This is a genomic window from Neoaquamicrobium microcysteis (genome assembly GCF_008180155.1).
In the GTDB taxonomy this organism is placed as follows: Bacteria; Pseudomonadota; Alphaproteobacteria; order Rhizobiales; family Rhizobiaceae; genus Aerobium; species Aerobium microcysteis.
In genome coordinates, this window is sequence record NZ_VSZS01000060.1 from 170,605 (window position 1) to 226,821 (window position 56,217).

Consider the following 56,217-nt stretch of genomic DNA (forward strand, 5'->3'; position numbering starts at 1 on the left):
ACAGCGCGTTCAACTACTACGAACACATGCTGCAGAAGTTCTCGATGGTCTATCGGCCGCACGATGTGTATGTGAACGAGCTGTTCGGCTCCATCGCGCAACTCGATGCCGGCGTCACGACGGTGATGGACGTGTCGCAGATCCACCATTCGCCGGAGCATTCCGACGCGGTGGTGCAGGCGCTCAAGGATGCCGGCCGCCGCGCGGTGTTCGGCTATTTCGAGGGCTGGGGTGACCGGGCCAAGTATCCCGAGGATGCCAGGCGTCTGCGCGCCGAGCACTTCTCTTCCGATGACGGCCTTATAACCATGGTCATGGGCGGGGAGATCTATATCCCCGGCTACGAGAATGCATGGAAGATCGGGCGCGAGCTGGGTCTGCCCATCGCTCTGCACGTGGTCGGCACCTTCGGGATGCAGCCGGTGTTCGATGAGTTAGCCCGCAGCGGCCAATTCGGCTCCGACAACATCTTCATCCACATGACCGGCATGTCCGACATGGCGTGGCAGGCGGCCGCCGACGCTGGAGCGCACGTTTCGCTCTCCGTTCCCATCGAGATGACGATGCGCCACGGCATGCCCCCCATCCAGAAGGCGCTGGACCTCGGCATGCAGCCGTCGCTGTCGTCCGACGTCGAATGCACCATGACGGCCGACCCGTTCACGCAGATGCGTTCGGCAATGACCCTGCAGCGCGCCTTCATCAACGAAGAGGCGTTGGGCGGCCGGACCGATTGTGCGGCGATGGTGACCTCGCGCGACGTGATCCGCTTCGCGACGCTCGAAGGCGCCAAGGGCCTCAAGCTCGATCATCGGACGGGCAGCCTGACGCCGGGCAAGGAAGCCGACATCGTCATGCTTGATGCCACCGCCATCAACGTTGCGCCGCTCAACCACGTCACCGGCGCGGTGGTAACGCTGATGGAGCGCTCCAACGTCGATACGGTGATCGTCGCCGGCAGCATCCGCAAATGGAAGGGCGAACTGGTAGGCTTCGACGTGGCGAAGCTGCGCGGCGAGCTGGAGGCAAGCCGCGACCATCTGTTCGAGGCGTCCGGCATCGACCGCGACATCTTCCGCGCCTGAGGAGAACGACATGAACAAGAAACTGCCGCTGCTGCCCACGTCGCTGGTCGGTTCCTACGCCCAGCCCGAGTGGCTCATCGACCGCAAGAAGCTGGCTGGGCGGTTCCCGCCGCGCGTGCGTGCGCTGGAGCTTTGGCGCGTTGCGCCGGAATGGCTCGATCAGGCGCAGGATGACGCTACGCTGCTGGCGATCCGCGATCAGGAGCGCGCGGGGCTAGACATCATCACCGATGGAGAGATGCGCCGCGAGAGCTATTCCAACCGCTTTGCCACCGCACTTGAGGGTGTCGATCTCGACAATCCGGGCTCGGCGCTCGACCGCTCGGGCCATCCCAACCCGGTTCCGCGCGTCGTAGGCAAAATCCGCCGAAAGCACGCGGTCGAGGTGCGCGACGTGGAGTTTCTGCGCGCCAACACAGACCGCGTCATCAAGATCACCGTGCCCGGCGCATTCACCATGGCACAGCAGGCGCAGAACGATTTCTACGAGAGCGAGGAGGAATTGGCGCTCGACTACGCGGCCGCAGTCAACGAGGAAATCAAGGATTTGTTTGCCGCCGGTGCCGACATCGTGCAGGTGGACGAGCCCTATATGCAGGCTAGGCCGGAAAAGGCGCGCCAGTACGGCCTGAAGGCGTTGAACCGTGCGCTCGAGGGTGTGGAAGGCGAAACGGCCGTGCATATCTGCTTTGGCTATGCCGCGATCATCCACGAACGGCCGGAGGGCTACTCCTTCCTGCCAGAACTTGCCGGGTCGGCGGCAAAGGCCGTTTCGATCGAAACCGCGCAATCCGGTCTCGACTGCTCGGTGCTTGCCAAGCTGCCCGACAAGAAGATCATCCTCGGCGTGCTCGACCTTTCCGATCCCGAGGTGGAGAGCGCGGAAACTGTTGCCGCCCGGATTCGCCGTGCGCTGCCTTATGTCTCGGCCGACCGCATCGTGATAGCGCCCGATTGCGGGTTGAAATACCTGCCGCGTGAAACCGCCTTCGGCAAGATGAAGGCGATGGCTGACGGTGCAGCTCTGGTGCGGGCCGAACTGTCCTAACGCAGACCGGCGGCGATCGCCGCTTCCATATCGTCGGCGATCAGCAGGTCGAGAAAGGCTTCGACCTGCGAGCGCCAGATGGCGTTGTCGCTGAGGCTGGGCGGAAAAAGCCCCGGCATCGCGAAAAGCACTGCAGCCACGGCCTGTCCGGTTTGCTGCACACCTTGCAGGTTCGCGACGATCTCCGCCCCGCGCGGGTCACGCAGATCGTAGCTCCGTCCCGTGCCAACCCTGCCAAGCGCGTAGCGCATCCATGCGGCGACCGCGAGCGCAAAGGTTTGCGCGCCGTCGCCCCGCGCAAGCAGTTCGCTCGCGGGTTCGAGGAGGCGTTGCGGGAGCTTCTGTGTGCCATCCATTGCGATCTGGTATGTGCGATGTGCCATGGCGCGGTTTGTGAAGCGGGCGACGAGCTGGTCCGCATAGCCGTCAAGGTCGATGCCGGGCACGGGATCGAGAGTCGCCGCGGCCGCCTGCATATGCAGCCGCACCAACTGGGCAAAGCGCGCGTCCGCCATCGCGTCACGGACGAACTCGTGGCCGGCGGGGAATCCCAGATAGGCGATCAGCGAGTGCGAGCCGTTTAGCATGCGCAGCTTCATCTTCTCGTACGGCGTCACGTCTTCGACGAACAGCGCCCCCGCCCGCTCCCAGTCCGGTCGTCCGGCGGCGAAACTGTCCTCGATGATCCATTGCGAAAACGGCTCCGTCTCGACCGCCGCAAGGTCACGCCGGCCCGTCAGGCGCTCGGCGTCGGCCAGCGTGGCGTCCGTGCTTGCGGGCGTGATGCGATCGACCATGGTGGATGGGAAGGAGGCCGTGTCGTCGATCCATCGCGCGAGCTCCGGATCGCGTCGTTCCGCAAACTCCAGGACCAGCCTCTTCAGCAGCGCTCCATTGTTCGGCAGGTTGTCGCAGCATAGGGACGTGAAAGGTACTCTCTTCGCCGCGCGCCGCCGAGCCAGCCCCTCCACCAGGTAGCCAACTAAGCCTCGTGGCGCGCGGGGGCTGGCGAGATCGGCCGCGATGTCGGGGTGGCCGGTGTCGAGGCCTCCACTTGCGGGGTCGATGCCGTAAGCCTTCTCGGTAACCGTCAGGCTGACAATGGCGGTATGGGGATCGGCGAGCAGTTCAAGCAGCCGGTGGGGCTCACGTGCGGCTGCGATGGTCGAAATCACGCAGCCGATGATGCGCGCGTCGGTCTGTGCCGTGCCGCGTACAAACAGTGTATAAAGCCCGTCCTGCACGGCTAGCGCGTCGACCGTTTCCGTGCTGCGGAGGCTGGTGGCAACGATGCCCCAGTCGCCGCCGCCCGCCAATGCCGCGTCGTTATAAGCGGCCGTATGCGCACGGAAGAATGCGCCGGACCCGATATGCAGGATGCGCGGGCGCAGCTGTCGCCGGTCGTAGTGGGGCTGCTCGACTGCAGGGTCGATGTCAAACAGGTCGGTCAGCGGGGCACTCACAGCCTGTATGCCCTCTTCGCCAGCCCGTAGCAGAGCTCGGTGGCAATTTTCTCCGCCTCCGCCCCATCCATGCGGTGCTCGGCGGTCATGCGCGCGAGAAAACCGCAAACCTCCCGCCGCCACACGTCATGGCGCGCCGGAATGGAAAGCAGGGCGCGGGTGTCGTCGTTGAAGCCTGCGAGGTTTGCAAATCCGGCCGTCTCCACAACCTGATCGAGATAGCGGCGGATGCCGTTCGGGCTGTCGTGGAACCACCAGGGTGGGCCGATAAGAAGGCAGGGCCAATGCCCCGCCATCGGTGCAAGCTCGCGGGCGTAGGTGCTTTCGTCGAGCGTGAACAGGATGATCCGCAAGCCGGATGCGTGGCCGTGGCGATTGAGCAGCGCGTCCAGCCCGCCGACCCAGTCCGCGCGCGCCGGTATGTCAGCACCCATGTTGGGACCATACGTGGAAAGTAGGGCACGGTCTGTGCTGCGGCGCGAGCCGGCATGGATTTGCATCGTCATGCCGTCCTCGGCCGAAAGCCCGGCCATCTCGGTCAGCATCTGTCCACGAAAGAGTTCCGCTTCGGTAGGGGTAAGCGCGCCCTTCAGCGCCATGTCCAGCAGCCGCTGTTTCTCCGGCAGCGGCAGATCGGCGGTCTGGGCGCTCGGCGCGCCGTGGTCCGTGGCGGTCGCGCCGTGCTCGCGGAAGAAGGCGCGGCGGCGGCGATGGGCCTCGATCATGCCGTCCCAACTCGCAGTGTCGGTGTCGGTGATCTCTCCCAGGCACTGGAGATTTTCGGCAAAGCCCGGCGCTTCCGGGTCAGTGACCGCATCGGGCCGGTAGGTTGTGCGCACGCGACCGATCCAGCCATCGGCGAGCAGCTTGCGATGATGATCCAGCGGGTCGAGCGCGCCTTCCGTCGTTGCGATGGTTTCCATGCCGAACCGTGAAAACAGTGCCCGCGGCCGAAATTCAGGACGCCCGAGCTGTTCGCCTATGTGGTCATAAAGACCGTCAGCGTTCGCCGGCGTCAGCGGTTCCGGGCAGCCGAGGACGGCTGACATGGCGTGATCAACCCAGAGCCGCGACGGCGTGCCGGCAAAGATGTGGTAGTGCTCCGCAAAGACCCGCCAGATGGCGCGGCCGTCCACCTGCGGCGCGGTCCCGTCCAGCCGTGGCAGGCCAAGCGCGGCGTGCGGTACGCCAGCGCTGTGCAGCATGCGGAAAAGATAGTGGTCCGGGGTCACCAGCAGCGAGGCGGCGTCCTCGAAGGGCTCGTCGTCGGCAAACCATGCCGGGTCGGTGTGGCCGTGCGGGCTGACGATGGGCAGGTCGCGCACCGTCGCATAGAGATCGCGCGCGATGTTGCGCAACGCCGGTTCAGGCGGAAAGAGACGGTCGGGGTGCAGAAAGCCGTCGCTTATGCTCACCGGAAGGCTCCGGTTGCGGTCAGTGCGCGTTCGACGCCCCGCAGTTCCGCCAGCCCCTTGAGGCGGCCGATTGCCGGGTAACCGGGCTGGGCGCCACGCTTCATGTCGTCCAGAATGTCCTGTCCGTGGTCGGGTCGCATAGGGATGATGGCGTCAGCACGTCCTTCGGCCCGCCGCCGCGCTTCCTCGCGCAAGAGCGCCGCCACGACCGCCACCATGTCGGTGTCACCGCCAAGATGTTCGTCCTCGTGGAAGGAGCAGGGAATGCTGTCGCCTTCCTTGCGCACGTTGCGCAGGTGGACGAAATGGATGCGCGGCGCGAGCCGCTCGGCCATGGCGGGCAGGTCGTTGTCGTGGCGTGCACCCAGGGAGCCGGTGCACAGCGTCACCCCGTTGGCAGGGCTGTCGACCGCATCGAGCGCGGCGCGATAATCGGCTTCGGTGGACATGATGCGCGGCAGGCCCATGATAGGAAATGGCGGATCGTCGGGATGGCAGCATAGCCGCAGCTCAAGGCGCTCCGCCAGCGGCGTCACCTCAGAGAGGAAATCGATCAGGTTCGCGCGAAGCCGATCGGGGCCTATTTCCGCATAGTTGGCCAACTGCCTGCGCAGACCCTCGAGCGAGTGGTCCTCCTTGGAACCAGGCAGGCCGGCATTGACGGTGCGGGCCAGAAGCCTGGCGGCATCGTCGTCCATGCCGGCGAAGCGGCGCGCGGCGTCCTCGACCACCTCCGGCGCATAATCCTGCGCGGCATCGCGCCTTTCCAGAATGTGGATGTCGAAAGCCGCGAAGTCATGGAGATCGAAGCGCATCGTGGTGCCGCCATGCGCAACGCGCCATGCCAGCGCTGTGCGTGTCCAGTCCAGCACGGGCATGAAATTGTAGCAGATGACGGCGATGCCTGCCGAAGCCAGGTTCTCCATCGAAATCTTGTAGTTGTCGATATGCGTGCGCCAGTCGCCCGTCTGCGTCTTGATGGCTTCCGAAACGGGCAGGCTTTCGACGACCTCCCATTCTAGCCCGGTCGCGGCACCGTCCGGCAGGCGTCGCACCTCATCCTGGCGCTTCGTGATTTCGTGCGGGCTCCACACGACGCCATAGGGCACATGGTGGAGCGCCGACACAATGCCCTGCGCGCCCGCCTGTTTCGCATCAAGAAGCGTTACCTTGTCGACGGGGCCGAACCAGCGCCACGTATGTCTCATTGGCTGGTCTCCCTAGAAGACGAGATTGGGAAGGAAAAGAACGACGCCGGGCATGAACAGCAGCGCGAGCACCAGCAGCAGAACGGCGCCAATGAGCGGCAGCGACTCTCGGGTGTAGCTCTCTATGCGGCAGTTCAGCAGACTGCAGACGGTGAACATGGCGACGCCCACCGGCGGCGTCATTCCGCCCAGGGTGACGACGATCATCATCAATATGCCGAAATGCACCGGGTCGAACCCGACCGACGTGATGATAGGAACGACGATGGGCGTCAGAAGAAGCATCATCACCGTGCCTTCAAGGAACAGGCCGATGACGAACAGGAATGCCAGCACCGCGATCACGACCAGATGCGGCTCACTGATTGTCCCCAGCAGCAATCCGGAGAGCTGCTGTGGCACCTGCAGGAAGGTGATCGCAAAACCGACGATGCCCGACATCAGAATGATGAGCATTATCATGCCGATATCGGAAATCGCTTCGCGAAACGCGTTCAGCGTCCTGTCGGGGGTCAATTCGCGGTGAGCCAGCGTGCCGATGACGACTGCGTAGATGACTGCGCCCGCGCCGACTTCCGAAGGTGTCAGCACGCCGCCGCGTATGGCGAATACCAACAGGACCGGAAACAGCAGCGCCCATTTGGCTCCCCACATCGCCCGGCCCAACTCGCCTGCCGTGGGCTTGCGTGCATCGGCAGCGACATAGTCGCGCTTACGGGCGATGATGTAGATCGTTACCATCATCACTATCATCATCAGGATGCCCGGAATGATGCCGGCCATGAACAGGCGACCGATGGAGACGTTGCCGACATAGCCGTAGAGGATGAGGCCGATGGAAGGCGGCAGCACCGCCGTAATCAAAGCGGTAACGGCGATGACGGCTGCCGAAAACCCCTTCGAATAACCCTGCGCGAGCATCGACGGTCCGAGGATGCGGGCCTCCATGGCAGCTTCGGCCACGGCGGAGCCGGAAACGCCGCCCATCAACGTGGACAGGATTACCGACACCTGCGCAAGCCCACCTGCCATCCACGATACCGCGACGTTAGCGAAGTGAAACAGCCGCTCGGTGATGCCGCTGGCGTTCATCAGGTGCCCGGTGAGCACGAAGAAGGGTACGGCCAGCAGAGGAAAGCTCTGGCTCATGGTCGCGATGCGCTGCACGCCGATGGAAAGCGGCATGATGTCGGACTGAAGGAAGAAGACGAAGCCGGATATTCCGATGACGAACGCTATCGGCGCGCCGATGAAGAGCAGGACGAGAAAGACTATGCCGATGGCGATCATGGCTGGCGCCCCGCCGACACGGTGATCTCATCGTCAGGTTTGGTGTAGATCAGCGTCTCGCCATCGCGCCGCGTCCATGCCTGCACAAGATTATGGAATAGCGCGCCGCACAGCATCACGCAGCCGACCGGCACCGCGACGGTGACGAAAGCGTAGGAAAGCCCGCTATCGCCGAAGACGCGCTGACGGTTGAGCCAGGTCAGCTTGGTCCCTTCCACGGCCAGCACGGCGAGAAAGGCGACAATCAGCAGCGTAACGGCCGTCTCGACAGCCAGCCGATGCTGGTAGGGCGCCCGGCGCACGAGGAGATCCACCCCGAGATGGCCCTTCTCGCGCATCGCGCGGGCGGCTCCGATGAAGCAGAGCCATATGAACAGCAGCTGCGCCATGTCCACCGACCATATCAACGGCTGGCCGAAGAAGCGCATAACGGCGGCCATGAACACCAGCAGCGTTGTGCCGGCGAGAAGCACGACCGCGACCGCGAACTCGATCTGACCAAGTCGCCTGAGCATGGGAAACTCCGAAAAGAAGGAGCGGCGGGCGGGCCCGCGCGCCCCTATGGAGGAGAGCTGGACGATTACTGGGCGGCTATGCTCTGCACAGTTTCGCGCAGGTCGCCGTAGCCCAGAACGTCATAGACGCCGGCGGTCGCATCACGGAAAGGCGTGACGTCGATTTCGGTTATGGTTGCGCCGGCGGCTTCGAGGTCCGCCTCGATCTGCGCGAGTGCCGCTTCGGTGCCGCGTGATGCTTCGTCGCCCGCCGCAAGCGCTTCCTCTCGCAGCATGGTCTGCACGTCCGCAGGCAGGCTGTCGAACCAGGCCGCGCTGGTCACCATCCCGGTGATGAGACTGATGTGACCGGTCTTGGTTACATGGGGTGCCACCTCATGCAGCTTGGAACCCCACAGAGCTGGCAATTGCACCTCAACCGAGTCGATCACGTTCTGCTGCAAGGCCGAATACACCTCTGCATAGGGCATCGGCGTTGGCGTCGCACCCATCGCCTTCACCGTCTCGGTCCACACCGGCGCACCCGGTGTACGCATGCGCGAGCCGGAAAGATCGGCCGGCGTTGCGACCGGCTTGTCGGTGACCACATGGCGCTCGCCCTGCCACCAGTTGAACGAGAGGATCTGATGGCCCGAAGCTTCGCGCAGCTTGCCCACCCACTCCTCGAACAGGTCGGAGGTCACGACGTTGCGGATGCCGTCATAGCCGGAAGCCAGATAGGGCGCGCCAAGAATACCGAGTTCGTTCTGGAAGACGGCGAGGCGTCCGCCATCGACGATCACCGCCACCGGGGCACCTGCACGGGCCTGTTCGAGCACATCCTCGTCGGGACCAAGTTGCGAATTGGGGAACAGCTTGATCTCAACGGCGCCGCCCGAACGCTCCGCTACCGCGTCGCGGAAACTCTCAAGCCCCTTGTAGAGCGGGTCGGTCGTGGTAAGGGCCGTATTGATGCTGAGCGTATGGTCTGCGGCGAGCGCCGGCCCTGCGACGGCAACGAAGCCGGCGGCGAGAATTGACGTGAACGAAACGAACCTCATGATTTCCTCCCTGAGCGAACGATAGGCCCTCCAAAGCCTCTTCCGGAGACTAGAATGGTAGTATATTGTTGTCAACATGAGTCTTGATTTCGAACTTGCGCCGCTGGCCGACGACAGCCAGCGCGCCCGCCAGGCGACCATTGGATCGCGTGTCTACGACACGGTGCGAGCCGCCATCGTTCAGCTGCGCTTCCGGCCGGGAAACCCGCTTTCGGAAGCGGAGATCGCGCGCCAGCTTGGCGTGTCGCGCCAGCCGGTGCGCGAAGCCTTCATCAAGCTGGCTGAGTCGGGGCTGGTCGAGATCAGGCCGCAGCGCGGTACCTTCGTGCGCCTGATCTCACGGCGCGAGGTCGCCAATGCGCGCTTCATACGAGAGGCCATCGAGGTCGCGATCGTGAAAAAGGCGGCGACGGACGCGGCAGCGAGCGACGTTACCACGCTGGAAAGCCTTATTCGCGAGCAGCGCGCCGTCGCGGTGAGCGGGGACAACGTCGCCTTTCTGCGGCTGGACGAGAAGTTCCATCAGGCGGTGGCTTGCAGCGCCGACTGCGAGGACGCATGGCGGGTGCTGGAGGGGCTCAAGGCGCAGATGGATCGCGTGCGCTATCTATCGCTGCCGGAAGCGACGCCGCTCGAGACGATCATCGAGCAGCACGAGCGCATCGTGCGTGCCATCGCCGCCGGCAAACCTGACGAGGCGGAGCTTGCCATGCGTCAGCACCTTTCGGAAATCCTGCTATCCCTGCCCAAGCTCGCCGCGGGGCACCCGGCCTATTTCGTGGATTGACCGGCATTCCGTGCGGCGAGGTTGCCGCATAGGTGCAAATGGAGCATGGGACCCGCGCGTTAAGTGCCGATGAACACAAGCTGCCGCCAAAAAAATCAAGGACGGGTGTCGGGAAGCGCGCCGACAGTTCGTCCTTAGAGCGCTCGGTGGCCATCGAGCGGTCTTTGTCGGCAGTCACCAAGCGGCGGTGGGCTAAGGTTGCTCCCACCGATGTTGTCGTCCACAAGGGGAAGGAGAACCAATATGCCCAGCATCGTAACCTTGCACCGCGTTATTGCAGCCAAGCCCGAGAAGGTCTTCAGGGCCTTCGTTGAGGCGGACGCGATTGCAAGCTGGCTTCCACCTTACGGCTTTCTCTGCACTGTGCACGAGCTGGACGCCAAGGTAGGAGGCAGGCACCGGATGTCCTTCCGAAACTTCACGACTGGCCGCAGCCATTCCTTCGGCGGGACCTATAAGGAGCTCGCTCCGGGCGAGCGGCTGGTCTACACCGACAGCTTCGACGATCCGAACCTCCCAGGCGAGATGGTCGTCACGGTGACCCTCAAGGCCGTGTCCATTGGAACGGAGGTAAATATCGAGCAGAAGGGGATACCGGACATAATTCCGCGCGAGGCTTGCTACCTCGGCTGGCAGGAATCGCTGCGCAAGCTTGCGAAGCTCGTCGAGCCCGAGATCAACCAGTAGGCAATCCTCTCCCTCCATCGCGTCCGCTGTTCGTGCCGGCGGCGATGCCCGTGGCGACTACGCCTCGATTTGCGCTTCCAGATGCTTCAGCGTGAGGTTGTATTGGTCGAACAGGCGCTGTTTGGCGAGTTCGGCGTCACCGTCCAGTGCAGCCTCCATTATGAGCCGGTGCTCTTCCACGGAGTCGCGACGGGGATAACCGCTCATCGAAATGTAGCGGTAGCGCTCCGCCTGATCCATCATCTCGTTGCAAAACTTTATCAGCCAGAACGAGCCGCACGCGCCGATCAGCGCATTGTGGAAGGCCCGGTGCTTGATCTCCCACTCTGTGTTGTCGCCGCCTTCCTCCGGGGTCTGAATGCGGGTCCGCGACAGCCGATGGAAGGAGAGGACAATGTTGTCCTCCCAGATTTGCGTTCGGTTGGCGATCGACTCTTCAAGTGCCTTTCCTTCCAGCCAGCAGCGCGTCCTGACGAGTTCGCGCAGCTTTTCCAGAGACAGTTCGGGGACGAAGAAGCCCCGCTGGTCGTGGCGATCGACGAGATGCTCCGACGACAGCCGGTTGAGCGCCTCGCGAACCGGATTTGCGCCGACGCCGTAACGCGTCGCTACCTGCTCGATCTGGAGCTTCTGGCCGGGCTTGAGCTCGCCCTTCAGAATATCCTGACGGAGCCTGCGATAGACGAGCGTCGCCGCCGTCGCCTTCTCGCCACGCCCCCCGGTACTCCCGACCTCCGGCACGTTCAGCGCCATGTTCGCCCCTCTTCCCCGTTGTCAGCTATCCTCGTCACTGTGCCATGCCTCCGCCGGCCGAAGATTTCTGCCAGAACACAAGGCGCCGCTCCACCCATACGACGGTCCAGAAAAGGGCGAGACCCAGCAGGCTGAGATAGATGATGAGCGAGAAGACGCGCGGCGTGTTGAGCTGCGATGCGGCGACCCGGATCAACTCGCCGAAACCCTTGCCGCCGCCCAAAAACTCGCCGGTGATCGCGCCGGCCATAACACCGACCGCCGCGATCTTGAGGCCCGTAAACATCTGCGGCAACGCCAGCGGCAGCTTCATCTTGATGAGCGTCTGGAGACGCGTTGCGCCCATCGTCTTGAACAGGGCGCGGGCGTGTTCGTCGGAGGCGTGCAGGCCGGCTGCGGTGCCGACGACGATCGGAAAGGTGGCGATAAATGCGGCAAGCGCCACCTTGGACGATATGCCGAATCCGAGCCACGCGAGGAAGATCGGGGCAAAGGCCACCTTGGGCATGGTGTCGATGGCAACCAGATAGGGCAGGACGGCGCGCTCGCCGAAAGCGAACTCACCCACGATGATGCCGAGGCTGAAGCCGATAGTCAGGGCTATCGCGTAGCCGAAGATCACTTCCTTGAAGGTTATCCAGAACGCGGTCAGCATGTAGCCGCCGGTAAGGAGGTTCTGGCCGACGAAGGCGATGTCCTGCGCCGTTTCCCACGGACCCGGCAGAATGATCGGCGACACGAGGCCAGACAGGTGAATGACCTGCCACGTAAGCAGGAACGCGACCATGAGGCCGGTCATGCCGATCCATCGCGGCAGGCGGTCCATGAAGGTGACAGGTTCGGACCATACCGTGTCCGGCCGAGCGCCTTGAGAGTTGTCGACGGCGGTCACAGGAATGCTCCCTTGTCGAGGTGCGTGCGAATGTGACGGACATATTCGCCGAACTTGCGGTCTGTCATCATATCGAGGGTGCGCGGCCGCGGCAGGTCGATCTCGACGGTCTCGACGAAGGTCCCGGGTCGCGGTGACATGACGTAGACCACGTCCGAAAGGATGACCGCCTCCGGGATCGAGTGCGTGATCAAAAACGCAGTCGCTTGGCGTTCCATGCAGATACGCTGCAATTCCATGTTCATGAAGTCGCGAGAAAGTTCGTCGAGTGCGCTAAACGGTTCGTCAAGCAGCAGCACTGCCGGCTCGGTGATGAGCATGCGGCAGATTGCTGCCCTCTGCGCCATGCCGCCGGACAGATCGCCCGGTCGGCGGTGCTCGAAACCCTTCAATCCGACAAGGTCCAGAAGGGCCAAGGCGTCGGCGTGCTTTGCCTTGGCAGCGGCGCGCCCGTCACGGATTTCGATCGGCAGCACGATATTCTCGATCGTCGTCCGCCACGGAAACAGCGTGGCATGCTGGAACATCATGCCGATGTCCCGCCGCGTGCCGGTTACCGGCGTCCCCTGCAGATAGACGCTGCCTCCCGTAGGTGGGACGAGGCCAGCCATGATCTTGAGCAGCGTGGTCTTGCCGCAGCCTGACGGGCCGATGACAGAGGCGAAGCCGCCTTCGTTTAAGGTAAGATCGACCCGGTCGAGCGCCTTGAGATTACCGCGGGCGTAACTTTTGGTCACGCCACGCAGTTCGTAGACCGGCCGGCCATGATGGCCGGCCGTCGCTTCGGTGATCCGGTGGACCGCAGTCATTCCGCGTTCCAGGCTTCGACGAAGTCGTTCGTATAGGCGGCCTCGAGATCGTCCAGCGGTGCGGAGAGCGCCCCGGTTTCCACCGAACTGTCGTGCCACATCTGCCAGTGCTCGGGCGGCTGGTAGCCGTAGCCCTTCGACATGTCGAGCGGCGTGATGCGATCCTGTATCGCCGTTAGCAGCGCCGCGGCGAACTCCTTGTCCTCGCCCTCCTGCGGATTGCCGGCGGCGGCATGCTCGAGCACCTTTTCGCGGTTGGCGGGATCCATGCCGAACTTAGTTCCCTTTACGAGCGCCTTGCCGAAGGCTTCGACGACATCCGGGTTCTCTTGGAGATAGGAGCGGGTAACGGCCCAGCCATTGCCGAAAAAGGAGAGATACTCGTCCGGCGTTATTTCACGAAGCGGGATGCCGCGCGACTGGATGATCGCCGCGTCGCTTACCGCCGCTGCGTATGACTGTATCTCGTCGTTGAGGAACGCAGCCGCAGCGGTGCCGCCGTCGCCGACCGCGAGAAATTCGTAGTCGGTGCCTTCCGCCAGGTTTTCACCGGCCAGAATGGCACGACTGAACCCGACCTCGGCACCGTCGGCAGTGCCGACGCCAACCGTCGTGCCTTTCAGGTCCGCCGGGCCCTGGACGGCGGATTCATCCTTCACGACGAGGCCGAAGATCGACTTGGGAAACTGATTGTAGATGAAGACGACGTCTTCGCCGCGCGCACGCGCGCCGAGCAGCGGTCCAGGCCCCGGATTGCCGATCTGCGCCTGGCCTGCGGCCATCGATTGCAGCACCGACGCCGACCCGTTGACGGCCTCGACTGTGACATTGAGACCCAACTCCTCGAAATAACCCTCGCCGATGGCGACATGCATCGGGAAGTTGTTGATGGCCGAAGGGTTCGGCACCACCACCGTGATGTTCTTCTCCTGTGCAGACGCTGTATGTGCGACGCCCAGCGAGCATGTGACCGCCAGCGCGAACGTCGCCATGGCGATGCGGCCAAACCGCATTTCTCGTTCCATTGTGTCTTCCTCCCTTTTTGCCAGATCCTCCGATACCGGCAGGCAGCATTATCTACATTTTTGCGTTGAGCTGTCAAAAACAGATGTTCAATAGTTTGGTGCTGGAAGTCCGTTATCAGAGTGGATGATAGCGAAAGCCCTTACATAAGCAGCGGTTAGTCGCGCCTCGTCGCTGGATCTCATGCCGGAGAAAGCAGCATAGAAGCATTGCATATGTAGATTCCGCATAGATCGTAGATTTTTTGATGCGTTCGAGGGTTTTATGTGCTTTATGCCTCCCCGTAGTCGCGCAGTCAGGGAGGAAAATATGAGCGCTGGGTATGTGATTGAAGCTCCGAAGCAGGCGAGCATCGCGGTGACGGGGAGTGACCAGCGCTTTCCGGTGCGCCGCATCTATTGCGTCGGCCGCAACTATGTGGCGCATGTGCGCGAGATGGGTGGCGACGAGCAGCGCGATCCGCCGATTTTCTTCCAGAAGCCGTCGGATGCCGTGATCGATAGCGGCAGCACTATTCCCTACGCGACGATCACCGAAAACTTTCACCACGAGATGGAGATGGTGATCGGGCTCAAATCGGGCGGCTACAACATCTCCGAGGAGGATGCGCTTCGCCATATCTGGGGTTATGGCTGCGCCCTCGACATGACCCGTCGCGACATCCAGGGTAATGGCAAGCCTTGGGAGATCGGAAAATCTTTCGATCAGGCCTGTCCGTGCGGGCCCCTGTCGCCGGTTGCGAGCGTGGGCCACATCGACAAAGGGGCGATAAAGCTGACGGTGAACGGGGAGACGAGACAGGAATCCGATCTCTCTCTGCTGATCTGGCGCGTGCCGGAGATCATCGCGAACCTGTCGACCTATTTCGAGCTGATGCCGGGCGACATCATCCTGACGGGCACGCCGCACGGCGTGGGCCCGGTGCAGGTTGGAGACGAACTGGTCGGCACCATCGCCGGGCTGGAGCCCCTCAAGATCAAGATCGGCCCACGCCCATCCTGAGTGTCGGGCTATAATCTGCGACCACGGACAAGCGGCAGGTGGCAAAGCGAGGGCTGGGGCGAATTTGTCGGTATCGGCAGATCCACTGCGGCTCTCTACTTATCGAAGGTTAATCCCGGCTCTATGTCTCATCCGCATCACCGGCGAGTGGCCTGATCATAACCACCGCATTTATCGTCTTCGACATCGTCTCGAGCGACCCTTGAAGCCGAAGGCCCCGCCCAGCGGCGCAAGCATGTCGGCGGCGTGCGGATCGACTACGTCCTGCCCGTTGGGGTCGGACGCGGTCCCTTGGGGCAGCGGCAGGCCGAGGCTCTTGTAGAGCTGGATTCGGTTGTAGGGGATGGCGCTGGTAGCCATGTCCAGCAGCCACGGACGCTCGCCCGCGACGGGAACCGCGAACGCTATGGGGTTTGTGCCGTGAAAGCGCTGTGCGCCTTCGTGCAGCCGCACGAAGCTGTCCGAGTTGCAAACACACAAGCCGGCGTAACCGGCTTTCACTGCTTCCATCGCGAAGGCACCCGCCGGGCCGAAATGCGACGAGTTGCGGATCGCCACTGCACCGATGCCGAAACGGGCGGCGAGCGAGACGGCATGGCGCATCGCCTCATATGCAGCGTAGGCGCCGTGAGCGGCATCCGCATCGAGCGTCGCGATGGCACCGAACTCGGTGACGAAGCGCATCTGCGGTTCGCGCTTGATACGCCCGCCCTCCAAGGCGGTTACGTAGTGATCGAGCAGGCGAACGCCGTGGCTGTCCACCCCAAGCCGCGACCCATGCATCATTGCATCCGTCGCTGCGCGCGCGGTCTTCTCGCCGGCCCCAGCGGCAAGGAGCGTGGTGAGACAGAAAGCGTCCAGCGCCTCAACCGCAATCTTCTGGGCAGGCACTGTCTGCTTCGTGGCATTCGCGGTCGTCACAGCGTCTGGCCTCCGTCGCAAACGATCACCGTGCCGGTCGTAAACGCGGCTTCGTCGCCGGCGAGCCAGACGGCGGCTGCAGCCATCTCATCCACGCTGCCAAGCCTCCCGATCGGCTGTCTCTCTGTAAATTGCCTGCGAGTAGCCTCCGGATCGTCGGTCGCCTGCATGCGCGCTTCGAGCGAGGGCGAGAGCGTCGTGCCCGGCGCCAGCACATTGCAGCGCACGCCCGCACGGATCGTGTCGCGCGCAACGGCCTTGGAGAGGCCGATAACGGCGGCCTTGCTGCTTCCATACGCTGCCCGACCGGCCACGCCGGTGATGGACGATGCGACTGACGCGACGTTGATGATCGAACCCGAACGGCGTTCGATCATGCCGGGTAGGGCAGCGCGGATCGTATGGAACATCGACGTGACGTTCTGCTCGAAGCTTCTCAGCCAGTCTTCTTCCGATGCCTCAAGAATGCTGCCGGAATGCACCCAGCCGGCGCAGTTGAACAGGATATCGATGGTGCCAGCATCGGCGACCGCGGACCGCACGTCATGCCCATCTGTAACGTCCAGTTCAACGATCTCGATGCGTTCCGATATCCGTGGGAGGTCGGCCATCTTGGACAAGGTGCGGCTTGAGGCAACGACGCTTGCTCCCTCGCGCGCAAATGCCAGGGCGACGGCGCGACCTATGCCTTGCCCCGCTCCAGTCACGAAGGCGCGCTTGCCGACGAGGCGACCCGTCATGAATTCCTTCCTCCCGGATGCCACTGCCGATATCGTCTTGTGTCTACACTAGACGGTATCGTGTGTACACTAGACATTAGCGCGATGGCTTGGCAAGCTGAATCTCGCGGTGGCATTGCCTTTGGCGAAAACCTATTCTGGTCATGCCGCACGAGGCCGCGAGGAGAGATATTGCAAGACAGGATGCAGAACCGAACCGATGCCGAGGAGGTCCCGATCGCCGCGGGCTCTTCACCTCGCCTGTATGAGCGCGTCTTCGACATCCTGTCCGAGCAGATCGCGCAAGGGCGTTTCGGCACCGAAGCGGCCCTGACCGAAACCGCAATAGCGTCCCGCTTTGGCGTTAGCCGCGCCCCGGCAAGGCGTGCGCTTGCCGAATTGGAACAGGCGGGACTGATCCGGCGAGCGAAGCAGCGGGGTTTCGTGGTTGCCGACGAACATGTCAATGCGGCAGCCAGGCCTGGCAAGGCATCGGAGGGCGACGAAAAGCTTGTATCCTTGCCCAGTTGGGAGCGCATCTATCGCGATGTGGAAAGCGAAATCATAGCGCGCATTTCGTTTGCCACGTGGCGGTTGAACGAGGCGGAACTCGCGCGCCAATATGGGGTCAGCCGCACGGTGGCGCGTGACGTCATCGGCCGGCTGCAGCAAAGTGGTCTGGTACAGAAGGACGACAGGTCGCGCTGGTTTGCCCCGGCGCTTACCACGCAGCATGTCAGCGAACTTTACGAGCTACGCTGGCTGCTGGAGCCCGTGGCGCTGACGAAGGCGGCGTCAAACCTGCCAGACGGCCTCCTCGCCGGTATGCGATCCGATCTCGAGGCGGCCCTGGCCGTAGGGAGCGACATCGAAGGCGAGCGGCTGGACGATTTCGAGCGGGACCTTCACATCACCCTGTTGGGGTATTGCGGCAATCGGGCGCTCACGCAGGCGATCACCTATCCGCAATCGCTATTGATCGCACACCGCTTCCTTTATCGCTGGACATCGGTCCTGTTTACGCAGGAGCCCTTCCTGCCCGAGCATCTCGACGTGGTGGAGAAGCTGCAAGCCGGCCAAGTGGAGGCGGCAGCCAGGTCTCTCGAGCAGCACCTGAAGATTTCACGGGACCGCGCCATCTCCCGTATCGGCGTGATCGCCGCAGGCAGCCAGCCGGATACGGTCAGCTATCTTGAGCGAATGACGCCTGCGAAGAAATAGTGGCGCCTGATGCGGCTCGCCAGAACCGCGGCGCCTGATCTTTCGCTTTTACGCGTTCACGTCGATCACCACGCGCCCGCGCACGTTGCCGGCGATTATGTCGTCGGCCAGCGCCTTAATGTTCGACATCGGCTCGACGCGCGTGATGGCTTCCAGCTTGGTGCGGTCGAGGTCGCGGGCAAGCCGTGCCCATGCGCGCTCGCGCTGTTCCTGCGGCGCCATGACGGAATCGACGCCGATGAGCGTCACGCTGCGCAGGATGTGCGGCAGAACGGTCGCCGGCAAATCCGCGCCGCCCGCAAGGCCGCAGGCTGCAATCGCGCCGCCGCGCACGGTCTGCGCCAGCGCGTTGGCGAGCGTGGTCGAGCCTACGGCATCGACGCCACCCGTCCAGCGTTCCTTCTGGAGCGGCCCGCCCTTGGCGGCGAGTTCTTCGCGGCTGATGAAGCCGCTCGCCCCCAGCCCCGCCAGATAGTCGTGCGTTTCGGGGCGGCCGGTGGCGGCGGTGACGACATAGCCCTTTGCTGCCAGCAGGCTGATCGCGACAGATCCGACTCCGCCCGCCGCGCCCGTCACCAGCACTTCGCCCTCGCCCGGTGCGATGCGGCCCCAGTCTTCCAGCGCATCGACGCACAGCGCGGCAGTGTAGCCGGCGGTGCCGATTGCCATCGCCTGCAATGGAGTGAACGCCGCTGGCAGGCGGGTCAACCATTCGGGCTTCAGGCGCTGGAAGCGGCTGTAGCCGCCCCATTCGGTTTCGGATAGGCCCCAGCCGTTGACGATGATCTTGTCGCCGGGATTCCAGGCTTCCGAACGGCTTTCAACGACGGTACCGGCAAGATCGATGCCGCCCACCATTGGCAGGCGGCGGGCAATGCGCCCCTTACCGCTGACTGCCAGGCCGTCCTTGTAGTTGAGCGTTGAATATTCGATTTCCACCAGCACGTCGTGGTCGGGCAGGTCGCTCGTTTGCAGTTCGCGAAAAGAGACGTTCTGGCTGTCGCCGTCCTTGTCGATCACAAGGGCGCGGAAAGTGGCTGACATGGCGTCTGCTCCCGATTCTTGTCTGGCGTTATCGCTGTTAGCTGCCCGCTCGCGCGGCCCGCGCCGCCAGCGTGGCGTTGTACATGGCATGGATATATTCGAGCAGCCGGCCGAGTGCGGCCGTTGCGGCCACGGCGTCGCGTTTGCGTACCGCTTCGAGGATGTCCTTGTGCAGCGTGACGACCTGATGGCGCTCGCGCAGGCGCACCACGATCATGTTGGTGATCGGGATGAACGCCTCGATGACGGTGTACATCATCAACTCCAGCGGGCCGTTTCGTCCGGCGCGAACAAGCGCCCGGTGGAAGCGCACGTCCGACGCACAGAAGTCCTCGTCCGTCGTCGCACTGTCGCTCTGCACAGCGATTTCGGCTTCCATCGCGGCGAGGTCTTCGTCGCTGCGGTGCTCAGCCGCCAGCCGGCAACAGATCGTCTCGGTCTCCATGCGTGCCGTGATGATCTGGTCGATGTCGAACGCACCGACGCCCACCAGCAGCGTGGCGGCCGCTGTAATCGTCTCCGATAGCCCTTCCGCATCCGGGCGCATGACGAAGGTGCCGCCGGTCGGCCCGCGCTTCGACTGTATGAGGTTCTGCGCTGCAAGGCGCTTCAGGGCCTCGCGCACGGTGGGGCGCGATATGCCGTAGCTGCGGGCGAGTTCCTCCTCGGTCGGAAGGCGCTCGTCCATCTTCAGTCGCCCGTCGAGAATGGCCTCGCGTATGCTGTCAGCCACCTGCTTGGCGACGCTTCCGCGGACTACCGCATCGTAATTCAGGACCATGCGAACTCCCTCTATTGTCGCCGACCTTACACGCCTGAGCGCGCAAATCCAGTTTTATATATAGGTTTGACAAATATTGGTATGCTGCTAACGTTCTTGTAGCGTCGGATTGCTTGCGAGTGGCTCGGGTGAGATTTTTTTCGCGTCGTTTCAGAGACTTGCGGGTTAGGGCGCAACGGTCGTGAGCGCACTGGACAGCGACCGCATCGCAAGCTTCATAGCCTGCATCCGCCCGCTCCTCGATCGTAATGGCGTTCTGGAGGGCGATGCCGTAGGCCCGGCCCGCGACCGCGACGCGACCGAGGTGCCCGGTACCAGACCCTTGGCGCTTCTGCGCCCTCGCAATGCAGCGGAGCTGTCGTCCATCCTTTCCGTCGCTTCCCAGACGAGGCAGTCCATCGTCATTCAAGGTGGACGAACCGGGCTTGCCGGCGGAGCTCGGCCGCGCGAGGGTGAAGTCGCGGTCTCGCTGGAGCGGTTGCGCGCCCTGTCGCTCGTCGATGAGGCGAATGCAACAATCGACGCGGAAGCGGGTGTGCCGCTTGAATTGGTACAGAAGGCCGCGCGCGAAGCGAACCTCTATTTCGGCATCGATCTCGGCGCGCGTGGCACGGCGACCGTCGGCGGCATGATCTCCACCAATGCGGGCGGCATTCGCGTGCTCCGCCATGGCATGTTCCGCGATCAGGTCGCGGGCATCGAAGGAGTGCTGGCAGACGGCACGGTCGTCGATTCCTTGCGCGGCCTTCCCAAGGACAATGCCGGGTACGATCTGCGGCAGCTTTTCATCGGCACCGAGGGAACGCTCGGCGTCGTCACAAAGGCAAAGCTGCGCCTGAGCCCTGCGCCGGTGACTGAAAGTGCCGCCCTGCTTTCCCTCGGGTCGGTTGCGGATGCAATAACGCTGCTTGCTTTCCTGCGAACACGTATCGGCGACCTGCTGGCCGCTTTCGAGATGATGCTTCCGAACGTCTATGAAGGAAGCGTCGCGCACGGCGGCCTTCAGCCGCCTCTGCCATTCGGCGCGGCAATCTACGTACTCACCGACATTCAGGGCCGCATGCCAGAGGCGGATACGGCGAGGTTTCACGCGGCGCTTGCCGAGACCATCGAGGGCGGGTTGGTCCAAGACGCTGTCCTGTCGTCGTCGGGGCGCGAATTCCATGGCCTCTGGGCCATTCGAGAAGGCATCAACGACTATATCTTTGCGCAGGGCGAGGCTTGCGGGCTGGACGTCGGCGTTCCTCTGGCCGGCATATCTTCATTCCTGAGCGATGCCGAACGCCGCGTATGCGCGATCGATGATCGCGCTCGTGTATTTGTGTTCGGGCATCTGGGCGACGGCAACCTTCATTACATAGTCCAGACGGACAACGCCGATGCGGTGACCGGCGCGGTGCTCGAAGCTGCGGCTAAAGCAGGCGGCACCATCTCGGCCGAGCATGGCATTGGCCAGGATAAGCGCGAATGGCTGCACCTGTGCCGTAGCGAGGCGGACATCGCCATCATGCGGCGGCTCAAGCGGGCGCTCGACCCAGCAGGCATTCTCAACCCCGAACGTGTGATCCCCAACAGCACGGCACATACCCAGTGAGAGACAAGGAAATGGCGCAGAAGATCATCATCGATACCGATCCCGGACAGGACGATGCCTTCGCCATCCTTCTCGCGCTCGCCAGTCCGGAGCTTGAAGTGGTGGGGATCACCGCGGTTGCCGGCAACGTGCCGCTGGCGCTGACGGAGGTGAACGTACGAAAGATTTGCGAACTGGCCGGTCGCACCGACATCCCCGTCTTTGCGGGATGCGACCGTCCCGTCCAGCGGCCGCTTCGAACCGCCGAGCACGTTCATGGCGCAACCGGGCTCGATGGTGCCGAACTGCCCGATCCGGTGATGAAGCTGCAGGCGCAACACGGAGTGGATTTCATCATCGAAAAGGTGCGCAGTGAACGCGCCGGTTCGGTAACACTTTGCACGCTCGGACCTCTCACCAACATCGCCACTGCACTGACGCGCGCGCCAGATATTGCACCCCGTATCCGCCGTATCGTCGCGATGGGCGGCGGGTTGTTCGAGGGAGGCAACATCACGCCCGCGGCCGAGTTCAACATCTGGGTCGATCCCGAGGCGGCGACTATCGTCATGGGAGCGGGGATCCCGCTTACCATCATCCCGCTCGACGTGACCCACAAGGTGTTGACGACGAAGGAGAGGATCGCGGCTATCCGTGGCATTGGAACGCGGCTGGCCGAGGTTTCGGCTGGCTGGCTCGAGTTCTTCGAGCGCTTCGACGAGGAAAAGTACGGCACCGATGGCGGGCCGCTGCACGACCCCAACGTGATCGCCTGGCTATTGAAGCCCGAGCTTTATGATGGCCGTCTCTGTAACGTCGAGATCGAAACCGAATCCGAGCTTTGCGTCGGCATGACGGTGGTTGACTGGTGGGGCGTCACCGCGCGCGAGAAGAACGCAACATGGATCCGCGACGTCGACGCAGACGGCTTCTTTGCGCTTTTGACCGAGCGACTGGCGAAGTTCGGCTGAATCCTGCGGGTCACGCCCGCAGGATGAGGGAGTCGAGCAGCCGCACGCCCTTGCCTTCCGGCAGGACGGCGACCGGGTTCAGGTCAACCGCTTCAATGGCCTTGCTGTGGCGCAGGCCGAACTCCGATAGCGCGACCATGGCATTGACGAGCGCGGCGCGATCGGCTGGCGCTGCACCGCGAGCGCCGTACAGCAGCTTTGATAGCCGGGTGCGCGACAGCATCGCCTCGGCCCGCTCGACATCCACTGGCAGAAGATCGAAGGCGGCGTCCTGCATGATCTCCGTCAGGGTCCCGCCCGCGCCTACGACGAGGCCGAGCCCGAACGGTGCATGGTTGACCAGCCCCAGCAAAGCTTCGACGCCGCCGGTCACCATCTCCTGAACCAACACACCATCCAGCCGTGCATCCGGCGCATAGGCGCGCGCCGACGCCATGATGCGCTCGAACGTCTCCGCGGCCTGGTCCGCCGCCACGCCAAGCGCTACGCCACCGGCTTCCGTCTTGTGTGCGATGTCGGGCGAGGCGATCTTCATTACCACCTTGCCGCCGATGCGTGCCGCGATGTCCGCCGCTTCGGCCGCCGTTGCAGCGATCTCGCCGATGGGGCCGGCCAAGCCGATCGCTTCGAACATGCCGCGCGCCTCGGCCTCTCCGATCGAGCCGGGCGCTGCATCCAGCGCCGCATCGCCAGTCTCGCCCGGCCAACTCACAGTGCGCGCAGCCTCCTGGCAGCGGGCGATGGCAGTCAGCGCGGCGCGGGTTCCCTGAAGGCGGATCGCATCGCCATAGGCGCGGGCGACGTCGCCATGCACGCCTGCCGACAGGTTTGAGATGGCGACGACAGGCGTCTCGCCCCCATAGGCGGCAACGGCGCCGGCAATGCCGGAATACTCGTCGGCAATCGCTGACGACAGCCCGGGTGGCGCGTCCTGTGCGGCGACCGTCACGGCTACGTCCGGGTCCGCGTCCAATGCGTCCAGCGCGCCGCTATAGACTTTCGGGTCGCCGAAAGCCGCACCTGTCACGTCGAGTGGGTTTTGGGGCGTGGCGAAACCCGGTAGAAGCTCTTGCAGGCGCTCCACGGTTTCCGTCGCGAAAGTCGCCAATGGGAGGCCGACTTCGCTGGCGATATCGGTGACGTGGGCGACGCCACCTCCGCTGACGCCGATGACGGCCACGGGACCGGGCCTGGGCCGCCCGCCGCCGGAGCAAAGAACGGCCGCTTCGATGAAGCTGTCCATGTCAGGCAGATCGACGATGCCGGTACGGGCGAGAAATGCCGCCTGCGCCTCGCTCGCACCTGCAAGCGCCCCCGTGTGGGCTGCTGTTGCGCGCTGGCCTTCCGCCGAACGCCCAACTCTTAGCGCGATGGCCGTCTTGCCTGCGGCGTGAACGTCCTTCATCGCATCGGCTATCGACTCCGGATCGCGGATGCCTTCGATGACGAGGCCGATCACATCGGTTTCGGGGTCCTGCGCGAACCAGCGCAGATAATCGCCGAGGCCGGTCACCGGCGCGTTGCCCATCGACACCAGTGCCGACACACCGACACGACCGGAATTGCCGAGCGCGATAGCGCTTGCGCCCGACGCTGATATCAGCGCCAGTCGCCCGCGCTTCATGGCGGGATCGAGCGTGGATGAGTAAAGTGCTGCACCTTGGCCAAGCGACACGAGCCCGAGGCAATTCGGCCCGCACAGCGCCATGTCGTGATCGCGCGCGATGGACGCCAGCTCGGCCTCCAGTGCTGCTCCCTCTTCGCCGGTTTCACCGAAGCCGGACGCCAGAACCACGGCGGCGCGGGTGCCGTTGCGGCCTGCCTCGTCGATGATGGCAGGCACATGCGCCGCAGCGATGCCGATCACAACACAGTCGGGAGGGGTATCTAGCGCGGACAGCGAAGGGGCCGCAGCGTAACCGAAGACCGAGGTTTCACGCGGGTGGATCGGGAGTATCCGACCGGCATATCCCATGCCGACCAGGTTTTTCATCACGTATCCCGCCGACGCGCCGGGCCGTTCGGTAGCACCCACGACGGCCACGGAGCGTGGCGCCATGAGCGCCCGCATGTTCGGGTTCATCAAACGTCGAGCCCGCGATAGGGCGAGTCGCGATATTCCAGATATTCCTTCAGCGTCATCTTGCCGAGTTTCTTCATCCACTCGTTGCCGGCTTTGGTGACGTGCAGGCCCGCGATCGACGTGATGTTGTAATTGAAGGACTCGCGCATGCCGGCAATCATCTGCTGATTGTTGATCGACATCTTCGTGTATTTGAGCGCGGGCGTCGGCACGCGCGACAGCTTGCGCGCAAGGTTTTCCGCCTTCTGCTTCAGCTCGGCCGCAGGCACGATCTTGTTGATGAGATGCATGCGCAACGCTTCCTCGGCGTCGATGGTGTCGCCGGTGTACATCAGCCAGCGCACGTCGCGGGTTGCCAGAAGCCAAGGCATCATCAGGGCCGGAGGGCCGGAATTGTGGCGCACTTCCGGCTCGCCGAACTTGGCGTTGTCGGCCGCGATTGCGAGATCGCAGCTCATCACCAGTTCCAGCGCGCCGGCGAGCGCGTAGCCGTTGACGGCGGCGATAACAGGGATTGGTGCATTCCAGATGTTGAGGAGTGCCTCGGCGTTTTCGGTCATGTCCTCGACCCAGAAGTCGAAATCCACGTCGAAGTCGCCGCCCTGAAGATCGTAGCCCGAGGAGAAGGCTCGGCCCGCGCCGGTGATGATCAGCGCATTCACGTCCCCGTCCGCTACCGAGGCGGCCAGTGCGGCGTCGATCTCGCGCACCACCGTCTTGTTCATGGCGTTGAGCTTGTCGGGACGGTTGATCGTGATCGTCGCGAACTTGTCCGTGGCATCCTTCTCGTAAAGGATCGTCTCGTAACTCATTTCAACTCCTCGTTTTCGGCGCTGCTGCCGTCGTTACCCTCTGTCCGCCTTGCTCATGGCGGCTGCTATCTGCGCGGCAAGGCCGGCATTGTTCAGAACCAGCGCGATGTTCGCCTTGAGGCTGCGGCCTTCGGTTGCGCGGTTGATGCGGTCGAGCAGGAAAGGCGTGACCTCCTTGCGCGAGATACCCTTCTTGGCGGCTTCGGCGACCGCGTCGGCGATGACGCCGTCGATTTCCTCGGAAGGGATCGCGTCTCCTTCGGGTACAGGGTTGGCGACGAGGAAGCCGGTGCCGGTGCCAAGCGTCATATGGGCGGAGATTGCGGCGGCCAGTTCCTGCGGCGTATCCAGCCTGTGATCGGCTGCAAGGCCGGATTCGCGGGCGAAGAAGGCGGGGAAGGCGTTGGTTCCGTATGCAACCACGGGTACGCGCATGGTTTCCAGGTATTCGAGCGTCTTAGGGATATCGAGGATCGACTTCATCCCCGCGCAGACAACCGCAACCTCGGTCGCGCCCAGCTCGGTCAAATCGGCAGAGATATCAAAAGTTTCCTCTGCGCCACGGTGCACGCCGCCGATGCCGCCGGTCGCAAAAACGCGGATGCCGGCTCGCGCCGCGATGAGCATTGTGGATGATACCGTGGTACCTGCGGACTGTAACCTCGTCATGGCCACCGCGAGGTCGCGCCCCGACGCCTTCACGCAATCGGGATCCTTGACCAGCGCTTCTAGGTCCTCATCGGTCAGGCCGACCTTGATCCGCCCCTTCAGGACCGCAATCGTGGCAGGCACCGCGCCCTCGGCCCGAATGCGCGCCTCGACTGCGCGGGCGGTCTCTACATTCTGCGGATAGGGCATTCCATGGGTTACGATGGTCGATTCCAGCGCGACGACTGGCCGCCCTGCCGACAGGGCCTCGGCCACTTCCGGAGCGATGTCGAGAGCAAGTTGGTTGGTGGCCCGCATAGGATTCTCCGTTTGTCGGCGTCAGACTTCGACGAGGCGCGCGCGCGCGTGATTTTCCAGTGAGGCGCGGCTGAGGTCTGCGCGCACCGTTCCGATGGTCTCGATGGTGAGTGCGCCCATCAGACCGCCGATGCGGGCTGCGGAATCCGCCGACTTTCCCGAAAGGAGGCCGTAGAGCGTGCCGGCGACGACCGAATCGCCTGCGCCGGTAATGTCCACGACCGTCGCCGGAACCGCGTCGATGGTCTTTTCCATCCCGTCACTCGCTATCGCGATTCCCAGCTCTCCGATGGAAACCTGCGCGCAGCCGGCTCCCCGCTCGCGCAGGGCACGTGCCGCGTCGAGCGCCTGCTCCGGCGTTTTGGCGCGGGGGCGGCCCAGAATGACGGCGGCTTCGTCGGCATTGAGGAAAAGCAGATCGACGCCCGCAAGGTCGGCCGGCAGCTTGCGGGCCTTGGGCGTCGAAACCGCGTCGATTGCCAGTTGGTATCGGCCGCCGCCCTGGCGATGCATCAGGGCGTGCAGGGTCTCGACGGGCAGGTTGGTGTCGGCGAAGACCCAGGACGCGGACGCAAGATGGGGGAGGATGCGCGACAGGGTGTCGGGCGTCAGAAGATCGAAGATACCCATGTCGGCGATACCGAGAACGAGGTCGCCCTTGGGGCTGAGCACCGCGCCGTATTCGGCCGTTTTGCGGCCCGGCACCACGATCACGCGGCTGACATCCACCCCTCGTCCGCGCAGGTGTGTCAACAGATGCTGCCCGTCCTGGTCGTCGCCGACGGCGGAAATGAACACCGGTCGTTCGCCCAGAAGCGCGAGATTTTCGGCGACGTTGCGCGCTACTCCGCCGAACGAATGGAAGCTTTCAACGGGATTCGAGGTCTCCATCTCAAGCGGCGCATGGAGGCGGTGCTTGCGGTCGAAAACCGCACCGCCGATGCAAACGATATGACCCGGCTCAGGCAGTACATAGCCGCGGCCCAATATGTGGCCGAGCTTCATCAACTGGACGATGTGGGCGGCGACCGTCGAGCGCGCGATGCCGAGCGCATCTGCGATTTCCTGCTGTCCCGCAAACGGATTGCGGGAAATCTGCTCAAGAACCGCCGCTTCTTGGGGGGTCAGTTCGGCCATGTGATGCGCTCTCTGCGTTTTGTGACTTTTGGTGTAGACAACAACAGTTTTTGTTGTCAACAATAGTTTTATGAGAGTGAGCGGCGCGATCGGTTGCGATTGCTCGAAGCTCCCAGCGTTTCGATGGAAGAGGATCTAGCACGTGGTCACAGTCAGCGACGCCAGCATCTCCGCAGAAATCCCTGTCATCGACATTTCGCCGTTCATCGCCGGCGAAAAAGGTTCTGCCGAAGTGGTTCGCGCGGTCGAGACCGCGTGCCGCAACCTGGGCTTCCTGCTCGTTACAGGTCATGGCGTGCCGGTCGAGACGACAGCCCGGCTCTACAACACCGCCCGCGCTTTTTTCGACGAGCCGCAGGAGTGGAAGGTCATGCAGGGCCGCGGCACCGGCGAGGTGGGCGGCATGGCGTTCTCGCCCATCGCCGATGAGGCACTGGCGGCGACCATGGGCCTCAAAACGCCGGGCGACTTCAAGGAAAGCCTCAACTACGGCCCGCGCCTTGCAGGCGATGCATGGCCGGACAGGCCGGCGGGCCTCGAGGCAGCCTTCCATGAGTATTTCGGCGCGATGGAGGTGCTCTCCGGACATATGCGGCGCATCTTTTGCAGCGCCATCGGTCTTGCGCCGGACTATTTCGAGAAGGAGTTCGTCGATCACCTTTCGGCGCTGCGGGTCATCAACTATCCCGAACAGCATGTCGACCCGGAGCCCGGCCAGCTTCGCGCAGGCGTCCACACCGACTACGGGTTCATGACCATCCTGCGTTCCGAGGCTTCGGCGGGCGGCTTGCAGGTGCGCAATCGCGAAGGCGAGTGGCTCGACGCGCCCTCTATAGACGGCGCATATGTCATCAACATCGGCGACGCCTTCATGCGCTGGACAAATGACGAGTGGGTTTCCACGCCGCATCGCGTCGCCAACCCGCCTTCAGGCTACGGCGGCACGGCGCGCCGCCAGTCGATCCCGTTCTTCCTCAATCCGTCGAAGGACACCGTCATCGAGTGCCTGCCGGCCTATGCCGGTGCGGGCGCAAAGTATGAGCCGATCACATACGGCGATTATATCAAGCTGAAGACCAGCCAGGCGTTCGGCAAAGGCTGATCGAGGCGAGATGTCCGCGGGAACCCGGCGCAAGATCGGGGCACGCAGAGGGTGCAACGCATGGTCATAATGGAGGACCACACATGAACCTTACCAGAAGGCAGACCCTTGTAGGCCTGGCCGCAGCGACGATGCTTCCGGCTCGCTCGGCTTTCGCCCAACAGAAAACTCTCATCGTTCCCACGCTTGGTGGCGTCTGGGAACAGTTCTGGCGTGACAAGATCGCGCCGGAATTCGCCAGCGAAAGCGGAGCAAACGTCACGCTCGATGTTGGCAACGGCCGCGTCTTCGGCGCAAATCTGCGCGCTGCCGGCGTGCAGAACCCGCCATATTCCATAGTCATGACCAATGAGGTTTTTTCGGAAGGCCTTCGCAAGGAGGGCTTCTTCGAAGAACTCGATCTTTCGAAGCTCCCGAACTACGAAGCCACCTATCCGGTCGCCCGGAACACCGGCGGCTACGGTGTCGTGGCGTGCTATTCGCCCATCGGCATCGGCTACCGCACCGACATGGTGCGTACGCCCCCGACCAAGTGGAAGGACCTCTGGGATAACCCCGAGTTCCAGGGCAAGATCGGCCTCTACAACTTCGCCAATTCGGCCGGCAAGATGGAGCTTCTTCTGGCTTCGATGCTCTACGGCAAGGATCAGTACGACGTCGATGCCGGTTTCAAGGCGCTGGCCGATCTGGGGCAGGTGATCCAGGTGGACTTCAACCTCTCCACCGCTCTCGCGGCCGGCGAGATCGTCGTCGCTCCCTTCGACTTTGCCGAAATCGCCCGCCTGAAGAAGCAGGGCCTGCCGGTCGATTATGTGGTGCCGGAAGAAGGCGTGCTGGCATTCGACCAGACGCTGAACATCCTGGCCAACGGGCCGGAAAAGGAGTTGGCATACCAGTACGCCAACTTCATCCTGTCGGCTGAAATGCAGGAACTGCTGATGCGCGAGTTCTACGTCTCGCCCACCAACACGGCGGTCACCGTGCCCGAGGATCTGGCCTATGAGGTGCCGATTTCGGGCGATCGCATGAGTGACATTCTGCAGTGGGACTGGGCCTTCGTGAACGAGAACCAGAACGAACTTTCCGAACGCTGGGCCTCCACTGTCGGCTGAACCCGATCGACATGAATGACGGCGACGACCGAAACGCGGGCGAACAGGCGAGCCGCGCTTCGGTGCGGCCGCGATGAACCGGCAGCCCCGGCCATAGACGAGCACCGAACAGCGCATGACCAAAGTTTCCATCACCAAGTTGACCAAGAACTACGGTCCCGGCATCCGGGCGGTGGATTCTATCTCGCTCGACATTCCGTCGGGCGAGTTCGTCTCGTTGCTCGGCCCGTCTGGCTGCGGCAAGACGACCACACTGAAGATGCTCGCCGGCTTCGAGAGCGTCACATCCGGCGGCATCGCCTTCGACGGACAGGACGTGGTCTCCGTACCGCCGGAAAAGCGCGACATCGGCATGGTGTTCCAGAACTATGCCCTGTTTCCGCACATGACCGTGCGCGGCAATCTCGCCTTCGGGCTGGAGATGCGCAAGGTGCCCAAGGCAGATATGGACCGGCGCATCCAGGCGACGCTGGATCTGGTGCAACTCACGCCCTATGCCGACCGCTATCCGCGCCAGCTTTCCGGTGGCCAGCAGCAACGCGTCGCCATCGGTCGCGCGCTGGTGATCGAGCCGCGCATTCTTCTTCTCGACGAACCCCTCGCCAATCTCGACGCCAAGCTGCGGGAGGAGATGCGTGTCTTCATCCGCGATTTGCAGCGGCGTGTCGGCATCACGACTGTTTACGTGACGCACGACCAGGCCGAAGCCATGACCATGTCCGACCGCGTGGTTGTCATGTTCGGCGGCAAGATTGCGCAGCAGGGGCGGCCCGGTGACATTTACGACTATCCCGTGAGCCGCGCGGTCGCCGGCTTCGTCGGGCAGGTGAACTTGATCGATGGTAAGATAGTGGGCGTGGACAGCGGCATTGCACGTGTGGATACGCCCTTTGGCCCGGCTGAGGTCAAGGCCGGCCATCGCACCGAGGGCGACCCGGTGACGCTGGTGCTGCGCCCCGAAGCCATTGACATATTGCCCGCCGATGCCGCAGGCGGCGTGACGGCAAGCGTGGTTGCTTCCTATTTCTCCGGCGCGATCCTAGACTACACGCTGGCGCTCCAAGACGGCCAGACGGTGGATGTGAAGACCATCGCCCGTCAGCGCTTCGAGCCTGGTGCGCAGGTTAGGCTTGCTGTCGATGCGCACCGCTTCTGGCCGCTGGAGGTAGGGTGATGCAGTCTGCATCCGCCCGCCCACGGGCCTATCTGCTGCTTTTGCCGGCGGCGATCCTGCTGATCGTCTTCATGGCGGTCCCCTATCTGAACATCTTCGTCATCAGCTTCCGAAATCCCGGCCAGGGCACACCTTACGCCGATGGCTACACGCTGCTGAACTACACCCGCATCTTCACCTCAACGCTCTATCAGGGGCAGTTGTTCAACACGCTGTGGATCGGGCTGGTCACGACCTTCATCACGCTTGTCATCGGCCTGCCCGTGGCGTTTCAACTGGGACGCGCAGACCTACGGTGGCGTGGGCTCGCCTACGGCATCGTGCTGTCGCCGCTGCTCGTGGGCATAGTCATTCGCTCTTATGGCTGGACGATCCTGCTAGGCAACAACGGCGTTATCAACCGCACGCTCATCAACCTCGGCGTGATCGAGTTCCCGCTGCCGCTGATGTACAATTCGCTGGGCATCATCATCGCGCTGGTGCACGTATTCCTGCCTTTCATGATCCTGCCGATCATGTCTGCGGTTCAGTCCATCGATCCCGCCTTGGTGTCGGCTGCACGTTCGCTAGGCGCGGGAAGGGTGACGGTCATCCGCCGTATCCTGCTGCCGCTCGCCATGCCGGGCATACAGGCTGGCTGCATTCTCGTTTTCGTCTTGTCCCTGTCGGCCTACGTGACGCCGGCGATGATCGGCGGTCTGCGCGTCAAGACCATGGCGGTGACAGTGGTGGACGCGCTTCTCGACACGTTCCAGTGGCCGCTCGGCGCCGCCCTCGCGCTGGTCCTTTCGGCCATCGGGGCGCTGATAGTGGTAATCTTCGCGCGGGCGACCCGCATGAGATGGAAGGTCCAGTGATGGCCCGGCAAGCGCTCAACGCCTATTCGATCCTGATCTACATTTTCCTGCTGCTGCCCATCGGAGTGGTGGTCGGCGCATCGCTGAACGCGGGTGAATTTCTGACATTCCCGCCGCAAGGCCTGTCGCTACGCTGGTACGTGGCCTTCCTCAACAATGAGGTCTTCATGCGCGCCATCCGCACCTCGCTGTGGATCGCCGCGGTGTCGATGGTGGTGTCGGGCATCGTCGGCACGATGGCGGCGGTGTACTACGTGCACTACGCCGCGCGGTGGAAGGAACACATGCGTATCGCCATGCTGTCTCCGCTGCTTCTTCCGGAAGTGCTGACGGCGATCTCGCTGCTGTTTTTCGTCTACGCCATCGGTATCGGCACGACGACGATGTTCGGGCTTCTCGTCGGCCACGTGCTCATCACGCTGCCTTTCGTGTTCATGAACGTGACGTCCAGCCTGGAAGGCTACGATCCGGACTGGTCGACGGCTGCGCAGTCGCTCGGGGCAGGGCGTTGGACGCGCTTCCGCCGCATCACGCTTCCGCTCATCAAGCCCGGCGTATTCAGCGGCTGCCTTTTCGCCTTCGTCATCTCGTTCGACGTGTTCACCATCTCCTTCATGCTCAAGAGCATCGGAAGTTCGACACTGCCGATCCAGTTGTTCGACTATCTGAAATCTAACTACACGCCCGAGGCGGCAGCGGTCTCGACCGTATCCATCGTGGTGACCATCCTGGTTGTCGTGATTTCGGAAAAAGTGCTGGGGCTCAGGATCCATCGTTTCTGAACAAGGCGGCGGCTGCGACATGACGACTGTTTTCCAGCTTTTGGCACGGTCCCTCGAGGCGCAGGACGTCGAACACCTGTTCGGCCTCATCGGCGACGCCAACCTCTACATGGTGGACGCCTGGGTGAAGGGCGGCACCGGCCGCTACACTGCGTGCGCGCACGAGGCGACCGCGGTTTTGGCCGCGCTTGGCTATGCGCAGGTGTCCGGCCGCACAGGTGTCGCCACCATCACCCACGGTCCCGCGCTGACCAACGTGACCACCGCGCTGGTGGAAGGCGCCAAGGGCGGCATCCCTGTCGTTGTGCTGTGCGGCGACACCGCGCCTCACGACCGCGAGCATATGCAGAAGGTAGACCAGCGCGAGATCGTGAAGGCGACGGGCGCGGGCTTCGTTGACTTGCGCACGCCGGAGACGGCGTCCGCCGATCTGGCGCTGGCTTTCCGGCGCGCCGCGCTGGAGCGCCGGCCGGTCGTGTTCAACACGCGCGCCGACCTGCAATGGCAGGAAGCACAGGCCCAGCCGGTCGTGCTCCCGGTGCCGGCGGTGCGCGGCGCGGTGGTGGAAGGCGAAGATCTGGACGAGGCGCTGGGTATGATCGCCTCGGCGAAGCGACCACTCATCATCGCTGGGCGCGGTGCGATAGCACCGCAGGCGCGAGACGCCATTCTGGCGCTTGCAAGCCGCCTCGAAGCGCCGGTCGCCACCACACTCAAGGCGTCCGGCCTGTTCCACGGCGCGGATTTCAATCTCGGCGTTCTGGGCACGCTGGCGCGGCCTGTCTGCCTCGACGCGATCATGCGCAGCGACTGCGTGATCGCGTTCGGCGCAAGCCTCAGCAGGCTTACCACTGAAGGCGGCAAGATGTTGGAAGGCAAGCGCGTCATCCAGATCCTCGCTGACCCGCTGGAAAACGACCGTCGCACCAACCATGGCATACTCCTGATCGCCGACCCGGTGTTGATGGCCGAAAAGATCGTCGAAGTGCTCGACATGGCGGAGGTCGCGCCGTCCGGCAATACGGACGCCGACCTTGCCGATGCGCTTCGCCGCGAGGCGGCGGAACAGGCAAGCATGCCGCTTCTCGCCGAGACGGCGCGGGGCACGATCGACTACGAGCCCGCGTTGCGTCGGATCGAGCAGACGTTGCCTCCCGACAGAGTGCTGGTGGCGGATCTGGGCAGGTTCGTCGTCGGCGCGTGGCGCAATCTTTCGGTCAACGATCCGCGCAATTTCGTCTACGCGGCCAATTTCGCCTCGATCGGCTGCGGGCTGGGAGAGGCGATCGGTGCCGCGCGGGCAGCACCCGGCAGGTTGACCGTCCTGGTCGCCGGCGATGGGGGCTTCATGATGGGCGGCCTCACCGAGCTTGCGACCGTCGTCCGCGAAAAGCTCGATCTCGTCATCCTGCTTTGCAACGACGGCAGCTATGGCGCGGAGCACGTCCAGTTCACCGCCAAGGGCATGTCGCCGGCCTTGTCGATGACCAGCCCTCCCGATTTCGCCGCAATCGCCGGCGCCATGGGCATAAACGTTTGCCGTGTTACGAACGAGACCGAACTGGACGCAGCCTTGTCTCTGTTGAAACAGGGCTCCGGCCCGCGCCTCGTCGAGCTCATGCTCGACCCTGAACTTATCAGGATGGACTGAGAGCCCGTCACACGCTGGCGATCAGTCGCCGTCCACGCGGACCGCGGCCACGATCTGGATTTCAACGGGGGCGTTGCCGGGTAGTGTCGCCACACCTACGGCAGCACGGCTGCCGATGCCGTCCGGGCCAAGCTCGCCGCGCAGGTATTGCGAGGCGAAGTCGGCAAGTCGGGAATGCGCCGTGAAGCCCGGCTCCGCCACGACGTAGACAGTCAGGCTCAGGATCGCCGAGATGCTCTCGCCCTCGTCCAGCACGCCACGCGCGGCTGCCAAAGCGTTGGAACACGCCAGCACGACCGCAGCGCGATAGTCGTCCATGGGCGTATCGTGCCGAACCGGTCCGGTGAACATCAACTCGCCGTTCCGGCGCGGGGTCATCCCGGAGGTGAAGATCATACCGCCATGTCGCTTTGCCGGGATGTAGTCGCCTTGCGGGACGGGCCTCTCTTGCGTTGCGCTCATGCCCGATACCTCTCGACAAGGATCGCCAGCCGCTCGACGGCGGCAACGGCGGCATGATGGTCCTGGGAGAAGTTGAGACGCACGCTGTCGCCCGTGAGCGGGCTGAATTCGGTGCCGGGCGTGACGATGACGCCGGCTTGAAGCCGCAGTATCTTGACGAAATCCGCGTGGGGGATGGCCAACGCCGGCAGCTTTGGAAAAAGGTAGGAACCTGCCAGCGGCGTTCGCGCGAAGGCACCCTCGATACCCCGCAGAACCTTCAGCAGAGCGTCGCGGATCGCCTGATGATTGCGGATGCGTTCTGCCATCCAGCCTTCGGGCTCATCGAACCAGCTGCGCAGGACGGCCTGCGAATAGCCTGCAGCGCGCAGGCTGACGATGGCCTGAAGCTTCTCCATCCGGCCGATCACGGTTTGCGAACCGAAGGCGACGCCGAGACGGTAGCCCGAAAGCGATTCCGTCTTGGACGGCCCCATGATCGTGACGACGTTGTCCGCATCTATCGCCTCGGCGCGCAGGTGCGTGTAGCTGACGCCCGTATAGCGAAGGCGCGAATAGAGCTGGTCGGCGATGACGGTCACGCCGTAGCGCCCCGCCAGCGACGCTATCTGTCGGACCTCGTCGGCGGAGTAGACGACTCCGGCGGGATTGTTAGGGTTGGAGAAAAGGAAAACCTTCGCTCCGGCCTTGAAGGAATCTTCCAACTGCGTGAGGTCGAGGCCCGCGCGCTCGTCGCCCGCTCCGACATAGTCGAGTTGCACGGGCACCATCTCGCCTTCGAAGAATTCGACCAGTTTGCGATTGGCGAAATAGTCAGGTTGAACGATGGCGACCTTGTCGCCGCGAGAGACCGTGGCTGCTACGGCAAGGAAAAGCGCTCCCTGCGTGCCCGGTGTGATGATCGTGCCGTTTGCCGCATCGACCGGGGCGCCGGTAAAGGCCGCCAACCGCGACGCAACCTGCTCGCGTATGGCGATATCGCCGCGATATTCGGTATAGGCCTGCGCGCCGCCAAGCGCGACGCCGGCAGAAAAGAGGTCGAAAGAGCCTGGCGTCGGCTCATGTGCATCGACGTCACCGTGTGAAAAGTCCACGACCCGGCCGCCCAGCTTTTCGCCGCGCAGCAGGGCTTCTATGCCCGCCGACTGCTGGCGCACCTCCTGGCCGGGCGCATTGTCCGTGCCCAGTTTCCTGAATTTGGCTTCAATCGACATCTGGGCTCCTCGGCAAGCGGCGGCATGCCTCGCGGGCATCAACGCGGCGGAATTTACACAATGCAAAGAAGCGAAAAAATCTCTTCGTTTGCGATTTCAGAAGATAGAGAAATTATCTTAAGGAGCACGTGGGTGGTGCTTGAGCCAAGATCTCCCATGCACTCGACACCATCCCGTTTGCTGGGCGTTCATCTCGCCAGCCTGGCCTCCAGCCGCGCCATCCGTCGCTTGATCTCTGCGATGGCCACTGGCGAGAGCTTGGGGCCTGGCGCGCGCGTTGGCCCTTCCAGAGGCGTTCAGACTGCCTTTGTTTGCATCCGGTCTTCTGCGAGGAGGCGTGCAGCCCACATGCCGAGCATCATTGCCGGAACGAAGGCGAGCGTGCCGGTCGCGCCGAGCCCGAGTGCGGCAAGCGCCGGCCCGGGACAGAAGCCGCCAAGGCCCCAGCCGATGCCGAAGATGGCCGGACCTGCGATCACGCGTGTGTCGATGTCGTTTCTGGCCGGCAGGTGGAAGTTGCTGCCGACGATCGGCCTGTCGCGACGAAGCACCAGACGATAGCCGACAAAGGTGACGATCACCGCTCCGCCCATGACGAAGGCGAGCGAGGGATCCCATGTGCCGAAGAGGTCTAGGAAGTTGAGCACCTTGGCCGGGTCGGCCATTCCGGAGATGGCGAGCCCTGCACCGAAGAGAAGCCCAAGCGCGAGATTGACGAGGAAGGACATCGGGTCAGGCTCCGATCATGTGGCGGACGAGGAAAACCGTCGCGAAGGCGGCTGTCATGAAGACGCCGGTCGCGACAAGCGAACGTGTGGATAGTCGCGCCAGCCCACAGACTCCGTGACCCGAGGTGCAGCCATTGCCCCATACGGAGCCGAAACCCACCAGCAGGCCGGCTAAGATCATGAGCGGCACGTTCGACGACACCGTTTGCGCAATCGCATTTCCCGAGTACCAGCCGATCAGCAGCGGCGCGGCTACGATCCCGATGACGAAGCCGATGCGTGAGAGAAGCGCGCCGTCCCGATAGGGCGGCATGAGCCTTCCGGCGATGCCCGAGATGCCGGCGATGCGGCCTTCCCAGAGCATGAGCAGCACCGCCGACAGGCCGATCATCGCACCGCCGAACAGCGATGCGTACGGTGTGAATTCCGTCATTGATTATATCCTCGATGGTTTGTGGGCTACGAGCAGAACATGCCGCGTTTTTCATTTAACGACGTGTGGCACCCGCCCGTCGAAAATTCCCTCACCGGCATCTCCTTGGGTGAACCTGAAACTACCCGTGCATGTCCCGAAACAGCGCATCGCCGAGGCGTCGCTCGAAAGCTTCCGTCAGCCATGTCGGAGGGAAGAGATCAACCTGCGCCGCCAGCGAATGATGCATTGGCAGAACTATAGCATTCCTGACATCTCCACCAGATCGCTCACCGGCGCTGACGTGCCCTCTCGAGGCAATCGGCGTCGATAGGTCCTTGCGCTGACGTCATCGGCTCGTCTATGGTCGCCCGATCCACAGGGGTGCTCCGTAGTGTCGGGGCTGAGATGGGGGCGCAAAGCCCTCGGACCCTATAGCTGATCTGGATAATACCAGCGGAGCGAGGCGGGCGATGTTTTCTGGCGCACAGATTTCCCTTTATCCTATGACCGACGATTTTGTCGGCGTCATCATGAGTGCGCTCTCGGCGCTCGACCCTTACCGTGCGCGGCTGCGTATCGAGACGGACGACGTTTCCACACTCCTTGTGGGGCCCCCGGAAATTCTGTTTCCGGCCATGCGGGACCTCTTCGCTGCGGGCGCCAGAAGCGGCGTCCATTGCACGCTGTCGGCTGCCATCTCGCGCGGCTGCCCCGGCGAGCCCGACGATGCCATATGCCGGTCGGAGCATTTTTCCGGCCCCATGCCGCCCATGATCGAACGCCAGCAGGCTGCGCACGCGGCCGTCGCTAAAGCGCCTCTTACGGATGTCTTCTCGGTTGCCCAGTTTTCGCTCTACGTGATGGGGCAGGGCAACCATATGGACGAGATATATGGCTGCATCGACTTCTTGAAGAATTCGGGCACGTTCGAAAAATCCAAACACTTCTGCACCAAGCTCAACGGCGATGCCGGCGCACTGTTTGCCGTGCTCGAACAGGCATTCTGCCGCTTCGGGCCGCCAGAGGGGCATGTCACCATCGATCTGACCGTATCCGCCAACAGCCCGAGCGCCCGATAGGCACCACCTCACATGTGGAAAGCCTACGCCTTCTTGAGCGCCTTGGCGCGCGCCCTTGGTCATGCCGGCCCCGCTCTGCTGTCGGTCGTGACGCTGATAGTGGGCTGGGAAGCCTATGTGCATTTTTCGGGGATCTCGCCCACCGTGCTGCCGGCGCCGTCGCGCGTCCTTGCCCAGGCTTACGAACACCGCCAGACCTTGGCAGGACATGGCGTGGCGACACTTCAGGCAACCGCTTTCGGGTTTGCCTCCTCCCTGCTTGCGGCGTTCCTCTTTTCGCTGCTGGTCGATTTTTTCCCGCAGCTCCGGCGCGCCCTGTTCCCTGTCTTCATCATCACCCAGACCCTGCCGCTGATCGCCATCGCCCCCCTTATCGTTCTCTGGTTTGGCTTCGGCCTCATGCCCAAGATAGTTCTTGTCGCGCTGATAACCTTCTTTCCGATGTTGGTGGCGCTGGTGCAGGGCTACGCCGCGACCGATCGCGACATCGAAGCCCTGCTCGCCTCGATGGGCGCATCGCGATGGCGGATTTTCGTGACCGCGCGGCTGCCGTCGTCCTTGCCCTATTTCTTCGCGGGCCTGCGTATATCCATCACCTACGCCGTCGTCGGCGCGATCTTCTCCGAGTATGCCGGTGCTGCCCGGGGGCTGGGCATCTACATCCTGAACGCGAAGAACAATTTTCGCCCCGATCTGGTGCTTGCGGCCGTTCTCGTCAGCTCGACACTCACGCTGGCATTGTTCGGCGCGACCGTGCTGATCCAGCGCGCCGCCATGCCGTGGACGCGTCTTTCGGAGGAAAGCCGATGACCGGAGCAGGGCTCGAACTGCGGCGCGTTCGCAAGAGCTTCGATGATCGCCCGGTGCTCGATGACATCAGCCTGGTGGTGCGGCCGGGCGAGTTCGTATCGATCGTTGGGCCGTCGGGCGCGGGAAAGTCTACGATCCTCAACCTTCTCACTGGGCGGCTGACACCTGATGGCGGGGAGATGCTGCATGACGGCGTGCCGCTTGCCTCGGGCAGCTACCGCTTCGCCTTCATGCCGCAGCGCGACGCCTTGCTGCCCTGGCTGCGCATAATCGACAATACCACGCTCGGTCTCGAGGTGGCAGGCATGAAGCGCAAGGCGGCACGAGCGAGGGTAGCTCCGCTGTTCGCCGAATTCGGGCTCGATGGCTTCGAGCGCCACTTTCCCGCGCAGCTATCCGGCGGGATGCGGCAAAGGGCGGCGCTGCTGCGTACGGTGGTTCAGGGCAAGGCCGTACTGCTCGTCGATGAACCCTTCGGTGCGCTCGATGCGCTCACCCGGACGCAGATGCAGCAATGGCTGGCAGCCATGTGGATGCGGCACCGCTGGACGGTTCTTCTGATCACTCACGATGTACGCGAGGCGGCGCTGCTGTCCGACCGCGTCTATGTGCTTTCTGCGCGACCCGCTCGCATAGCCAGAACCATCCCCGTGTGGCTGCCTCATCCAAGGCCCGCCGCCGGCTCGCCCGAAGTGGCGACCGTCGAAGCGGAAATCCTGAACACACTTTTCAACCCGGAGTTTTGACCATGCCGATCTTGCCCCGTACCGCCGCTCTTGGACTTATCGCCCTGCTTGCTTCCTCGCCCGTAATGGCGCAGCCGGCGACTGTGACGATGGCGCTGGACTGGACGCCCAACACGAACCACATCGGCCTCTTCGTCGCCGAAGCGAAGGGGTTTTATGACGAGGCGGGCATCGAAGTGCAGATCTTGCCCTATTCGGACACGTCCGCAGCCACGCTGGTGGCCAACCACGTCGCCGATTTCGGCGTCATCGGCTCCATCGGTCTTTTCATTCAGCGCGCGGCCGGAGCCGACCTGGTTGCGACCTATGCGCTCGTGCAGACCGAAACCGGAAGGCTGGTGTTCAACGGCGACCGCGAGGATATCCAGAGTCCGAAAGACCTCGATGGCAAGACGTACGCTGGTTTCGGCGGCGGCTGGGAAGACGTGCTGCTGGGTACGATGATCCGCTACGATGGTGGCCGCGGCGAATATGAAACGGTGACCCTGGGCACGTCGGCCTACGAAGCACTCTATAACGGTGCGGTCGATTTCACCCTCGAAGTCTATACCTGGGAGGGGGTGAAGGCCGAGCGCGACGGACGCGAGCAGCGCGCATTTCGCTATGCCGATTTCGGCGTACCCGATCAGCACACCAATTTCATCGGAACGACTGAAGCCTATCTGGCCGCGCAGCCGGACACTGCCAGGGCCTTCATCAGCGCGACGCAGAAAGGCTATGCCTATGCGGTCGAACACCCTGACGAGGCAGCCGGCATTCTCGTGGCCGCCAATCCTGACGCCGCTCTAGACCGCGATTTTGTTCGTGCGTCGCTGCAGGCACTCATCGATGGTCACTATCTCAGGAGCGCCGCCGGTGACGTGGGCACGATAGATCCGGCAAAGATGGATGCTGTCGGCAACTTCGTCTTCGCGTCCGGCATCCTCAGGGACGCAGACGGCAAGCCACTGAAAGACGCGCCGGATTTCTCAACCTATTATTCCACCGACTATCTCAGCCCACTGCAATGACCGGGGAGCGATGCGGTCCAGTATGACGACCGCGCTCTAGAACAACCATAACAGACTATGCGCAGTCAGCCGCGCCGGAATGCTTCTACAACGGTGTTTTTCAGCCGCGTCGCGCCGGGCGAAAGCATCGTGCCGCGCATGGCGACGATGCTGATCGTACGGGTGAGGTTGGGGCTGCCTATCGGCACCGCACTCAGGGTCGAGTTCTGAAGCGCTGGCAGGGCGATGCCGGGCAAGATGGCAACGCCCAGCCCCGCCCGCGCGAATGCCAGGGCGGTGTGGGTGTGAAGGACCTCGTACTTGATCTCGATCTGCAGGTTGCTTGCTGCGATCTCGGCGTCGAGCGTTGCGCGAAGCGCAGTCGAGCGCGCGTTGAGAAGGATCGGCATGCCCGCGAGGTCTTCCAGCGTTAGATGAGACCGGTTCTCAAGGCCGAACGAGGGTTCCCCACAGGCGTAGATCGCATCGATGGCGAGACTTTCGAACTGGAACTCGTTGCGTCGCTCGACCTCGATACCGATCCCGAAATCCACTTCCTGGCGGCGCACCGCTTCGAGCAGGTCGTCCGAAGCCAGTTCGCGCACCTTCATGCTTATGCCGGGGTAGGTGCTCATGAAGCTCTTGAGGATGGAGGGCAGCTTCGTATCCGCCACCGTGGGCACGCAGGCGATGGAAAGCGTGCCGCGAAGCATGTCGGCCGATTCCCGGATTCCGCTCAGGCCGCTGTCCCACTCGGCCATGGCGCGGCGGGCATGCTGCAGCAGCTTTTCACCTTCCGCGGTGAGGCGCACCTGGCGCGTCGTGCGGTGAAAGAGCGGCACCCCCAACTGGCTCTCCAGTTCACGGATTTGCAGGCTGACGCCCGACTGAGAACGGTTGAGCACCTCGGACGCGCGGCGGAAGCTGCGTTGTTCGGCGACTGCCACGAAGGCGTGGACGAGCTTGAAGTTGATGCGGTTCATGAAGGCGCAAGGGAATAACGAGCGTTCAACTATTGAGCAGAAAATCGTATAGATCAATAGGACATAATTGATTGTCTGGCCTATCGCATCGCGCTAGTCAGGTCATCAATACGCCTGCCGTCATTCGGCGCCGGCGGCGGGCCGGAGCGATTTTTCGACATGGCAGACGAAACGATGAATTTCCCCAGTGGTCGGTTGGCTGCTTTCGCCGCGGGGTTGAGCTACGCCGACATTCCTCCCGACGTCGTGGCGCGCTCCGAGGACCTGTTCGTCGACTGGCTTGGCTCGGCACTCGCCGGGAAGTTCGCTGCGCCCGTGCAGGCGATCTCCGCGTTCGCACGACGCATGGGGCCGGCCGGGGGATCATGCGAGATCCTGATGGACCGGACATCGACGTCGCCGTTCTTCGCCGCGCTGGTCAACGGTGCGGCCTCTCACGTGGCCGAGCAGGACGACGTGCACAACGGCTCGGTATTTCATCCGGCAGCGGTTGTGTTTCCGGCAGCGCTCGCGGTCGCGCAGGATATCGGCGCGTCCGGCAAGGAGTTCCTGGCGGCAAGCGTGGCGGGCTACGAAATGGGCATCCGCGTCGGCGAGTTTCTGGGCCGGTCGCACTACAGGATATTCCACACGACGGGCACGGCAGGCGCACTAGCTGCCGCGGCAGCCTCCGGGCGGCTTCTCGGACTGGACGCCGGCCAGATGCTCCACGCCTTCGGCTCGGCCGGAACGCAGGCGGCCGGCCTGTGGGAGTTTCTGCGCGATGCGGCCGATTCCAAGCCGCTGCACACCGCCAAGGCCGCTGCCAACGGGCTTGTCTCGGCCTACTTGGCCAAGGACGGATTTACCGGCGCGCGGCAAATTCTCGAGGGCGCTCAGGGCATGGCTGCCGGCATGTCGAAGGATGCCGACCCGGACAGGCTGACCGACGGGCTGGGCACCCGCTGGGCGACGGCGGAAACCTCCTTCAAATATCACGCCTCCTGCCGGCATACGCACCCGGCGGCGGATGCCCTGCAAAAGGCAATGCTGCAGCACGGTTTAAAGGCGGATGATATCGAGCGTGTCGTAACCCGCGTGCATCAGGCAGCGATCGACGTGCTGGGGCCGGTGATCGATCCGGCGACCGTCCATCAGGCCAAATTCTCGATGGGAACGACCCTCGGGCTTATCGCGGTCTACGGCAAGGCGGGCATGGTAGAGTTCGAGAAAGGTTTCCGCGCGCCTGAGGTGGTTGATTTCCGCAGCCGGGTCGCGATGGAATTCGATCAGGAGGTCGATACCGCCTACCCCGCACGCTGGATCGGCAAGGCCAGCGTCATCACCCGCGATGGCCGCAAACTTGAGGTTCGCGTCGACGAGCCGAAGGGCGATCCCGGCAACACGCTTTCGCGTCCCGAGATCGAGGCCAAGGTTACGGGCCTCGCTCTGTACGGCAAGGCTGCCGAAGAAGCCGAGATGCAGCGTTTGCTGCCGCGCCTCTGGGCGGTGGGTGAACGAAACTCGATCGGGCGGCTTATGGCCTGATCCGCCATCGACCGCATTCTCCACAACGCATGATTGTCAGGAACTCCGATGGAACTCAAGGAACTCCCGCAAAGCGAAGAGATCGCCCAGATCAGGCAGAGCGTTCGAAAGCTGTGCGGGGCCTTCCCGGCGGAGTACTGGCGCAAGCTCGACCGTGAGCACGCCTATCCCACAGACTTTGTCGATGCGCTGTCGCAAGCTGGCTATCTGTCCGTGCTCATCCCCGAAGAGTTCGGCGGTTCCGGTCTGCCTTTGTCGGCGGCGGCAGCCATTCTGGAGGAGGTGCAGCGGGCGGGAGCGAACGGCGCGGCCTGTCATGCCCAGATGTACATCATGGGCGCTCTGCTTCGACACGGCAGCCAGGCGCAGAAGGAGCAATACCTGCCGAAGATCGCATCCGGCGAACTGCGCTTGCAGGCTTTCGGCGTGACCGAACCGACGAGCGGTACGGACACGACATCCATCAAAACGTTTGCGCGTCGCGACGGCGACCACTACGTCGTAAACGGCCAGAAGGTTTGGACGTCTCGCGCCGAGCATTCCGATCTCATGCTGCTGCTCGCCCGCACCACGCCGAAAGACGAGGTGGCCAAGCGCACCGATGGGCTTTCGGTCTTCATCGTCGACATGCGCGAAGCGCTGAAGGCGGGCATGGCGATCAAGCCGATCCGCACCATGATGAACCATTCGACCACGGAGGTTTTCTTCGAGGATGTGCGCATACCGGCGTCCAACCTCATCGGTGAAGAAGGCAGGGGCTTCCGCTACATCCTCTCCGGCATGAACGCGGAGCGTATATTGATCGCGGCGGAGTGCGTCGGCGATGCGAAATGGTTTATCGAGAAAGCGGCTGCCTATGCGAGCGACCGCAACGTCTTCGGACGCCCCATAGGCCAGAATCAGGGTGTCCAGTTCCCGATCGCGCGCGCCTACGCGCAGATGCGCGCGGCCGAACTGATGGTGCACCAGGCAGCCTCGCTTTTCGAGGCGGGTCAGGATTGCGGCGAGCAGGCCAACATGGCCAAGATGCTGGCGGCCGAGGCTTCATGGGCAGCGGCCGAAGCCTGCGTGCAGACGCATGGCGGTTTTGCTTTCGCGGAGGAATACGATGTGGAGCGCAAGTTCCGAGAGACGCGCCTCTATCAGGTTGCGCCGATCTCGACCAATCTGATCCTGAGCTACATCTCGGAGCATGTGCTGGGCATGCCCCGTTCCTATTGAGGCTGTGATGCTGCTGCCGCTGGAAGGCATTCTCGTCGTCGCCATTGAACAGGCCGTCGCCGCGCCGACCTGCACCCTGCGGCTCGCCGATGCCGGTGCTCGTGTCATCAAGATCGAGCGCGCGGAAGGCGAGACCGCGCGCCACTACGACCAGGCGGTCCATGGCACGAGCGCCTATTTCGCGTGGCTCAATCGCGGCAAGGAAAGCGCGGTTCTCGATATCAAGAACGAGGGCGATCGCGCGCTGGTCGAGCGCATGGTCTCCAAGGCGGATATCTTCGTGCAGAACCTTGCCCCAGGCGCCGCCTCCCGGCTCGGCCTCGGCGCGAAGGATCTGGTGGAGCGCTTCCCGCGCATCGTCGCGGTCGACATCGTCGGTTATCGGCAGGATAGCAGCTTCCGCGACATGCGTGCCTACGACATGCTGATACAGGCCGAGTCCGGCATCTGCGCCGTCACAGGCACACCTGATACGCCCGTGAAGGTCGGCGTGTCGCTGGCCGATGTCCAGACCGGCATGAACGCGCATGCCGCCATTCTCGAAGCGTTGATCGAGCGCGGCGTCACCGGTCGCGGAAAGGCGATCGAGATAGCGATGTTCGACGCCATGGCCGACATGATGAGCGTTCCGTTATTGCACCACCTTTATGGTGGACGCGCCACGCCGCGAACCGGTCTGGCCCACGCCGCGATATTTCCCTATGGGCGCGTTTCGTGCAGCGATGGCGACATCGTCATCGTGGTACAGAACCCCGGCGAATGGCGACGGCTTTGCGAAGGGGTGATGCAGCGTCCGGACCTCGTGGCCGACCAGCGTTTTGCCGACAACCCGTCTCGCGTGAACAACCGGGAGATGCTTGGCGATATCCTCGCGGGCATATTCGGCGGCATCACACGGGTCGAGGCGGTGACCCGGCTGGAAGCGAATGCGCTTGCCTGGTCCAGCGTCTCGACGGTCGAGGACCTGGCTCGCCATCCGGCGCTTGCGAGGCTGGCGCTTGAGGTGCCGGGAGGCGTGTTCGAGGGCGTAGCGTCACCGGTCAGGCGGCACGTTAGGGCTGGCGCGGTCCCCGCGCTTGGCCAGCACACAGACGCAGTCCGTATCGAATTTGAAGAGAAGAAGACATGAACGAAAGCGAAGTGGCGCATCTGAGGCAGTGGATAGGCCGGGAGGAGCGCCAGTCCGAGCAATTGACGTCGGGGCTCGTTGAGCGGTTTGAAGCGACCCTCGGCACCTCGGCGGCAAGGATCGACGGCCATGCGCCGCTTGCCATCCATTGGTGCCTCACACAGCCCGCCATTGCGGCCGAGGGCCTCGGCCCCGACGGTCATCCCGCGCGGGGCGGCTTCCTGCCGCCCGTCCCTTTGCCCCGCCGCATGTGGGCGGGCGGCGAGCTTTCGTTCATCGCGCCGCTGCGCACGGGCGAGCTGGTGACACGAATCTCGCGCATCGCCGACGTGACCCACAAGCTGGGGCGATCCGGCGAGCTCGTATTCGTCACTGTCGAGCATGACATCCTCAGCGGCGACACCGTAGCGTTGAAGGAGCGGCAGAACATCGTCTACAGGGCAATGGACAAGCTTGCCGAGCAACCCGCGCATTCCGAGCCTGCGGTCGATGCGACGGCGGCAGACCGTTCAGAGATGGTCGAGGCAACGACCACGCTGTTGTTCCGCTATTCTGCGCTGACCTTCAACGGGCACCGCATCCACTACGATCTCGACTACGCGCGTGAGCGGGAAGGCTATCAGGGCCTCGTCGTGCACGGTCCGTTGCAGGCGACGCTGCTACTCCATATGGCCGCGCGCCTGAACGGCAACCGGCTGCCCTCGCATTTCGCCTATCGTGGGGTCGCGCCGCTTGTACATGGCGGAACCTTCAGCCTGAATGCGGCCGGCACCGCAGATCGTATAGAGCTCTGGACCGCCGGCCGGGACGGAGCCAGGCGGATGACCGCAAACGTGTCTTTCGCCTGAACGGCCTCAGCTTCCCGTTCCGCCGCTCACCGGCGGCCACATGCGGCTGAAGACGCCGTCGCGGCGCAGCAGTCCGTGCTGGATTGCCGCAGCGACATGGATCGCGATCAGCGTGGTGATGGTGATCGCGCCATAGAAGTGAAGCGTCTTGGCGAATTCGGCCAGACCCTCCGAGCGCGGCACCAGTCCCGGCAAGCCGATCGCGTCGAGCCCTTCGACAGGAAAACCGCCAGCTCGCACGCGCACATAACCGACCACCGGCATAGCGAAGATGAGCACATAGAGCGCGAGGTGGCTCGTGTGGGCCGCACGTTTCTGCCATTCCGGCATGGTCGCGGGCAGGGGCGGTGCCGGATGCCGCCAGCGATAGCCGAGGCGCAGGATAGCGAGCACGAGCAGCACCACCCCGATGTTTTTGTGGAAGATGAACAGCGTATCCTGCAGTGGCCGCGCGATGCCTTCCTGCACCATGATGAAGCCGGCCGGAATAGTCATCAGCAGAAGGAGGGCCATGACCCAGTGGATCAGGCGGGCAGGCGTGCGATAGGAGGATGCTGGCACGGGCATGGTTCACCTCGCGGGTTCGGGTCCACGATCTGCATTCTACCGCATGAAGCTGTTGCAGGCGCGGCATTTTGCAAGTCGTTGGCCGGCTCTTGACAGTATCGCGCGTGCGCTATCTTTAATCCATGGTCTTCATGCATTCCGGGATGTCGAGCCGCGTACGTAGCAAGCTTCCGCGGGGCAGCGGCGGGTTGCCTCTTGGCGGGCTTCGAGCCGCCGCGATCGCAGGGTTGGTCGCCATCCTCGCGCTTGGCCACTTCGTCTTTTCCGGCATAACGCTGCCCGCCTTGGTAGGCTCGGTCGCAATTTATACAGGTGCGGTTGTCCTCACGGGCTGGCTGATGCAGCGCCACTATCCGCACGATCGGCTGGGTTTCTGCAACGTCGTCACTTTGTCCCGCATGGTGCTCGCCGCATCGCTTGTCATGCCGCTGGTGGCAGGTGTGAGCGACACATGGCCCGTTCTCGCCGTGGCGCTGTGCGCGCTCGCCTTGGATGGCGTGGATGGCTGGCTTGCGCGCCGTGAGGGTCTGGTCTCCGCGTTCGGCGCCCGTTTCGACATGGAGGTCGATGCCGCCTTCGCGCTCGTTTTGTCGGTCCTCGCCTACGCCTCCGGCAGCGCCGGAGTGCTGGTGCTGGCGTTGGGTCTGCCGCGCTACATCTTCGCGGTAGCGGCCATGGTGCTTCCGTGGCTGAATGGGCCGCTCCCCGAGCGCACCAGCCGCAAGGTGGTCTGCGTCGTCCAACTGGCGACGCTCATCGTCCTGCAGGTGCCGGGAGCCGTCGCTACTGCGCCGCTGGTTGCAGTGGTGGTGGCCGCGCTGATCTGGTCGTTCGGCCGCGATATCGTATGGCTTTGGCGGCAGCGGACGTGAGCGCTCCCGCTGTACGAAAATTCCTGCGTCTCGTTCTTGCGGCTATGGTGCTCCACCTGATCCTGGTGCAGCCGAACCATCCGGGCGCGATGATGTCCGGCGCCCTGCTGCGCTTTCCGCTGGAACTGCCGGTTATCCTGCTGGGGCTTGCGGCCATCGGCCCCGGCCGTGTCTCGCTTTGGCTGCGCATCGTCCTCGTAGCGTTGCTGACGCTCGTCGCGGTGCTCAAGACCGCGGATCTCGTGATGTTCCTGTCGCTCTCGCGCGGCTTCAACCCGGTGGCCGATCTGCCACTCGTGGATGCGCTGGTGAGGCTGCTGGCGGGTGCGGTCGGATCCTTGCTTGCTGCACTCGCAGTGATGGCCGCGCTCGTGGCCGTCGTCGCAATCGCGGCGCTCTGCTGGTGGGCGACTGGTGTCTGGTCGCAGCTCGAATTGCGACCGGGGCTGGCGCGCCTGTCGGCTGCGGCAGCCTTGCTTGCAGGCATCGTCATGGTGGCCGAGGTGGGCCATGCGATGCGCGCGTGGCGGCTGCCGGCATCGCCGCCGGGCATGGCCTTCACCGCGCGCATCGCCGTAGAGCGGGCACGCACGGCGGTCTACACGATCGCCGAGTTGCGAGACTTCCGTGCCGCCGCCGCGAATGATCCGTATGACGGTGCGCAGGGGCTGTTCGACGCCATTGACCGCGACGTGCTCGTCATCTTCATTGAAAGCTACGGGCGCACCAGCCTGGACACACCGCTGTACGCCCCGACTCATGCGCAGACACTGCGAGCCGGTGCGGCGCGCCTTGCGGCGCTGGGCCTTGCCACGCGCTCGGGCATCGTCACCGCCCCTACGCGCGGCGGGCAGAGCTGGCTGTCGCACGCAACCTTGGCCAACGGATTATGGATAACCGACCAGAGCCGCTACGGGGCTGCCCTCGTGAGCGGACGGCGCACGCTCTATCATCTCGCCGGACAGGCCGGCTTTCACACGGCCGCCGTGATGCCGCAGATCACGATGGACTGGCCGGAATCGGCGCATATGGGCTTTACCACCATCCTTGCCTCCAACGATCTCGGTTATCGCGGCCTCCCCTTCAACTGGGTTACGATGCCGGACCAGTTCACCCTTGCGGCGCTCGACCGGCTGCTCCGCACCGGCGATGGGGAGAGCCATCTTTTCGCGCAGGTGGCGCTGTCGACCTCGCACGCGCCGTGGGTGCCGGTTCCTGAACTGATCGATTGGGAAGACGTCGGCGACGGCAGCGTCTTCAACGACATGGCGACGGCGGGCGATACGCCGGAGGTGGTCTGGCGCGACCGCGACCGGGTGCGTGACCAGTACCGCCTCGCAATCGACTATTCGCTGCGCACGGTCATCGACTATGCGGCCCGCCACGCGGCGCAACCGCCGCTGATGATCGTGCTGGGAGACCATCAGGCGGCAGGCTTCGTGGCGCAGGACGAGCGTTTCGACGTGCCTGTCCATGTCATCGGGCCGGCGCATCTGGTAGACCGCGTCGCCGATTGGGGGTGGCAGCCGGGCCTCGTGCCGGCAGCCGACACGCCGGTGATCTCGATGGGAGAACTTCGAAACATGGTCCTCGACGCGTTCTCCGACGCCGCCGCGCGCCCGCCCGAAAGCTGACCATGCGCCTTCTTTCCGTGCACCCATGGCTGTTGCGCGCCATCCAGATTGGCGTGGCCGTCGCGCTAATGGGGCTTCTTTGGCGCATAGCAGACGGGCCCGACGCGGCGCGCCTCCTTCGCCAAGCCGATCCACTCTGGCTCGCCGCCGCGGTGGCTGCGCTCACCATTCAGACCTGGCTTTCGGCGTTGCGCTGGCGGCTGGCGGCGAGGCAGTTGGGCATCGTCCTGCGGCCCGGCGAAGCCGTGCGCGAATACTATCTGGCCCAGGTCGTCAACCAGTCGCTCCCCGGCGGCATGGTGGGCGATGCCGGTCGTGCGGTCCGATCGCGCGGGCCGTCGGGCCTTCTGGCCGCGGGCATGGCGGTGGTGTTCGAGCGGCTGGCGGGGCAGGTTGCGATGTTCCTCGCCATGGCGTCCGCCTTCGTCGTCACGCTGGCGGCACCGGGCGGGTTCGAATGGCCACGCTGGCTCGTGCTCCCCGTGGCGGTGATCGTGCTCGCTGGCACGCTCATGCCGCTGGGGTTAGCGGCCGCGACACGCATGCCGGGCCGTATCGGGCGCAGCGCTTCTGCTTTCTGGCGCATGCTTGCGCGTGCGCTCCTCGCGAGGCGGGTTCTGCCCCGGCACGTGCTTTTGAGCATCGGTACGACGGTTGCCAATCTCGGCGCTTTCGCATTCTGCGCCATCGCGCTCGATGCGGCACTTCCTCTGGTCGCGGTTCTGGCGCTCGTACCGCTCATCCTGTTCACGATGCTGATCCCGATCTCGATCAGCGGCTGGGGGCTGCGCGAAGGGGCTGCTGCCGCACTTTTTCCGCTCGCAGGCGCAACGGCCAGCCAGGGGCTTGCCACCAGCATAACCTTCGGGCTCGCTTTCATCGTGGCAGTGCTTCCGGGTGCTGCCTTCATCGGAACCCCGAGCCCGGTGCCCGCCCGGACCTCGCGCGCGAAGGCGGAGTAATCACGTTTTCTTGGCCGTGTCCGGCCAGCCCTTGTCAATCGCCTTACGCGCCTTACTCTGATGTACGACAGGAGTTGCAGACGTGGATCGAACCGGACTGTCCAGACGCATGGTGCTGGGAATGGGGGCGGCGGGGTTCGTCACCGCCCTGCCGATTTTTTCAATCCGCAGCGCATGGGCGCAGTCGCAGGTCGCCTTGCAGCTGTCGTGGCTGCATTCGGTGCAGTTCGCCGGCAGCTACATCGCGCTCGATCGCGGCTTCTGGAGCGAGGCGGGTCTGGACGTGTCGCTCCTTCCCGGCGGGCCTAACGCTCCCGTCGAACCGCCGGTGGTATCGGGTTCGGCACTTGTCGGCATCTCGGCTGCCGATTACACGGCCGCCGCCGTCGAGCAGGGCGCGCGGTTCAAGATACTCGCCGTCGCGATGCAGAAGAACCCGTTCGTGATAGCTTCGCTGCCCGGCAACCCCGTCAATGTCCCCGGCGACCTTGAGGGCAAGCGCATCGGCATGGCGCTCGCCAATACGCCGGTGCTTCAGGCTTTGTCCACGCTCAACGATGTTGATTTCGACGCGATCGAGATCGTGCCCACGCAGTATTCGGCACAGCCGCTCCTTTCGGGAGAGGTCGATTGCCTGCTGTGCTGGGAGACCGACCTGCCCGTTGCCATGGCGATACAGGGTGTGGACAGCGTGACGATGCTCATGGCCGACCACGGCTACGCACTGCATTCGCAGACCTACATCGCCACCGAGGAGAGCATTGCAAACCGTCGCGCCGAGCTGGTTGCGCTGTTGCGCGGCGAGGCGCAGGGCTGGGAGGCGTACCGCGAGGATACCAAGGCTGCCGCCGCGCTGACGCTTGAAATGTATCCCGATGCGGGGCTTGATCTGCGTACGCAGGAGTTGCAGGCCGAGCGGCAGGTGCCGCTGATGTTCTCTGAGCTGACCGACGCCAACGGTTTTGGATGGTGGACCGACGAAACCGTCGCGGCAAATATCGAAACCCTCGCGCTTCTCGGTCGGACGGTGACGCCCGACCTATGGGACCGCTCGATCCTAGAAGAGGTCCATGCGGGCTGACGCAGACATGCCGCCCGACGTGCTGTGCGACGGGCTTGCCAAGACGTTCGACGGTGGGGTTGAGGCGGTACGCCCGCTATCGGTAAGGTTCGAGGGCGGCCACACGACCGCCGTCGTCGGGCCGTCGGGATGTGGGAAATCCACGCTGCTCAGGCTGATCGCGGGGCTGGAGCGTCCAAGCGCCGGCCGCGTCGAGATCGGCGGCCTACCGCCCGCCGAGACGCAGCGGCGCGGCGAACTTGCGGTCGCTTTTCAGGACCCGTCTTTGCTGCCATGGCGCAGCGTGCGCGGCAATATCGAGCTGGCCCTGCATCTTGCGCGCCGTCCCGTCGCCGCCGCGCATGTCGAACATCTCGTGCGCCTGGTCGGACTCGAAGGCTTTGCCGATACGAGGCCGGCGGAGCTGTCTGGCGGCATGCGCCAGCGCGCCGCGATAGCGCGCGCCCTGGTCACCGAGCCTGAACTGCTTCTGCTCGACGAGCCGTTCGCAGCCGTCGACGAACTGACCCGCCAGCAGCTGGCGCAGGATCTGCCGCGCATCTGGGAAGCCCGCGGCACTACCACCATCCTTGTCACCCACTCGGTCAACGAGGCCGTCATGCTGTCCGACCGCGTGATCGTTTTGTCGCCGCGCCCGGCGACCGTCGTGGCCGATATGGCGATCGACCTGCCTCGCCCGCGCGAACCCGAAATGTCGCGCTGGCCGGAGTTTATGGCCAGCGTCGATGCCGTCTTTGCCGCGCTGTCGGCCTCGATGGCCCGCAACAGCCTGGCGATCGCCGCGCAATGACAGTCGCCACGCTGGCATTCATCGACAAGCGCAGCCTTCGGCCCGGTCGTGGCTCTGCACTGCTGGGCGCCGTCCTGCTCGTGCTCGGATGGGAGGTGCTGGCACGAATGCTGGCGGACGCCTTCGTGCTTGCCGCGCCATCCGAAGTGCTGACTGCCATTGTGGAAAACCGAACGCTTCTGATGCGTGCGCTTGCCGTTACCCTGGCCAACGGTGCTGCAGGCTTTGCGCTGGGCAATTTGGCCGCGATTGCCCTCGCAGGCATCGCACTCGCCTTTCCGCGCAGTCAGTCGATCATCACGGGGCTGGCGCTGACGGTGTTCTGCCTGCCACTGGTTGCGACCGGGCCGATCTTGCGCGTGTTGTTCGGGCCGGGTCCGTGGCCGCAGATCGTGCTGGCGGCGCTCGCCGTCTATTACACCACGCTGGTGCTGCTCTTGGTGGGGCTCCGCGCTACGCCGTCCAGCTGGATAGACCTGATGCGCAGCTACGGGCGCGGCAGTTTCTCGACGCTGGTCCATGTGCGTGCCATGGCCTCCCTGCCCTACCTTTTCGCCGGGCTGCAGATCGCGGCGCCCGCTGCCTTCCTCGGCGCGATGGTTGGTGAGTTCACCGGCGCGGAACGTGGCATGGGCGTGCTGACGATCCGCGCCATGCGCGACCTCGATGTCGATATGACTTGGGCGCTAGCCACGGTCGCCACCGCCGTCGCCATTGCGGCCTACCTGGCGATTGGCTGGGTTGCCCGGCGCGTGCTGGTGGCCGATCCGCCGGTGATTCTTTCGCCCCCGCGCCCACCCGGTTGGCGAGGCGGCGGCTGGCACGCCCCCATCAACGTCGCTGTCGTCGCGGTCGCGGCGGTCATCGCATGGTGGGCGGCGCTGGCGCTGAGCGGGCTGAACCCCTTCTTCGCCAAGGGGCCGGACGACGTCTTTCACGCGCTGTTTCTTGCCGACAACGCAGGCCGCACGCGTGCCATGCTCGCTTCAGCCATGTGGGAAACCGCTGCGTTTCTTCTTCCCGGCTATCTCGCCGGCCTGCTTGCCGGAGCGGGGCTTGCCATCGTCGTGGTGCTTTTTCCTATGCTCGCCGGTGCAGCCATGCCCGCCGCCATCGCCCTGCGCTCGGTGCCTATCGTCACAACCGCGCCGCTGGTCGTGCTCATCCTGGGTCGCGGTGCCATCGGCACCATCGCGCTGGTCGCCCTGATGGTTTTCTTTCCCACCTTCGTCGCGTGCCTGCACGGGCTGCGGCAGGCACCGGGGCAGGTGCTGGATGTGATGGACAGCTACGCCGCGGGACCGTTCCAGCGGCTTTTGCGCGCCCGTCTGCCGGCGATGCTTCCGGCCTTCTTCGCTGCGGCGCGCATGGCGGTGCCGGCCTCCGTACTCGCGGTAACCGTGGTCGAATGGCTGGCTACCGGCAACGGTGTCGGTAGCCTGATGGCGCTTTCGGCCTCGCTGTCCGACTACAACATGCTGTGGAGCGCGGTGGTGCTCGTCGCCGCGCTTTCGGCGTTGGGCTATGGCGGCGTCGGGCTTGTCGAGGCGCGGGTGCTGCGCATCTACGCACCGGAGCAACTAGCATGAACCGTCGCCCCGCCGCTTTCGCCATTCCCGGCGATATCACCACGCTGACAGGCGGCTACATCTACGAGCGCCGGCTGCTGGAAGGGCTGCGCGAGATCGGTCATGACGTGCGCCATATAGAACTGGCCGCGTCCTTTCCTGCCCCTGCGACCGACGACATGGTCCATGCCGTAGAGCAGCTTGCCGCCCTGGAGCCGGAGCGCGCGCTCATCCTCGACGGGCTTGTCTATGGCTCGATAGACACGGCCGGGCTCGCTCGCGTCAAGGCGCCTATCGTGGCGATGATCCATCATCCGCTGGCGCTGGAAAGCGGGCTGACCGCGGAGCGAGCAGATCATCTGTTTCGAACCGAACGCGACAACCTAGCGCTCGCCCGCCATGTGCTGGTGCCAAGCCCGCATACGGCGTCGATATTGACCAGCCGCTACGACGTGCCACCCGAGCGCATCACCATCGCCCGACCGGGCACCGACCGCCCCGTTGCCTCGCCGTCGGCGCGGCTCGCGCCTGCCGGGCCGCCGCTCATCCTTTCGGTCGGCATCCTGCATCCGCGCAAGGGCCACGACGTTCTGCTTGAAGCCTTGTCGTTGATTGCCGACCGGGATTGGCAGGCCGTCATCGTCGGCTATGCCCATGATGCTGCCTATGCCGCGGCGCTGGACGATCTCGTTGGCTTGCTCGGTCTCGGGGCGCGCGTGCGCTTGGCGGGTAAGGTTGGAAAGCAGGAGCTGGACGATTTTTACAGGGCCGCTTCCATCTTCACGCTGGCGACCCGCTACGAGGGCTACGGCATCGTGTTCGACGAGGCGCTGGCACACGGCCTGCCTATCGTCACCTGCCGCACCGGCGCTGTGCCCGAAACGGTTCCCGCAGATACCGGCCTTCTGGTGCCGCCTGAAGATCCCAACGCGCTGGCGCAAGCGCTGCGGTCGCTGCTCGACGATCCCCGGCAACGCGATCGGTTGGCGCGCGCTTCCGCGCAAGCGGGCGCGAGGCTTCCGGGCTGGCTCGACACCGCAAGGATCGCCGGCCGCGTTCTGGACGATTTATCTTGACCTTCTATCGCCGCTGACGGCCGAGCACGCAGCCGGAAAACACGACAACTGAGGGTGCGTTGAAACGGGTCTCCTGCCTCATCCCCATCCTGGGCGACCAGCTGAATCTGGACATAAGCTCGCTGCGCGACGCTGACCCTGGCGATACGGTCGTGCTGATGATGGAGGTGCAGGAGGAGGCAACTTATGTGCGCCATCACAAGGCGAAGATCGCCTTCCTGTTTTCGGCGATGCGCCACCACGCCGATCTGCTGCGCGGCCTGGGCTGGCATGTCGAATACACGCGCCTTGACGATCCGTCCAATGCCGGCAGCTTTACCGGCGAGATCGCTCGTGCGGTGAAGCGGCATCGCCCTGGGCGGATCGTGGTGACCGAGGCGGGAGAGTGGCGCGTCAGGCGGATGGTGGAAGGTTGGCGGGACCGGTTCGCCGTCCCGGTGGACATCCGCGCCGACGCACGCTTCCTGCTGACGCACGACGAGTTTGCCGGCTGGGCCAGAGGCCGGCGCGAAATGCGCATGGAATGGTTCTATCGCGATATGCGGCGAAGGACCGGGCTGCTCATGGACGGCGATGCTCCGCAGGGCGGACGGTGGAACTTCGACAAGGAGAACCGCAAGCCAGCCGGCGGCCTGCTCACCATGCCTCGACCCATAAATTTCCCACCAGATGCGCAGACGCGTGAGGTGATGGAACTTGTCGAGACGCATTTCAGCCACCATCCCGGCAGTCTCGACGGTTTCGACTATGCTGTAACGAGGGAGGACGCAGAGCGGCAGGTCGAAAACTTCATGAGACACGCACTGCCGGAGTTCGGCGATTATCAGGATGCGATGCTGAGCGGCCAGCGCCATCTTTGGCACTCCATCCTGTCACCCTACATCAATGCCGGGCTTCTCGATCCGCTGGAGTTGTGCCGTCGAGCCGAGGCCGAATACGAGGCCGGCCGCGCCCCGCTCAATGCGGTGGAGGGCTATATCCGCCAGATCATCGGCTGGCGTGAATACGTCCGCGGTATCTATTGGCTCGAAGGACCGGACTACGTCACACGCAATTTCCTCGACGCCCGTCGCCCGCTGCCCGATTTTTACTGGACCGGCGAGACCGACATGCACTGCATGAGGGAGGCTCTGGGTCAGACGCTTGCCACCGCGCATGCCCATCATATCCAGCGCCTTATGGTGACCGGCAACTTCGCCCTGCTTATCGGGGCCGATCCGGCGGAGGTGCACCGCTGGTATCTCGAAATCTACGTCGACGCCTACGAGTGGGTGGAACTCCCCAACACGCTGGGCATGAGCCAGTTCGCCGATGGAGGCCTGCTCGGCTCCAAGCCATATGCCGCTTCCGGTGCCTATATCGACCGCATGTCGGATTACTGCGCGCGCTGCCGCTACGATGTCAGGCAGCGGACCGGGCCTGATGCATGTCCGTTCAACGCGCTTTATTGGGACTTCCTTGCGCGCAACCGCGAAAAGCTGGGCAGCAATCGCCGCCTTGCCATGCCCTACCGCAACTGGGATCGGATGGACGAGGATACGAAAGAAGCGCTGCGCAGGCAGGCAGCATCGTTCCTGGCCGCGCTGGACGACG

Annotated in this window: 53 protein-coding genes, 1 pseudogene and 1 riboswitch (2 of these 55 cut by a window edge); of the genes and pseudogenes, 30 read left to right on the forward strand and 24 right to left on the reverse strand. The window is 63.9% G+C overall.

Features of this window, described 5'->3' with window-relative positions; translation table 11 throughout:
- Positions 1-1,085, forward strand: the 3' portion of a protein-coding gene (locus FY036_RS09085) for an amidohydrolase family protein (RefSeq protein WP_148914395.1). The gene continues 385 nt to the left of window position 1, outside the view; only the last 1,085 of its 1,470 coding nucleotides appear in the window; its start codon lies beyond the left edge, outside the window; it ends in the stop codon at positions 1,083-1,085.
- 10 nt (positions 1,086-1,095) lie between these two features.
- The gene (locus tag FY036_RS09090; RefSeq protein ID WP_148914396.1) at positions 1,096-2,133 is read left to right on the forward strand and encodes a uroporphyrinogen decarboxylase family protein; all 1,038 of its coding nucleotides are present in this window, start codon (positions 1,096-1,098) and stop codon (positions 2,131-2,133) included.
- Here FY036_RS09090 and FY036_RS09095 read toward each other — a convergent pair.
- The 6 genes from FY036_RS09095 to FY036_RS09120 form a co-directional block, all read right to left on the reverse strand.
- Positions 2,130-3,596: a mannitol dehydrogenase family protein gene (locus FY036_RS09095; RefSeq protein WP_148914397.1), complete on the reverse strand. Its 1,467-nt coding sequence runs from the start codon at positions 3,594-3,596 to the stop codon at positions 2,130-2,132. The two genes, FY036_RS09090 and FY036_RS09095, sit on opposite strands and share 4 nt — an antisense overlap.
- Complete coding sequence (gene uxaC / locus FY036_RS09100; RefSeq protein WP_148914398.1) at positions 3,593-5,011, reverse strand: glucuronate isomerase; 1,419 nt, start codon at positions 5,009-5,011, stop codon at positions 3,593-3,595. The genes FY036_RS09095 and uxaC overlap by 4 nt, the downstream gene beginning before the upstream one ends.
- Positions 5,008-6,219: a mannonate dehydratase gene (gene uxuA / locus FY036_RS09105; RefSeq protein WP_148914399.1), complete on the reverse strand. Its 1,212-nt coding sequence runs from the start codon at positions 6,217-6,219 to the stop codon at positions 5,008-5,010. Before uxuA ends, uxaC begins: the two co-directional genes overlap by 4 nt.
- A 12-nt stretch (positions 6,220-6,231) precedes the next feature.
- Positions 6,232-7,509: a TRAP transporter large permease gene (locus FY036_RS09110; RefSeq protein ID WP_148914400.1), complete on the reverse strand. Its 1,278-nt coding sequence runs from the start codon at positions 7,507-7,509 to the stop codon at positions 6,232-6,234.
- Positions 7,506-8,024: a TRAP transporter small permease gene (locus tag FY036_RS09115; protein ID WP_148914401.1), complete on the reverse strand. Its 519-nt coding sequence runs from the start codon at positions 8,022-8,024 to the stop codon at positions 7,506-7,508. The genes FY036_RS09110 and FY036_RS09115 overlap by 4 nt, the downstream gene beginning before the upstream one ends.
- A gap of 65 nt (positions 8,025-8,089) precedes the next feature.
- Positions 8,090-9,064 carry a C4-dicarboxylate TRAP transporter substrate-binding protein gene (locus FY036_RS09120; RefSeq protein WP_148914402.1) on the reverse strand — a complete coding sequence of 325 codons (975 nt, stop codon included), beginning with the start codon at positions 9,062-9,064 and terminating at the stop codon, positions 8,090-8,092.
- Between the two features lie 76 nt (positions 9,065-9,140).
- Here FY036_RS09120 and FY036_RS09125 point away from each other — a divergent pair, with 76 nt between their 5' ends.
- Positions 9,141-9,851, forward strand: a complete 711-nt coding sequence (locus FY036_RS09125) for a GntR family transcriptional regulator (RefSeq protein ID WP_148914403.1) — start codon at positions 9,141-9,143, stop codon at positions 9,849-9,851.
- A 243-nt stretch (positions 9,852-10,094) separates the two neighbouring features.
- The gene (locus tag FY036_RS09130; protein ID WP_148914404.1) at positions 10,095-10,538 is read left to right on the forward strand and encodes an SRPBCC family protein; all 444 of its coding nucleotides are present in this window, start codon (positions 10,095-10,097) and stop codon (positions 10,536-10,538) included.
- A gap of 57 nt (positions 10,539-10,595) precedes the next feature.
- Here the strand turns inward: FY036_RS09130 and FY036_RS09135 are convergent, their stop codons facing one another.
- Genes FY036_RS09135 through FY036_RS09150 form a run of 4 tightly spaced genes read right to left on the reverse strand, consistent with a single transcriptional unit; the run spans position 10,596 to position 14,017 of the window.
- Entirely contained in the window at positions 10,596-11,291 is a 696-nt protein-coding gene (locus FY036_RS09135; protein ID WP_148914405.1) for a GntR family transcriptional regulator, read from the reverse strand.
- A gap of 34 nt (positions 11,292-11,325) precedes the next feature.
- Entirely contained in the window at positions 11,326-12,183 is an 858-nt protein-coding gene (locus FY036_RS09140) for an ABC transporter permease (RefSeq protein WP_235897597.1), read from the reverse strand.
- The gene (locus tag FY036_RS09145) at positions 12,180-12,992 is read right to left on the reverse strand and encodes an ABC transporter ATP-binding protein (RefSeq protein ID WP_148914406.1); all 813 of its coding nucleotides are present in this window, start codon (positions 12,990-12,992) and stop codon (positions 12,180-12,182) included. The genes FY036_RS09140 and FY036_RS09145 overlap by 4 nt, the downstream gene beginning before the upstream one ends.
- Entirely contained in the window at positions 12,989-14,017 is a 1,029-nt protein-coding gene (locus FY036_RS09150; protein WP_235897598.1) for an ABC transporter substrate-binding protein, read from the reverse strand. The genes FY036_RS09145 and FY036_RS09150 overlap by 4 nt, the downstream gene beginning before the upstream one ends.
- Positions 14,018-14,324: 307 nt before the next feature.
- Between FY036_RS09150 and FY036_RS09155 the strand changes: the two genes are divergently transcribed.
- Positions 14,325-15,017 carry a fumarylacetoacetate hydrolase family protein gene (locus FY036_RS09155; RefSeq protein WP_148914407.1) on the forward strand — a complete coding sequence of 231 codons (693 nt, stop codon included), beginning with the start codon at positions 14,325-14,327 and terminating at the stop codon, positions 15,015-15,017.
- A gap of 198 nt (positions 15,018-15,215) precedes the next feature.
- Here FY036_RS09155 and FY036_RS09160 read toward each other — a convergent pair.
- Positions 15,216-15,938: pseudogene (locus FY036_RS09160) on the reverse strand (Ldh family oxidoreductase); the annotation flags it as partial.
- Positions 15,935-16,678 carry an SDR family oxidoreductase gene (locus FY036_RS09165; RefSeq protein ID WP_148914409.1) on the reverse strand — a complete coding sequence of 248 codons (744 nt, stop codon included), beginning with the start codon at positions 16,676-16,678 and terminating at the stop codon, positions 15,935-15,937. The pseudogene FY036_RS09160 and the gene FY036_RS09165, both read right to left, overlap by 4 nt.
- A 183-nt stretch (positions 16,679-16,861) precedes the next feature.
- Between FY036_RS09165 and FY036_RS09170 the strand changes: the two genes are divergently transcribed.
- Complete coding sequence (locus FY036_RS09170; protein WP_148914410.1) at positions 16,862-17,878, forward strand: GntR family transcriptional regulator; 1,017 nt, start codon at positions 16,862-16,864, stop codon at positions 17,876-17,878.
- A gap of 48 nt (positions 17,879-17,926) precedes the next feature.
- On the opposite strand, the gene FY036_RS09175 is transcribed toward FY036_RS09170, so the two are convergent.
- Positions 17,927-18,922, reverse strand: a complete 996-nt coding sequence (locus FY036_RS09175; protein ID WP_148914411.1) for an MDR family oxidoreductase — start codon at positions 18,920-18,922, stop codon at positions 17,927-17,929.
- A gap of 37 nt (positions 18,923-18,959) precedes the next feature.
- Entirely contained in the window at positions 18,960-19,703 is a 744-nt protein-coding gene (locus FY036_RS09180) for a FadR/GntR family transcriptional regulator (protein ID WP_148914412.1), read from the reverse strand.
- Between the two features lie 181 nt (positions 19,704-19,884).
- Here FY036_RS09180 and FY036_RS09185 point away from each other — a divergent pair, with 181 nt between their 5' ends.
- Together FY036_RS09185 and FY036_RS09190 are read left to right on the forward strand one after the other, a co-directional pair.
- Positions 19,885-21,297 carry an FAD-binding oxidoreductase gene (locus tag FY036_RS09185; RefSeq protein WP_235897599.1) on the forward strand — a complete coding sequence of 471 codons (1,413 nt, stop codon included), beginning with the start codon at positions 19,885-19,887 and terminating at the stop codon, positions 21,295-21,297.
- An 11-nt stretch (positions 21,298-21,308) separates the two neighbouring features.
- Positions 21,309-22,247 carry a nucleoside hydrolase gene (locus FY036_RS09190; RefSeq protein ID WP_148914413.1) on the forward strand — a complete coding sequence of 313 codons (939 nt, stop codon included), beginning with the start codon at positions 21,309-21,311 and terminating at the stop codon, positions 22,245-22,247.
- Between the two features lie 10 nt (positions 22,248-22,257).
- On the opposite strand, the gene FY036_RS09195 is transcribed toward FY036_RS09190, so the two are convergent.
- Genes FY036_RS09195 through FY036_RS09210 form a run of 4 tightly spaced genes read right to left on the reverse strand, consistent with a single transcriptional unit; the run spans position 22,258 to position 27,245 of the window.
- Positions 22,258-24,330 (reverse strand): acetate--CoA ligase family protein, encoded by a 2,073-nt coding sequence (locus FY036_RS09195; protein WP_148914414.1) that lies wholly within the window; start codon positions 24,328-24,330, stop codon positions 22,258-22,260.
- Positions 24,330-25,142: an enoyl-CoA hydratase/isomerase family protein gene (locus tag FY036_RS09200; protein WP_148914415.1), complete on the reverse strand. Its 813-nt coding sequence runs from the start codon at positions 25,140-25,142 to the stop codon at positions 24,330-24,332. The genes FY036_RS09195 and FY036_RS09200 overlap by 1 nt, the downstream gene beginning before the upstream one ends.
- Positions 25,143-25,175: 33 nt before the next feature.
- Positions 25,176-26,108 carry a pseudouridine-5'-phosphate glycosidase gene (locus FY036_RS09205; protein ID WP_148914416.1) on the reverse strand — a complete coding sequence of 311 codons (933 nt, stop codon included), beginning with the start codon at positions 26,106-26,108 and terminating at the stop codon, positions 25,176-25,178.
- Positions 26,109-26,129: 21 nt separating this feature from the next.
- Positions 26,130-27,245 carry a PfkB family carbohydrate kinase gene (locus FY036_RS09210; protein WP_148914417.1) on the reverse strand — a complete coding sequence of 372 codons (1,116 nt, stop codon included), beginning with the start codon at positions 27,243-27,245 and terminating at the stop codon, positions 26,130-26,132.
- Positions 27,246-27,387: 142 nt separating this feature from the next.
- Between FY036_RS09210 and FY036_RS09215 the strand changes: the two genes are divergently transcribed.
- The 6 genes from FY036_RS09215 (at position 27,388) to FY036_RS09240 (ending at position 33,923) form a co-directional block, all read left to right on the forward strand.
- Complete coding sequence (locus FY036_RS09215) at positions 27,388-28,347, forward strand: isopenicillin N synthase family dioxygenase (RefSeq protein WP_148914418.1); 960 nt, start codon at positions 27,388-27,390, stop codon at positions 28,345-28,347.
- A gap of 83 nt (positions 28,348-28,430) precedes the next feature.
- Positions 28,431-29,459 carry an ABC transporter substrate-binding protein gene (locus FY036_RS09220; RefSeq protein WP_148914419.1) on the forward strand — a complete coding sequence of 343 codons (1,029 nt, stop codon included), beginning with the start codon at positions 28,431-28,433 and terminating at the stop codon, positions 29,457-29,459.
- Positions 29,460-29,574: 115 nt separating this feature from the next.
- On the forward strand, positions 29,575-30,633 hold the full coding sequence (locus FY036_RS09225) for an ABC transporter ATP-binding protein (protein ID WP_148914420.1): 1,059 nt from the start codon (positions 29,575-29,577) through the stop codon (positions 30,631-30,633).
- On the forward strand, positions 30,633-31,490 hold the full coding sequence (locus tag FY036_RS09230) for an ABC transporter permease (RefSeq protein ID WP_148914421.1): 858 nt from the start codon (positions 30,633-30,635) through the stop codon (positions 31,488-31,490). Before FY036_RS09225 ends, FY036_RS09230 begins: the two co-directional genes overlap by 1 nt.
- Positions 31,490-32,272, forward strand: coding sequence for an ABC transporter permease (locus FY036_RS09235; RefSeq protein WP_235897607.1), 783 nt, complete (start codon positions 31,490-31,492; stop codon positions 32,270-32,272). Before FY036_RS09230 ends, FY036_RS09235 begins: the two co-directional genes overlap by 1 nt.
- Positions 32,273-32,291: 19 nt before the next feature.
- Positions 32,292-33,923, forward strand: coding sequence for a thiamine pyrophosphate-binding protein (locus FY036_RS09240; protein ID WP_148914423.1), 1,632 nt, complete (start codon positions 32,292-32,294; stop codon positions 33,921-33,923).
- A gap of 21 nt (positions 33,924-33,944) precedes the next feature.
- On the opposite strand, the gene FY036_RS09245 is transcribed toward FY036_RS09240, so the two are convergent.
- The 4 genes from FY036_RS09245 to FY036_RS09260 all read right to left on the reverse strand — a co-directional run bounded on the left by FY036_RS09245 (position 33,945) and on the right by FY036_RS09260 (position 36,760).
- Positions 33,945-34,385 carry a RidA family protein gene (locus FY036_RS09245; protein WP_148914424.1) on the reverse strand — a complete coding sequence of 147 codons (441 nt, stop codon included), beginning with the start codon at positions 34,383-34,385 and terminating at the stop codon, positions 33,945-33,947.
- Positions 34,382-35,599 carry a pyridoxal phosphate-dependent aminotransferase gene (locus tag FY036_RS09250; protein WP_148914425.1) on the reverse strand — a complete coding sequence of 406 codons (1,218 nt, stop codon included), beginning with the start codon at positions 35,597-35,599 and terminating at the stop codon, positions 34,382-34,384. Before FY036_RS09250 ends, FY036_RS09245 begins: the two co-directional genes overlap by 4 nt.
- 296 nt (positions 35,600-35,895) lie before the next feature.
- A complete protein-coding gene (locus FY036_RS09255) occupies positions 35,896-36,327 on the reverse strand; it encodes a YeeE/YedE family protein (RefSeq protein ID WP_148914426.1) in 432 nt (143 codons plus the stop codon).
- Between the two features lie 4 nt (positions 36,328-36,331).
- A complete protein-coding gene (locus FY036_RS09260; RefSeq protein ID WP_148914427.1) occupies positions 36,332-36,760 on the reverse strand; it encodes a YeeE/YedE family protein in 429 nt (142 codons plus the stop codon).
- Positions 36,761-37,109: 349 nt separating this feature from the next.
- Positions 37,110-37,222, forward strand: a riboswitch (TPP riboswitch).
- On the opposite strand from FY036_RS09260, the gene FY036_RS09265 reads away from it, so the two are divergent.
- The 4 genes from FY036_RS09265 to FY036_RS09280 all read left to right on the forward strand — a co-directional run bounded on the left by FY036_RS09265 (position 37,213) and on the right by FY036_RS09280 (position 40,387).
- Positions 37,213-37,821 carry a YkoF family thiamine/hydroxymethylpyrimidine-binding protein gene (locus FY036_RS09265; RefSeq protein WP_148914428.1) on the forward strand — a complete coding sequence of 203 codons (609 nt, stop codon included), beginning with the start codon at positions 37,213-37,215 and terminating at the stop codon, positions 37,819-37,821. (Overlaps the previous riboswitch by 10 nt.)
- Before the next feature lie 12 nt (positions 37,822-37,833).
- Positions 37,834-38,631: an ABC transporter permease gene (locus FY036_RS09270; RefSeq protein ID WP_148914429.1), complete on the forward strand. Its 798-nt coding sequence runs from the start codon at positions 37,834-37,836 to the stop codon at positions 38,629-38,631.
- Complete coding sequence (locus FY036_RS09275) at positions 38,628-39,377, forward strand: ABC transporter ATP-binding protein (RefSeq protein WP_148914430.1); 750 nt, start codon at positions 38,628-38,630, stop codon at positions 39,375-39,377. The genes FY036_RS09270 and FY036_RS09275 overlap by 4 nt, the downstream gene beginning before the upstream one ends.
- Positions 39,378-39,379: 2 nt before the next feature.
- Positions 39,380-40,387, forward strand: coding sequence for an ABC transporter substrate-binding protein (locus tag FY036_RS09280; RefSeq protein ID WP_148914431.1), 1,008 nt, complete (start codon positions 39,380-39,382; stop codon positions 40,385-40,387).
- A 65-nt stretch (positions 40,388-40,452) separates the two neighbouring features.
- On the opposite strand, the gene FY036_RS09285 is transcribed toward FY036_RS09280, so the two are convergent.
- Positions 40,453-41,349 (reverse strand): LysR family transcriptional regulator, encoded by an 897-nt coding sequence (locus FY036_RS09285; protein ID WP_148914432.1) that lies wholly within the window; start codon positions 41,347-41,349, stop codon positions 40,453-40,455.
- A 159-nt stretch (positions 41,350-41,508) separates the two neighbouring features.
- Between FY036_RS09285 and FY036_RS09290 the strand changes: the two genes are divergently transcribed.
- The 4 genes from FY036_RS09290 to FY036_RS09305 are packed head-to-tail and all read left to right on the forward strand — an operon-like array spanning position 41,509 to position 46,074.
- Positions 41,509-42,876 (forward strand): MmgE/PrpD family protein, encoded by a 1,368-nt coding sequence (locus FY036_RS09290; protein ID WP_148914433.1) that lies wholly within the window; start codon positions 41,509-41,511, stop codon positions 42,874-42,876.
- A 48-nt stretch (positions 42,877-42,924) separates the two neighbouring features.
- Entirely contained in the window at positions 42,925-44,097 is a 1,173-nt protein-coding gene (locus FY036_RS09295; protein WP_148914434.1) for an acyl-CoA dehydrogenase family protein, read from the forward strand.
- 7 nt (positions 44,098-44,104) lie between these two features.
- Positions 44,105-45,226 carry a CaiB/BaiF CoA transferase family protein gene (locus FY036_RS09300; protein WP_148914435.1) on the forward strand — a complete coding sequence of 374 codons (1,122 nt, stop codon included), beginning with the start codon at positions 44,105-44,107 and terminating at the stop codon, positions 45,224-45,226.
- A complete protein-coding gene (locus tag FY036_RS09305; protein ID WP_148914436.1) occupies positions 45,223-46,074 on the forward strand; it encodes an FAS1-like dehydratase domain-containing protein in 852 nt (283 codons plus the stop codon). The genes FY036_RS09300 and FY036_RS09305 overlap by 4 nt, the downstream gene beginning before the upstream one ends.
- A gap of 6 nt (positions 46,075-46,080) precedes the next feature.
- Here the strand turns inward: FY036_RS09305 and FY036_RS09310 are convergent, their stop codons facing one another.
- Positions 46,081-46,641, reverse strand: coding sequence for a cytochrome b (locus tag FY036_RS09310; RefSeq protein ID WP_148914437.1), 561 nt, complete (start codon positions 46,639-46,641; stop codon positions 46,081-46,083).
- Between the two features lie 143 nt (positions 46,642-46,784).
- Between FY036_RS09310 and FY036_RS09315 the strand changes: the two genes are divergently transcribed.
- The 8 genes from FY036_RS09315 to FY036_RS09350 all read left to right on the forward strand — a co-directional run.
- A complete protein-coding gene (locus FY036_RS09315; RefSeq protein WP_201744728.1) occupies positions 46,785-47,513 on the forward strand; it encodes a CDP-alcohol phosphatidyltransferase family protein in 729 nt (242 codons plus the stop codon).
- Entirely contained in the window at positions 47,510-49,147 is a 1,638-nt protein-coding gene (locus FY036_RS09320; RefSeq protein ID WP_201744729.1) for a sulfatase, read from the forward strand. Before FY036_RS09315 ends, FY036_RS09320 begins: the two co-directional genes overlap by 4 nt.
- Before the next feature lie 2 nt (positions 49,148-49,149).
- Positions 49,150-50,109, forward strand: coding sequence for a lysylphosphatidylglycerol synthase transmembrane domain-containing protein (locus FY036_RS09325; RefSeq protein WP_148914440.1), 960 nt, complete (start codon positions 49,150-49,152; stop codon positions 50,107-50,109).
- Positions 50,110-50,191: 82 nt separating this feature from the next.
- The gene (locus FY036_RS09330) at positions 50,192-51,190 is read left to right on the forward strand and encodes an ABC transporter substrate-binding protein (protein ID WP_201744730.1); all 999 of its coding nucleotides are present in this window, start codon (positions 50,192-50,194) and stop codon (positions 51,188-51,190) included.
- Positions 51,180-51,980, forward strand: coding sequence for an ABC transporter ATP-binding protein (locus FY036_RS09335; RefSeq protein ID WP_235897601.1), 801 nt, complete (start codon positions 51,180-51,182; stop codon positions 51,978-51,980). Before FY036_RS09330 ends, FY036_RS09335 begins: the two co-directional genes overlap by 11 nt.
- The gene (locus FY036_RS09340) at positions 51,977-53,569 is read left to right on the forward strand and encodes an ABC transporter permease (protein ID WP_148914441.1); all 1,593 of its coding nucleotides are present in this window, start codon (positions 51,977-51,979) and stop codon (positions 53,567-53,569) included. The genes FY036_RS09335 and FY036_RS09340 overlap by 4 nt, the downstream gene beginning before the upstream one ends.
- A complete protein-coding gene (locus FY036_RS09345; protein ID WP_148914442.1) occupies positions 53,566-54,624 on the forward strand; it encodes a glycosyltransferase family 4 protein in 1,059 nt (352 codons plus the stop codon). Before FY036_RS09340 ends, FY036_RS09345 begins: the two co-directional genes overlap by 4 nt.
- A 59-nt stretch (positions 54,625-54,683) precedes the next feature.
- Positions 54,684-56,217, forward strand: partial view of a cryptochrome/photolyase family protein gene (locus FY036_RS09350; RefSeq protein ID WP_201744731.1) — the 5' portion only. The gene runs 20 nt beyond the window's last position; only the first 1,534 of its 1,554 coding nucleotides appear in the window; it begins with the start codon at positions 54,684-54,686; its stop codon lies off the right edge, out of view.

Excerpts from the sequence above, each read along its gene's own strand:
- FY036_RS09120 (WP_148914402.1), bottom strand. The coding sequence starts at position 9,064 with ATGAGGTTCGTTTCGTTCACGTCAATTCTCGCCGCCGGCTTCGTTGCC.
- FY036_RS09270 (WP_148914429.1), top strand. The coding sequence starts at position 37,834 with ATGTGGAAAGCCTACGCCTTCTTGAGCGCCTTGGCGCGCGCCCTTGGT.
- FY036_RS09280 (WP_148914431.1), top strand. The coding sequence starts at position 39,380 with ATGCCGATCTTGCCCCGTACCGCCGCTCTTGGACTTATCGCCCTGCTT.
- FY036_RS09210 (WP_148914417.1), bottom strand. The coding sequence starts at position 27,245 with ATGGCCGAACTGACCCCCCAAGAAGCGGCGGTTCTTGAGCAGATTTCC.
- FY036_RS09145 (WP_148914406.1), bottom strand. The coding sequence starts at position 12,992 with ATGACTGCGGTCCACCGGATCACCGAAGCGACGGCCGGCCATCATGGC.
- FY036_RS09305 (WP_148914436.1), top strand. The coding sequence starts at position 45,223 with ATGAACGAAAGCGAAGTGGCGCATCTGAGGCAGTGGATAGGCCGGGAG.
- FY036_RS09285 (WP_148914432.1), bottom strand. The coding sequence starts at position 41,349 with ATGAACCGCATCAACTTCAAGCTCGTCCACGCCTTCGTGGCAGTCGCC.
- FY036_RS09325 (WP_148914440.1), top strand. The coding sequence starts at position 49,150 with ATGCGCCTTCTTTCCGTGCACCCATGGCTGTTGCGCGCCATCCAGATT.
- FY036_RS09175 (WP_148914411.1), bottom strand. The coding sequence starts at position 18,922 with ATGTCAGCCACTTTCCGCGCCCTTGTGATCGACAAGGACGGCGACAGC.
- FY036_RS09220 (WP_148914419.1), top strand. The coding sequence starts at position 28,431 with ATGAACCTTACCAGAAGGCAGACCCTTGTAGGCCTGGCCGCAGCGACG.
- FY036_RS09125 (WP_148914403.1), top strand. The coding sequence starts at position 9,141 with ATGAGTCTTGATTTCGAACTTGCGCCGCTGGCCGACGACAGCCAGCGC.
- FY036_RS09260 (WP_148914427.1), bottom strand. The coding sequence starts at position 36,760 with ATGACGGAATTCACACCGTACGCATCGCTGTTCGGCGGTGCGATGATC.
- FY036_RS09340 (WP_148914441.1), top strand. The coding sequence starts at position 51,977 with ATGACAGTCGCCACGCTGGCATTCATCGACAAGCGCAGCCTTCGGCCC.
- FY036_RS09235 (WP_235897607.1), top strand. The coding sequence starts at position 31,490 with ATGGCCCGGCAAGCGCTCAACGCCTATTCGATCCTGATCTACATTTTC.
- FY036_RS09250 (WP_148914425.1), bottom strand. The coding sequence starts at position 35,599 with ATGTCGATTGAAGCCAAATTCAGGAAACTGGGCACGGACAATGCGCCC.
- FY036_RS09240 (WP_148914423.1), top strand. The coding sequence starts at position 32,292 with ATGACGACTGTTTTCCAGCTTTTGGCACGGTCCCTCGAGGCGCAGGAC.
- FY036_RS09275 (WP_148914430.1), top strand. The coding sequence starts at position 38,628 with ATGACCGGAGCAGGGCTCGAACTGCGGCGCGTTCGCAAGAGCTTCGAT.
- FY036_RS09135 (WP_148914405.1), bottom strand. The coding sequence starts at position 11,291 with ATGGCGCTGAACGTGCCGGAGGTCGGGAGTACCGGGGGGCGTGGCGAG.
- FY036_RS09200 (WP_148914415.1), bottom strand. The coding sequence starts at position 25,142 with ATGAGTTACGAGACGATCCTTTACGAGAAGGATGCCACGGACAAGTTC.
- FY036_RS09205 (WP_148914416.1), bottom strand. The coding sequence starts at position 26,108 with ATGCGGGCCACCAACCAACTTGCTCTCGACATCGCTCCGGAAGTGGCC.
- FY036_RS09265 (WP_148914428.1), top strand. The coding sequence starts at position 37,213 with ATGTTTTCTGGCGCACAGATTTCCCTTTATCCTATGACCGACGATTTT.
- FY036_RS09310 (WP_148914437.1), bottom strand. The coding sequence starts at position 46,641 with ATGCCCGTGCCAGCATCCTCCTATCGCACGCCTGCCCGCCTGATCCAC.
- FY036_RS09295 (WP_148914434.1), top strand. The coding sequence starts at position 42,925 with ATGGAACTCAAGGAACTCCCGCAAAGCGAAGAGATCGCCCAGATCAGG.
- FY036_RS09300 (WP_148914435.1), top strand. The coding sequence starts at position 44,105 with ATGCTGCTGCCGCTGGAAGGCATTCTCGTCGTCGCCATTGAACAGGCC.
- FY036_RS09165 (WP_148914409.1), bottom strand. The coding sequence starts at position 16,678 with ATGACGGGTCGCCTCGTCGGCAAGCGCGCCTTCGTGACTGGAGCGGGG.
- FY036_RS09130 (WP_148914404.1), top strand. The coding sequence starts at position 10,095 with ATGCCCAGCATCGTAACCTTGCACCGCGTTATTGCAGCCAAGCCCGAG.
- FY036_RS09345 (WP_148914442.1), top strand. The coding sequence starts at position 53,566 with ATGAACCGTCGCCCCGCCGCTTTCGCCATTCCCGGCGATATCACCACG.
- FY036_RS09255 (WP_148914426.1), bottom strand. The coding sequence starts at position 36,327 with ATGTCCTTCCTCGTCAATCTCGCGCTTGGGCTTCTCTTCGGTGCAGGG.
- FY036_RS09110 (WP_148914400.1), bottom strand. The coding sequence starts at position 7,509 with ATGATCGCCATCGGCATAGTCTTTCTCGTCCTGCTCTTCATCGGCGCG.
- FY036_RS09225 (WP_148914420.1), top strand. The coding sequence starts at position 29,575 with ATGACCAAAGTTTCCATCACCAAGTTGACCAAGAACTACGGTCCCGGC.
- FY036_RS09180 (WP_148914412.1), bottom strand. The coding sequence starts at position 19,703 with ATGGTCCTGAATTACGATGCGGTAGTCCGCGGAAGCGTCGCCAAGCAG.
- FY036_RS09290 (WP_148914433.1), top strand. The coding sequence starts at position 41,509 with ATGGCAGACGAAACGATGAATTTCCCCAGTGGTCGGTTGGCTGCTTTC.
- FY036_RS09335 (WP_235897601.1), top strand. The coding sequence starts at position 51,180 with ATGCGGGCTGACGCAGACATGCCGCCCGACGTGCTGTGCGACGGGCTT.
- FY036_RS09245 (WP_148914424.1), bottom strand. The coding sequence starts at position 34,385 with ATGAGCGCAACGCAAGAGAGGCCCGTCCCGCAAGGCGACTACATCCCG.
- FY036_RS09090 (WP_148914396.1), top strand. The coding sequence starts at position 1,096 with ATGAACAAGAAACTGCCGCTGCTGCCCACGTCGCTGGTCGGTTCCTAC.
- FY036_RS09150 (WP_235897598.1), bottom strand. The coding sequence starts at position 14,017 with ATGGAACGAGAAATGCGGTTTGGCCGCATCGCCATGGCGACGTTCGCG.
- FY036_RS09315 (WP_201744728.1), top strand. The coding sequence starts at position 46,785 with ATGTCGAGCCGCGTACGTAGCAAGCTTCCGCGGGGCAGCGGCGGGTTG.
- FY036_RS09195 (WP_148914414.1), bottom strand. The coding sequence starts at position 24,330 with ATGAACCCGAACATGCGGGCGCTCATGGCGCCACGCTCCGTGGCCGTC.
- FY036_RS09230 (WP_148914421.1), top strand. The coding sequence starts at position 30,633 with ATGCAGTCTGCATCCGCCCGCCCACGGGCCTATCTGCTGCTTTTGCCG.
- FY036_RS09115 (WP_148914401.1), bottom strand. The coding sequence starts at position 8,024 with ATGCTCAGGCGACTTGGTCAGATCGAGTTCGCGGTCGCGGTCGTGCTT.
- FY036_RS09170 (WP_148914410.1), top strand. The coding sequence starts at position 16,862 with ATGCAGAACCGAACCGATGCCGAGGAGGTCCCGATCGCCGCGGGCTCT.
- FY036_RS09155 (WP_148914407.1), top strand. The coding sequence starts at position 14,325 with ATGAGCGCTGGGTATGTGATTGAAGCTCCGAAGCAGGCGAGCATCGCG.
- FY036_RS09190 (WP_148914413.1), top strand. The coding sequence starts at position 21,309 with ATGGCGCAGAAGATCATCATCGATACCGATCCCGGACAGGACGATGCC.
- uxuA (WP_148914399.1), bottom strand. The coding sequence starts at position 6,219 with ATGAGACATACGTGGCGCTGGTTCGGCCCCGTCGACAAGGTAACGCTT.